Source organism: Spirillospora sp. NPDC047279 (assembly GCF_040643285.1).
GTDB lineage: Bacteria > Actinomycetota > Actinomycetes > Streptosporangiales > Streptosporangiaceae > Spirillospora.
The window spans coordinates 224623-281260 of sequence record NZ_JBEYUA010000002.1; the positions used below are offsets into that span (position 1 = coordinate 224623).

56 protein-coding genes and 1 tRNA gene (2 of these 57 running past the window's edge) are annotated in these 56638 nt (G+C 71.5%); 19 read left to right on the plus strand and 38 right to left on the minus strand.

Going from position 1 to position 56638, the window contains the following annotated elements; all coding sequences use genetic code 11:
* The 10 genes from folK to dacB form a co-directional block, all read right to left on the minus strand.
* On the minus strand, nt 1–565 hold the 5' portion of the coding sequence (gene folK, locus ABZ810_RS05285) for a 2-amino-4-hydroxy-6-hydroxymethyldihydropteridine diphosphokinase (protein WP_358399458.1). 29 nt of this gene lie to the left of the window's left edge; the window shows 565 of its 594 coding nt (coding positions 1–565); it begins with the start codon at nt 563–565; the stop codon falls past the left edge of the window.
* On the minus strand, nt 562–927 hold the full coding sequence (folB, locus tag ABZ810_RS05290) for a dihydroneopterin aldolase (protein WP_358399461.1): 366 nt from the start codon (nt 925–927) through the stop codon (nt 562–564). Before folB ends, folK begins: the two co-directional genes overlap by 4 nt.
* The gene (locus ABZ810_RS05295) at nt 924–1355 is read right to left on the minus strand and encodes a nuclear transport factor 2 family protein (RefSeq protein WP_358399464.1); all 432 of its coding nucleotides are present in this window, start codon (nt 1353–1355) and stop codon (nt 924–926) included. The genes folB and ABZ810_RS05295 overlap by 4 nt, the downstream gene beginning before the upstream one ends.
* Nucleotides 1352–2296: a dihydropteroate synthase gene (gene folP, locus ABZ810_RS05300; protein WP_358399466.1), complete on the minus strand. Its 945-nt coding sequence runs from the start codon at nt 2294–2296 to the stop codon at nt 1352–1354. The genes ABZ810_RS05295 and folP overlap by 4 nt, the downstream gene beginning before the upstream one ends.
* A 56-nt stretch (nt 2297–2352) precedes the next feature.
* Nucleotides 2353–2970: a GTP cyclohydrolase I FolE gene (folE, locus tag ABZ810_RS05305; RefSeq protein WP_358399468.1), complete on the minus strand. Its 618-nt coding sequence runs from the start codon at nt 2968–2970 to the stop codon at nt 2353–2355.
* Between the two features lie 5 nt (nt 2971–2975).
* Nucleotides 2976–4985 (minus strand): ATP-dependent zinc metalloprotease FtsH, encoded by a 2010-nt coding sequence (ftsH, locus tag ABZ810_RS05310; RefSeq protein WP_358399470.1) that lies wholly within the window; start codon nt 4983–4985, stop codon nt 2976–2978.
* 253 nt (nt 4986–5238) lie between these two features.
* Nucleotides 5239–5802, minus strand: coding sequence for a hypoxanthine phosphoribosyltransferase (hpt, locus tag ABZ810_RS05315; protein WP_358399473.1), 564 nt, complete (start codon nt 5800–5802; stop codon nt 5239–5241).
* Between the two features lie 97 nt (nt 5803–5899).
* The gene (gene tilS / locus ABZ810_RS05320; RefSeq protein WP_358400305.1) at nt 5900–7042 is read right to left on the minus strand and encodes a tRNA lysidine(34) synthetase TilS; all 1143 of its coding nucleotides are present in this window, start codon (nt 7040–7042) and stop codon (nt 5900–5902) included.
* 84 nt (nt 7043–7126) lie between these two features.
* Complete coding sequence (locus tag ABZ810_RS05325; protein WP_358399475.1) at nt 7127–8254, minus strand: zinc-dependent metalloprotease; 1128 nt, start codon at nt 8252–8254, stop codon at nt 7127–7129.
* Between the two features lie 151 nt (nt 8255–8405).
* Nucleotides 8406–9734, minus strand: a complete 1329-nt coding sequence (gene dacB, locus ABZ810_RS05330; RefSeq protein ID WP_358399478.1) for a D-alanyl-D-alanine carboxypeptidase/D-alanyl-D-alanine-endopeptidase — start codon at nt 9732–9734, stop codon at nt 8406–8408.
* Between the two features lie 221 nt (nt 9735–9955).
* On the opposite strand from dacB, the gene ABZ810_RS05335 reads away from it, so the two are divergent.
* Entirely contained in the window at nt 9956–10459 is a 504-nt protein-coding gene (locus ABZ810_RS05335; protein ID WP_358399480.1) for an inorganic diphosphatase, read from the plus strand.
* A 178-nt stretch (nt 10460–10637) separates the two neighbouring features.
* Here ABZ810_RS05335 and ABZ810_RS05340 read toward each other — a convergent pair whose 3' ends face one another.
* From ABZ810_RS05340 to ABZ810_RS05355, 4 genes are all read right to left on the minus strand, one after another.
* The gene (locus tag ABZ810_RS05340; protein ID WP_358399482.1) at nt 10638–11783 is read right to left on the minus strand and encodes an NlpC/P60 family protein; all 1146 of its coding nucleotides are present in this window, start codon (nt 11781–11783) and stop codon (nt 10638–10640) included.
* Nucleotides 11784–12003: 220 nt separating this feature from the next.
* Entirely contained in the window at nt 12004–12834 is an 831-nt protein-coding gene (locus tag ABZ810_RS05345; RefSeq protein WP_358399484.1) for a hypothetical protein, read from the minus strand.
* On the minus strand, nt 12831–14726 hold the full coding sequence (locus ABZ810_RS05350) for a sigma-70 family RNA polymerase sigma factor (RefSeq protein WP_358399487.1): 1896 nt from the start codon (nt 14724–14726) through the stop codon (nt 12831–12833). The genes ABZ810_RS05345 and ABZ810_RS05350 overlap by 4 nt, the downstream gene beginning before the upstream one ends.
* 256 nt (nt 14727–14982) lie before the next feature.
* Complete coding sequence (locus ABZ810_RS05355; RefSeq protein ID WP_358399490.1) at nt 14983–15732, minus strand: nuclease-related domain-containing protein; 750 nt, start codon at nt 15730–15732, stop codon at nt 14983–14985.
* A 164-nt stretch (nt 15733–15896) separates the two neighbouring features.
* Between ABZ810_RS05355 and ABZ810_RS05360 the strand changes: the two genes are divergently transcribed.
* Nucleotides 15897–16733 carry a MerR family transcriptional regulator gene (locus ABZ810_RS05360; RefSeq protein ID WP_358399492.1) on the plus strand — a complete coding sequence of 279 codons (837 nt, stop codon included), beginning with the start codon at nt 15897–15899 and terminating at the stop codon, nt 16731–16733.
* The gene (locus ABZ810_RS05365) at nt 16730–19324 is read left to right on the plus strand and encodes a VIT domain-containing protein (protein WP_358399494.1); all 2595 of its coding nucleotides are present in this window, start codon (nt 16730–16732) and stop codon (nt 19322–19324) included. Before ABZ810_RS05360 ends, ABZ810_RS05365 begins: the two co-directional genes overlap by 4 nt.
* 115 nt (nt 19325–19439) lie before the next feature.
* On the opposite strand, the gene ABZ810_RS05370 is transcribed toward ABZ810_RS05365, so the two are convergent.
* The gene (locus tag ABZ810_RS05370) at nt 19440–20882 is read right to left on the minus strand and encodes an MFS transporter (RefSeq protein ID WP_358399496.1); all 1443 of its coding nucleotides are present in this window, start codon (nt 20880–20882) and stop codon (nt 19440–19442) included.
* Nucleotides 20883–20985: 103 nt separating this feature from the next.
* Between ABZ810_RS05370 and ABZ810_RS05375 the strand changes: the two genes are divergently transcribed.
* The 3 genes from ABZ810_RS05375 (at nt 20986) to ABZ810_RS05385 (ending at nt 24508) form a co-directional block, all read left to right on the plus strand.
* Complete coding sequence (locus ABZ810_RS05375; RefSeq protein ID WP_358399498.1) at nt 20986–21387, plus strand: MarR family transcriptional regulator; 402 nt, start codon at nt 20986–20988, stop codon at nt 21385–21387.
* 445 nt (nt 21388–21832) lie between these two features.
* Entirely contained in the window at nt 21833–23473 is a 1641-nt protein-coding gene (locus ABZ810_RS05380; protein ID WP_358399500.1) for a PP2C family protein-serine/threonine phosphatase, read from the plus strand.
* Nucleotides 23474–23476: 3 nt separating this feature from the next.
* Nucleotides 23477–24508: a cobalamin-dependent protein gene (locus ABZ810_RS05385; protein ID WP_358399503.1), complete on the plus strand. Its 1032-nt coding sequence runs from the start codon at nt 23477–23479 to the stop codon at nt 24506–24508.
* Between the two features lie 24 nt (nt 24509–24532).
* Here ABZ810_RS05385 and ABZ810_RS05390 read toward each other — a convergent pair whose 3' ends face one another.
* Nucleotides 24533–24907 carry a hypothetical protein gene (locus tag ABZ810_RS05390; RefSeq protein ID WP_358399506.1) on the minus strand — a complete coding sequence of 125 codons (375 nt, stop codon included), beginning with the start codon at nt 24905–24907 and terminating at the stop codon, nt 24533–24535.
* 190 nt (nt 24908–25097) lie between these two features.
* Here ABZ810_RS05390 and ABZ810_RS05395 point away from each other — a divergent pair, with 190 nt between their 5' ends.
* The 3 genes from ABZ810_RS05395 to ABZ810_RS05405 all read left to right on the plus strand — a co-directional run bounded on the left by ABZ810_RS05395 (nt 25098) and on the right by ABZ810_RS05405 (nt 28345).
* Nucleotides 25098–25283: a hypothetical protein gene (locus tag ABZ810_RS05395; RefSeq protein ID WP_358399508.1), complete on the plus strand. Its 186-nt coding sequence runs from the start codon at nt 25098–25100 to the stop codon at nt 25281–25283.
* 107 nt (nt 25284–25390) lie between these two features.
* A complete protein-coding gene (locus tag ABZ810_RS05400) occupies nt 25391–25744 on the plus strand; it encodes a VOC family protein (RefSeq protein ID WP_358399511.1) in 354 nt (117 codons plus the stop codon).
* Between the two features lie 222 nt (nt 25745–25966).
* Nucleotides 25967–28345 (plus strand): excinuclease ABC subunit UvrA, encoded by a 2379-nt coding sequence (locus ABZ810_RS05405; RefSeq protein ID WP_358399513.1) that lies wholly within the window; start codon nt 25967–25969, stop codon nt 28343–28345.
* 126 nt (nt 28346–28471) lie between these two features.
* Here ABZ810_RS05405 and ABZ810_RS05410 read toward each other — a convergent pair whose 3' ends face one another.
* Nucleotides 28472–28831, minus strand: coding sequence for a hypothetical protein (locus ABZ810_RS05410; protein ID WP_358399515.1), 360 nt, complete (start codon nt 28829–28831; stop codon nt 28472–28474).
* A 159-nt stretch (nt 28832–28990) separates the two neighbouring features.
* A complete protein-coding gene (locus ABZ810_RS05415; protein ID WP_358399517.1) occupies nt 28991–29359 on the minus strand; it encodes an ester cyclase in 369 nt (122 codons plus the stop codon).
* 126 nt (nt 29360–29485) lie between these two features.
* Between ABZ810_RS05415 and ABZ810_RS05420 the strand changes: the two genes are divergently transcribed.
* Nucleotides 29486–30097, plus strand: coding sequence for a TetR/AcrR family transcriptional regulator (locus tag ABZ810_RS05420; protein ID WP_358399519.1), 612 nt, complete (start codon nt 29486–29488; stop codon nt 30095–30097).
* 47 nt (nt 30098–30144) lie between these two features.
* Here the strand turns inward: ABZ810_RS05420 and ABZ810_RS05425 are convergent, their stop codons facing one another.
* From ABZ810_RS05425 to ABZ810_RS05465, 9 genes are all read right to left on the minus strand, one after another.
* A complete protein-coding gene (locus ABZ810_RS05425; protein ID WP_358399521.1) occupies nt 30145–31974 on the minus strand; it encodes an FtsX-like permease family protein in 1830 nt (609 codons plus the stop codon).
* A 5-nt stretch (nt 31975–31979) separates the two neighbouring features.
* The gene (locus ABZ810_RS05430) at nt 31980–32708 is read right to left on the minus strand and encodes an ABC transporter ATP-binding protein (RefSeq protein ID WP_358400308.1); all 729 of its coding nucleotides are present in this window, start codon (nt 32706–32708) and stop codon (nt 31980–31982) included.
* Between the two features lie 14 nt (nt 32709–32722).
* Nucleotides 32723–33250, minus strand: a complete 528-nt coding sequence (locus tag ABZ810_RS05435; RefSeq protein WP_358399523.1) for a PadR family transcriptional regulator — start codon at nt 33248–33250, stop codon at nt 32723–32725.
* A 100-nt stretch (nt 33251–33350) separates the two neighbouring features.
* Nucleotides 33351–34145 (minus strand): MerR family transcriptional regulator, encoded by a 795-nt coding sequence (locus tag ABZ810_RS05440; protein ID WP_358399525.1) that lies wholly within the window; start codon nt 34143–34145, stop codon nt 33351–33353.
* Nucleotides 34138–34674: a VOC family protein gene (locus tag ABZ810_RS05445; RefSeq protein ID WP_358399527.1), complete on the minus strand. Its 537-nt coding sequence runs from the start codon at nt 34672–34674 to the stop codon at nt 34138–34140. The genes ABZ810_RS05440 and ABZ810_RS05445 overlap by 8 nt, the downstream gene beginning before the upstream one ends.
* A 33-nt stretch (nt 34675–34707) precedes the next feature.
* A complete protein-coding gene (locus ABZ810_RS05450; RefSeq protein ID WP_358399529.1) occupies nt 34708–35004 on the minus strand; it encodes a hypothetical protein in 297 nt (98 codons plus the stop codon).
* A 100-nt stretch (nt 35005–35104) separates the two neighbouring features.
* Nucleotides 35105–35180: transfer RNA gene (locus ABZ810_RS05455), tRNA-Thr, on the minus strand.
* A 47-nt stretch (nt 35181–35227) separates the two neighbouring features.
* The gene (locus ABZ810_RS05460) at nt 35228–36745 is read right to left on the minus strand and encodes an alpha/beta hydrolase (RefSeq protein ID WP_358399531.1); all 1518 of its coding nucleotides are present in this window, start codon (nt 36743–36745) and stop codon (nt 35228–35230) included.
* Nucleotides 36746–36825: 80 nt separating this feature from the next.
* Nucleotides 36826–37044, minus strand: a complete 219-nt coding sequence (locus ABZ810_RS05465) for a TetR/AcrR family transcriptional regulator C-terminal domain-containing protein (RefSeq protein WP_358399533.1) — start codon at nt 37042–37044, stop codon at nt 36826–36828.
* On the opposite strand from ABZ810_RS05465, the gene ABZ810_RS05470 reads away from it, so the two are divergent.
* A complete protein-coding gene (locus ABZ810_RS05470) occupies nt 37043–37582 on the plus strand; it encodes a hypothetical protein (protein WP_358399535.1) in 540 nt (179 codons plus the stop codon). The genes ABZ810_RS05465 and ABZ810_RS05470 overlap by 2 nt on opposite strands.
* Nucleotides 37583–37659: 77 nt before the next feature.
* Here ABZ810_RS05470 and ABZ810_RS05475 read toward each other — a convergent pair whose 3' ends face one another.
* From ABZ810_RS05475 to ABZ810_RS05505, 7 genes are all read right to left on the minus strand, one after another.
* Nucleotides 37660–38184 (minus strand): hypothetical protein, encoded by a 525-nt coding sequence (locus ABZ810_RS05475; protein WP_358399537.1) that lies wholly within the window; start codon nt 38182–38184, stop codon nt 37660–37662.
* Nucleotides 38185–38627: 443 nt separating this feature from the next.
* Nucleotides 38628–39251: a YceI family protein gene (locus ABZ810_RS05480; RefSeq protein ID WP_358400311.1), complete on the minus strand. Its 624-nt coding sequence runs from the start codon at nt 39249–39251 to the stop codon at nt 38628–38630.
* A gap of 123 nt (nt 39252–39374) precedes the next feature.
* A complete protein-coding gene (locus tag ABZ810_RS05485; protein WP_358399540.1) occupies nt 39375–39821 on the minus strand; it encodes a hypothetical protein in 447 nt (148 codons plus the stop codon).
* A 212-nt stretch (nt 39822–40033) separates the two neighbouring features.
* Nucleotides 40034–40627 carry a hypothetical protein gene (locus ABZ810_RS05490; protein ID WP_358399542.1) on the minus strand — a complete coding sequence of 198 codons (594 nt, stop codon included), beginning with the start codon at nt 40625–40627 and terminating at the stop codon, nt 40034–40036.
* A 13-nt stretch (nt 40628–40640) separates the two neighbouring features.
* The gene (locus tag ABZ810_RS05495) at nt 40641–41918 is read right to left on the minus strand and encodes an ABC transporter permease (RefSeq protein WP_358399543.1); all 1278 of its coding nucleotides are present in this window, start codon (nt 41916–41918) and stop codon (nt 40641–40643) included.
* Nucleotides 41915–42625: an ABC transporter ATP-binding protein gene (locus ABZ810_RS05500; RefSeq protein ID WP_358399546.1), complete on the minus strand. Its 711-nt coding sequence runs from the start codon at nt 42623–42625 to the stop codon at nt 41915–41917. The genes ABZ810_RS05495 and ABZ810_RS05500 overlap by 4 nt, the downstream gene beginning before the upstream one ends.
* 191 nt (nt 42626–42816) lie before the next feature.
* Complete coding sequence (locus ABZ810_RS05505) at nt 42817–44037, minus strand: HlyD family efflux transporter periplasmic adaptor subunit (protein WP_358399547.1); 1221 nt, start codon at nt 44035–44037, stop codon at nt 42817–42819.
* A 133-nt stretch (nt 44038–44170) separates the two neighbouring features.
* Here ABZ810_RS05505 and ABZ810_RS05510 point away from each other — a divergent pair, with 133 nt between their 5' ends.
* The 6 genes from ABZ810_RS05510 to ABZ810_RS05535 all read left to right on the plus strand — a co-directional run bounded on the left by ABZ810_RS05510 (nt 44171) and on the right by ABZ810_RS05535 (nt 50085).
* Nucleotides 44171–44899: a DUF427 domain-containing protein gene (locus ABZ810_RS05510; RefSeq protein ID WP_358399548.1), complete on the plus strand. Its 729-nt coding sequence runs from the start codon at nt 44171–44173 to the stop codon at nt 44897–44899.
* On the plus strand, nt 44899–45384 hold the full coding sequence (locus ABZ810_RS05515) for an NUDIX domain-containing protein (RefSeq protein WP_358399550.1): 486 nt from the start codon (nt 44899–44901) through the stop codon (nt 45382–45384). The genes ABZ810_RS05510 and ABZ810_RS05515 overlap by 1 nt, the downstream gene beginning before the upstream one ends.
* 204 nt (nt 45385–45588) lie before the next feature.
* Complete coding sequence (locus tag ABZ810_RS05520) at nt 45589–46674, plus strand: ferredoxin reductase (RefSeq protein WP_358399552.1); 1086 nt, start codon at nt 45589–45591, stop codon at nt 46672–46674.
* An 11-nt stretch (nt 46675–46685) separates the two neighbouring features.
* The gene (locus tag ABZ810_RS05525) at nt 46686–47813 is read left to right on the plus strand and encodes an acyl-CoA desaturase (protein ID WP_358399554.1); all 1128 of its coding nucleotides are present in this window, start codon (nt 46686–46688) and stop codon (nt 47811–47813) included.
* Nucleotides 47814–47952: 139 nt separating this feature from the next.
* Entirely contained in the window at nt 47953–48915 is a 963-nt protein-coding gene (locus tag ABZ810_RS05530) for a hypothetical protein (RefSeq protein WP_358399557.1), read from the plus strand.
* Nucleotides 48916–49125: 210 nt separating this feature from the next.
* The gene (locus tag ABZ810_RS05535) at nt 49126–50085 is read left to right on the plus strand and encodes a BTAD domain-containing putative transcriptional regulator (protein WP_358399559.1); all 960 of its coding nucleotides are present in this window, start codon (nt 49126–49128) and stop codon (nt 50083–50085) included.
* Between the two features lie 153 nt (nt 50086–50238).
* Here the strand turns inward: ABZ810_RS05535 and ABZ810_RS05540 are convergent, their stop codons facing one another.
* On the minus strand, nt 50239–51126 hold the full coding sequence (locus tag ABZ810_RS05540; protein ID WP_358399561.1) for a M23 family metallopeptidase: 888 nt from the start codon (nt 51124–51126) through the stop codon (nt 50239–50241).
* 357 nt (nt 51127–51483) lie between these two features.
* Between ABZ810_RS05540 and ABZ810_RS05545 the strand changes: the two genes are divergently transcribed.
* Together ABZ810_RS05545 and ABZ810_RS05550 are read left to right on the plus strand one after the other, a co-directional pair.
* Nucleotides 51484–52455, plus strand: a complete 972-nt coding sequence (locus tag ABZ810_RS05545) for a hypothetical protein (RefSeq protein WP_358399563.1) — start codon at nt 51484–51486, stop codon at nt 52453–52455.
* A 194-nt stretch (nt 52456–52649) separates the two neighbouring features.
* On the plus strand, nt 52650–53525 hold the full coding sequence (locus ABZ810_RS05550) for an AfsR/SARP family transcriptional regulator (protein ID WP_358399564.1): 876 nt from the start codon (nt 52650–52652) through the stop codon (nt 53523–53525).
* Nucleotides 53526–53591: 66 nt separating this feature from the next.
* On the opposite strand, the gene ricT is transcribed toward ABZ810_RS05550, so the two are convergent.
* The 3 genes from ricT to ABZ810_RS05565 form a co-directional block, all read right to left on the minus strand.
* Nucleotides 53592–54506 (minus strand): regulatory iron-sulfur-containing complex subunit RicT, encoded by a 915-nt coding sequence (ricT, locus tag ABZ810_RS05555; RefSeq protein ID WP_358400313.1) that lies wholly within the window; start codon nt 54504–54506, stop codon nt 53592–53594.
* Nucleotides 54507–54580: 74 nt separating this feature from the next.
* Nucleotides 54581–55711 carry a hypothetical protein gene (locus ABZ810_RS05560; RefSeq protein WP_358399566.1) on the minus strand — a complete coding sequence of 377 codons (1131 nt, stop codon included), beginning with the start codon at nt 55709–55711 and terminating at the stop codon, nt 54581–54583.
* A 107-nt stretch (nt 55712–55818) separates the two neighbouring features.
* On the minus strand, nt 55819–56638 hold the 3' portion of the coding sequence (locus ABZ810_RS05565; protein ID WP_358399568.1) for a fructosamine kinase family protein. 53 nt of this gene lie beyond the right edge of the window; 820 of the gene's 873 nt are visible here — the last part of the coding sequence; its start codon lies beyond the right edge, outside the window; it ends in the stop codon at nt 55819–55821.

Below are 56638 nucleotides of genomic sequence, written 5' to 3' on the forward strand. Positions count from 1 at the left end.
CACGGCGGCGCACGGCCGACGGGCCGCCCTCCGACTGGCGGGACTCGGCCAGGTCGCCGACCCGGCCGTGCCCCGGCAGCAGCACGTCCGGCTCGATGTCGGCCCACGGCACCAGGACGAAGGCCCGCTCGTGCGCCCGCGGGTGCGGCAGGGTGAGCTCCGGGTCGTCCATGGAGACGTTGCCGAACATCACGATGTCGATGTCGAGCGTGCGCGGGCCCCAGCGGACCTCGCGGATGCGCTGCATCGAGTTTTCGATGTTGAGGACACGTTCGAGCAGGTTCTCCGGTGGCAGCCGGGTGTCGGCCACCATCACGATGTTGAGGAAGTCGCCCTGCTCGGGGATGTCGACGCCGGGCGGCGCGTACGGCGCCGTCTCGTAGACCGGGGACAGCGCGACGAACGCCAGTCCCGGGGCGTCGAAGAGGGCGTCGACGGCCTCCTGGATGTTGTCCAGGCGGTCGCCGAGATTGCTGCCAAGGGAGAACACGACACGGTGCTGGACCAGCATGTGGCCACCGGTCGCGGTGCGTTCTGGCGTGTGGATGGGGTCCGACGCGGTCATGGGCGGCTCCTCCTGATCTTCACGGCCACGTCCGTGAAGGGGTGCGGCACGGGGGCGCTCGGCTTGTGGACGGTCACCTCGACGTCCTCCACCGGGGGTTCTTGCAGGCAGACCGTGGCCAGCCTGTCGGCCAGCGTCTCGATGAGGTTGACGGGCTCCCCTTCGACGACGGCGACCAGACGGCCGGCGAGCGATCCGTAGTCGACGGTACGGGAAAGATCGTCACCGGCGGCGGCCGGGCGGGTGTCGAGGCCGAGTGCCACGTCCACCACGAACTCCTGGCCCAGCTCACGTTCGGCAGGCAGGCAGCCGTGCCGTCCCCGGGCCCGGAGGCCGCGCAGTTCGATCCGGTCGAGAGTCATTCTTCCTCTGCGGTGTTCAGGATGGGTGAACCGTGGTGGAGCAGCAGACGCCAGGCCCCGTCGACCCGGACGAAGACATTGGTGGCCACGACCTCGCCACCGGCGAGGAAGCCGGCCTCGGTGTCGTCGTCGGCGGTCAGGATGTTCTCCGAACACGTCACGACGGCCTGGTCTCCGTGGATATCTGCCTCCACGTTGGTCAGCACAAACTGGATATAGCTCGTATTCGCCATGATCAACGCCCAGGACCGCAGAACCTCTTCCCGGCCGCGCAACATCGGCCAGCCGGGGTGCACGCAGGTCACCGAGGGCGCGTACCGGCCCTCCGCCCACAACGCCGCCATCCGATCCAGGTCTCCCGCCTCGAACGCGGCGTAGAACTCTGCGTTGGCCTCCACAAGGGCGGCCGCCAGGTCGGCTGGGCTCACTTCTCGGGGCTCCCGGGGTCGTCGGGGTCGGTCGGCACAGGGGCGGCCGGCACGGGATCGGCTGATGCCGAGCCGCCTCGTACCTTCTCATGCGCCGCGCGCACCGCGGCGGCGACCCGCACGGCGTCGGCGTTCGGGCGTACGCGGTGCACGCGCACGCACCAGGCGCCCGCGGCCGCGACCAGCGAGGTGACCGCCACGGTCGCGTCGTCGCAGTCGATGAACGAGCGGGGGGTGCCGTCGACGGCGGACAGCAGCTTGCCGAGGAAGCGCTTGCGCGAAGCCCCCACCAGGACCGGGTATCCGGTCTCCAGCAGCGCGTCCAGACGCGCGATCAGCTGCCAGTTGTGGCCCGCCTCGGGGCTCTTGGCGAAGCCCAGCCCCGGATCGAGCACGATCATGGACGGGTCGACGCCCGCCGCCAGGATGGCGTCCACACGTCCCAGCAGCTCGTCCCGCACCTCGCGCACGACGTCCTGGTAGACCGCGCGCGTCTGCATGGCGTGGCTGTGCCCGCGCCAGTGCATCACCACGTACGGCACGCCCGTCGCGGCCACCACCGGGGCCATGTCGGGGTCGGCCAGCCCGCCGCTCACGTCGTTGATCAGCCGGGCGCCCGCGGCCACGGCCGCCTCGGCCACCTCGGCCCGCATGGTGTCGACGCTGACCGGAACGCCCTCGGCGCTGAGCGCCTCGATCACGGGCACCACCCGGCGCAGCTCCTCCTCGCGCGACACCCGCTGCGCGCCCGGCCGCGTCGACTCGCCGCCCACGTCGACGATGTCGGCACCCTCCGCCACAAGATCGATCCCGTGCCGGATCGCCTTGTCGGCGTCGAACCAGGAACCGCCGTCGGAGAACGAGTCGGGAGTCACGTTGACCACGCCCATCACGAGGCATCGCCCCGCGCCGGGCAGCCCTGGAACGTCGGCCGTGGTCATGTCGACAAGCCTATGCCTTGATCAGGATGAGCCGGCCCGCAGGCCTGTGCCGATCCTCACGCCCCGAGGATGAGGCCCATCGCTTCGGCGCGCGTCTCGGCGTGCTCCCGGAAGTCGCCGCGGACCGCGGAGGTGACGGTCTTGGCTCCGGGCTTGCGGACGCCGCGCATCGTCATGCAGAGGTGTTCGGCCTCGATGACGACGATCACGCCGCGCGGCTCCAGGATGCGCATGATGGCGTCGGCGACCTGACTGGTCAGGCGTTCCTGCACCTGCGGGCGGCGGGCGTAGACGTCGACCAGGCGGGCCAGCTTGGACAGCCCGGTGATCTGGCCGCTCTTGTTGGGCGTGTAGCCGACGTGCGCCACGCCGTGGAACGGGACCAGATGGTGCTCGCAGACCGAGTAGACCTCGATGTCCTTCACCAGGACCATCTCGTCGTGGTCGGCCTCGAAGACCTTGTTGAGGGCGTCCTCGGGGGTCTGGCGGAGGCCGGCGAACTGCTCGGCGTAGGCGCGGGCGACGCGGGACGGGGTGTCGCGCAGGCCGTCACGGTCGGGGTCCTCGCCGATGGCGTGCAGGATCTCGCGGACGGCCTTCTCGATGCGGGCATGGTCGAACCCTGGGGGCGATTCCTCCCCCAGGGTCTCGTCCTCGTCGTACGGAAGGGACAACGCGGTCAGCTCTCGCCGCCGGTGGCCGGGTCTCCGGCCGGCTCGGCATCGGCCGCGCTCTGCCCGTTGCCCTTGGTGAGGTCGGCGACGTCCTGCGGGCCCATCAGGGCCAGCTCCTTCGGCGACAACACCGGGGGCCGGTCGGACGGAAGGCGCTTGCCGTAACCGGTGTAGGAGTTCTGGTGCGGCCGCTTGGTGATCGGCGCGAAGATCGCCAGAACCTGGTCCTTGGACAGGGTCTCCTTCTCCATCAGGTTGACCACGAGGTCGTCCAGGACGTCCCGGTACTCGACCAGGATCTCCCAGGCGGTGTCGTGGGCGCTCTCGATGTAGCGGCGGACCTCGTCGTCGATCGCGGAGGCGATGTCCTCGGAGTAGTCGCGCTCGTGGCCCATGTCGCGGCCGAGGAAGACCTCACCGGCACCGGTGCCGAACTTGCGGGCGCCGAGGCGCTCGCTCATGCCGTACTCGGTCACCATGTTGCGGGCGATCGAGGTGGCCTTCTCGATGTCGTTGGCCGCGCCCGTGGTGGGCTCGTGGAAGACGAGCTCCTCGGCGGTGCGGCCGCCCAGCAGCATCGCCAGCTGGTCGCTCATCTCCGATCGGGTGGTGAGGAACTTGTCCTCCATCGGCAGGGTCATGGTGTAACCCAGGGCCCGGCCGCGCGGCAGGATCGTCACCTTGTGCACGGGGTCGGAGTTCGGCAGCGCGTGCGCCACCAGTGCGTGACCGCCCTCGTGGTAGGCGATGATCTTCTTTTCCTTCTCCGACATCACACGGGTCTTGCGCTCGGGACCCGCCATCACCCGGTCGATGGACTCCTCGAGGGTCTCCATGTCGATCAGCTTGCGGTCGAAGCGCGCCGTGAGCAGCGCCGCCTCGTTGATCACGTTGGCCAGGTCGGCGCCGGTGAAGCCCGGCGTGCGGCGTGCGATGACGTCGAGGTCGACGTCCGGGGCGAACGGCTTGCCGCGGCCGTGGACGCGGAGGATGCCCTTGCGGCCCTCCAGGTCGGGACGGTCGACGGTGACCTGCCGGTCGAAGCGGCCCGGGCGCAGCAGCGCCGGGTCGAGGATGTCGGGACGGTTGGTCGCGGCGATCAGGATCACGCCGCCCTTGACGTCGAAGCCGTCCATCTCGACCAGCAGCTGGTTGAGGGTCTGCTCGCGCTCGTCGTGACCGCCGCCCAGGCCGGCGCCGCGGTGGCGGCCGACGGCGTCGATCTCGTCGATGAAGATGATGGACGGGGCGTTGGTCTTGGCCTGCTCGAACAGGTCACGGACACGCGAGGCGCCGACACCGACGAACATCTCGACGAAGTCCGAACCGGAGATCGAGTAGAACGGCACCCCCGCCTCGCCGGCGACCGCGCGGGCGAGCAGGGTCTTGCCGGTACCGGGCGGGCCGTACAGCAGCACGCCCTTGGGGATCTTGGCGCCGATGGATTGGAACTTGGCCGGATTCTGGAGGAAGTCCTTGATCTCCTCCAGCTCCTCCAGCGCCTCGTCCGCTCCTGCGACGTCGGCGAACGTCGTCTTGGGCGTGTCCTTGGTGATGAGCTTGGCCTTGGATTTGCCGAAGTTCATCACGCGAGAGCCGCCGCCCTGCATCTGGTTCATGATGAACAGGAAGATCAGCACGATGACCACGATGGGCAGCAGGCTGAACAACAGGCTGAGGAAGAAGCTCTGCTTGGGAACCTCGACGTTGTAACCGCCGGAGAGGCTTCCGTTCTGCGCCTGCTGCTGGAGCAGCCGCTGGAGCTCGATGCCCTGGCCGTCGACCCAGGACGCCTGTTGCTGCTTGCCGTCCTTGAGCGTGACCTCGATCTTCTGGTCCTTGTCGATGATCTTGGCGGATTTCACCTGTCCGCTCTGGATCGCCGAGACCACTTTCGAGGTATCGGTTTTCTCGTAGGAACGGCCGGGGTTGATCCCCCACATGACAAGGGCGATCAAGAGGCCGAACAGCAGGATCCACAGCAGCGGCCCGCGAAAGTAGCGCTTCACGTCCATTTATCCGGTCACCCCTTCCGGGGCCCGTCCCTCCTGACCAACGTCTGTGAACCGGCTCCGTGCACGTCAGGCCCTCTGAACCCGGGCCCAACGCCCGCCGAGGCGGCCTCCATAGCAGTGTCCCCGGCCGAGGCCCGGGATATCGAAGGTACACCGGCAAGCACAGGGGACGCAGCCAGCGCCGATCCCCTGATCCTTTCGGTATACCCTTCGACGCCCCTTGCAACGATCCGCCGGCGCCCCTTGTTCCCGGTCAGGAACCGTCGCCCCCGTACACGTGGGGCGCGAGGGTCCCCACGAAGGGCAGGTTGCGGTATTTCTCGGCGTAGTCCAGGCCATAACCGACCACGAACTCGTTGGGGATGTCGAAGCCGAGGTACTTGCAGCCGATCTCGGTCTTGACCGCTTCCGGCTTGCGCAGCAGCGCGCAGATCTCCAGCGACGCGGGCCGCCGCGACCGCAGGTTGCTGACGAGCCACGACAACGTGAGCCCGGAGTCGATGATGTCCTCGACGATCAGCACGTGGCGGCCGAGAATGTCGGTGTCGAGGTCCTTGAGGATCCGCACGACGCCCGACGACTTGGTGCCCGACCCGTACGACGACACCGCCATCCAGTCCATCGACGCCGGCGAGTGCAGCGCCCGCGCGAGGTCGGCCATGATCATGACCGCGCCCTTGAGGACGCCCACCATCAGCAGGTCCTTGCCCGCGTAGTCGGCGTCGATCTGCGCGGCCAGCTCGCGCACCTTCTCCTGCAACTGGTCTTCGGGAATGAGCACTTTCGCCAGGTCGGCGCCCAGGTCCTTCTCGTCCACAACCCCACCCTCATCGAGACGACACGCTGCCTGACAGCGCGCTCACGGCACGGCCCGGCTCCCCGAGCGCGGACAGCCTCGCAGCACGCTCGTACTGCTACCGGACGCGCCGCGGCGGGGGGCCTGTCCCGAACAGCAGCTTCCCATACCGCCGGAACGCTCGTACGCCCGCCGGGAGGTCGACGTGCTGCTGCCCCCTCCAGGCCGTGACCAGCCGATCCACTGCATCAACGTGAACGGCCGCGAGCGTACCCGGTGGGCTCCCCGCCTCGACCGCCGCCATCCGCAACACCCGGGTCCGCACCGCCCGAGGCAACTCCGCCAACCCCTCCACAGCCAGCCCCACCCCGACAGCCCCATCCACCAGGCCCCCGCCCGCGGCCGCGTCGATCCCTGCGGCCCTTGCCGCTCCCTCGCTCGCGGCGTGGTCCATCGCGCCGTCGGCCGCCGCGCCGCTGTGCGCGACGGCGTCGTGGGGCGGTCGGGCTTTCAACGTTTCGTAGGCGCGGATGGCCAGGGCGTCGAGGGCGTCGGCGTCGTCGCGGAGCATGCGGGCGGTGCGGGCCAGGGCGTCGGCGATGCCGGGGCCGAGGGTCTGCTCCAGGACGGGCAGGGCCTCGTTGCGGACGCGTACGCGGGTGAACGCGGGGTCGTCGTTGTGCGGGTCGTCCCAGGGCTCCAGGCCGAGGGCCGAGCAGGCGCGCCGGGTGGTGGCGCGTTCGAGGTCGAGGAGGGGGCGCAGGTAGTGGGCGCCGCCGGGGCGGGTGAACGCGGGGGGCATGCCGGCCAGCGAACGGGCGCCGGAGCCGCGGGCGAGGCCCAGCAGGACGGTCTCCGCCTGGTCGTCGCGGGTGTGGCCGAGCAGGACGGCGGCGGCGCCGAGGCGTGCGGCGGCCTTGTCGAGGGCGGCGTAGCGGGCCTCGCGCGCCGCGTTCTCCGGGCCGCCCTCGGTGCCGACCGTGACGGCGACCGCCCCGGCGGGGTCGAGGCCGAGGTCCGCCATGGTGCGCACGAGGCGTGAGGCGCGTTCGCCCGAGCGGTCCTGCAGGCCGTGGTCGATCGTCACGCCGCCGGCCGGGCGGCCGGCGCGCGGGGCCTCGAAGGCGAGCGCGGCGGCGAGCGCCAGCGAGTCGGCGCCACCGCTGCAGGCCACCAGGACCAGGGCGCCCGGCGGTGTCTCGCCGAGCGCCTGCCGCACCGCCGCGCGTACCGCCGCGACGGCCGGATCGGGCCCCATCAGCTCGTCCTCTCGTCGACCCGCGGCGACGTCCCGCCGCGGGTCAACGAAACCACGCGCCACCGACAGTGACGCGCACCCGCACCGTCAGGCCTCGTTGGCCTCGGGCGGGGCCACGTCCAGCGCGCGGGGGCCGATGACGCGGTTCATCCAGGCGACCGGCTCCTTGATCTCGTCGTGCGTCGGCAGCGCCTCCGGCGACTCCCAGACCTTGTTGAAGCCGTCCATCCCGACCTCGGCGACGACGCGGCGGACGAAGCGGGAACCCTCGGCGTACTGCTTCATCTTGAGATCGATGCCCAGGAGGCGGCGGATCGTCTTGTCCAGGCGCGAGCCGCCGTCGCGGCGGCCCTGGAAGCGCTGCCGGATGTGCTGCACGGACGGCACGACCTCGGGGCCGACGGCGTCCATCACGTAGTCGCCGTGCCCCTCGACGAGGGTCATGACCGCGGTGAGGCGGTCGAGGATCTCGCGCTGCTCCGGCGACTGGATGGCGTCGATCAGGCTCGACTCGCCGCCGCGCACCGCGTCGGCGACCGCGTCGGCGGCGCTGCGCAGGCGTTCCAGCATCGCGCCCGGATCGAGGTCGGACGCCAGCAGGAACCGCGTCATCTGGTCCTGGACGTACTCGCGCAGCCACGGCACGCCGGTGAACTGGGTGCGGTGCGTCTCCTCGTGGAGGCACACCCACAGCCGGAAGTCGCGCGGGTCGACGCCGAGCTCCTGCTCGACATGGACGATGTTGGGCGCGACCAGCGTGAGCCGCCCGGTCGGCGCGCGGCCCGACGGGTCCGGCGGCAGGAACAGCTCGTACTGCCCGAGAACGCGGCCCGCCATGTACGCGAGGATGGCGCCGACCTGCATGCCGGTCACCCGGGAGCCGACGGCCTGCACGACCGCGCCGCCGGGGCCTCCGCTCAGCAGGCCGCCGCTGCCACGATCCTGCATCTGCTCCATCAGCGGCTCGAGGACCACCCGGAAGCCGTCCACGTTGGCCTTGATCCAGCCGGGCCGGTCGACGATCGTCGCGGGCGCCGGATCCTCCTCGGCCCGGATGCCCGTGAAGTCGCGCACGTGTCCCTGCGCGAGCCTGGACAGGTCGCGCAGCTCGTCGACGACCTGCCGGGCCTCCTCGTGGCTGACCTGCGGACCGGGCCGGACGAGCCGGGTCCCGGTCTGGACGGCCACATTCCAGTCGATCATTGAGGCGCTCATATACCCCACCGTACGTTTCGACACGGCGCCCGGGCGCCCCTGCACCATCGTTCAACGAACAACCGTTTTGGTTATCTCCCGCAGGGGCTTTTCCACACGTGCCGCCCGATCGCGGGAGCGGCCCGGGAAGATCACCGACGCGCGGGGAGGATCAGCAGCCGCAGGCCGCGACCGCCCCGGCGAGCCGGTCGAGCTTGCCCGGATCGACCTGCCCGGTGCCGTCGCCGGCCATGAACGCGAACGCCAGCAGCCGCCCGTCGGCGTCGTAGGCGACCCCGGCGAGGGTGCTGACCCCGGACAGGGTGCCGGTCTTGGCGCGGACCATTCCGGCCCCCGCCCTGCTGCTCGCCCCGGTGTAGCGGGGCGGGCTGAGCGTTCCGGAGAACCCGGCCACCGGCATGCCGGTGATGGCGGCGCGCAGGTCGGGCCGTTGGGGGGACGCCGCCAGCGCGGCGATCCGGGCCAGCGCGAGCGGGGTGATCTGGTTGCGCGGCGAGAGGCCGCTGCCGTCGTTGGTCAGCACGCCGCCCGCGACGCCGAGCCCGGCGAGCACTTCCCGCACGGCCTGGGCGCCGCCCGCGAACGTGGCGGGCCTGCCGCGCTTGATCGCCACCTGGCGCAGGACGGCCTCGGCCACGTCGTTGTCGCTGTGGGTCATGAGGTATTCGACGAGCGCGGCGAGAGTGGGCGACTGCACGGCGCCGAGCCGCCGGGCTCCGGCGGGCGCCGCGGCCTGGCGTCCGGCCTGGGCCTTCACCCCGTACCGGCTCAGCAGGCGGGCGAACGTCGCGGCCGCGGCACGGGGCGGGTCGCCGACGCGCGTCTTCGCCCCCTGCTCGACGCGCCCCTCGTCCACCGTCAGCGCGGAGACCGGGGCGACCTCGCCGTCGGGCAGGTAGTTGGACTTCCATCCGGCCGCCGTACGAGGACCCTGATAGGCGGAGATGTCGAAGTCGACCCGGACACGCCGTACACCGGACGCCTTGAGGGTGTTCGCGGTCTGGCGGGCGAGGTCGGTGAACGAGCCGAACGCCGGATCGCCCTGGCCGCTCCGGGCCCGGCTGCCGGAAGAGGACGTGGCGGGACGGGTCGTCAAGGTAGGATCCCCGCCTCCGACCAGGACGACGCTGCCCGCGGTGCCGCCCTCGACGGCCTGTGTGGTGATCTTGTGCGCCGGGCCCAGCGCGGCCAGCGCGGCGACCGACGTCACCAGCTTGGTGGTCGAGGCGGGGGTGGCGGGACGGTCCGCACGCTGCTGGTACAGCGGTTCGCGGGTGGTCGCGTCGATCACCACCGCGCTGGTCTTCTGGCCGGAGGAGCTGATCAGGGCGTTCAGGCGGGCGCTCAGGACCCCGGCGTTCGGGATGCGGGCGGCGGGATCGGCGCCGGGCACGGTCGCCGCCGCGGCCCGGACGATGTCGCGGTCCGCCACGGCGGGCGGCTGAGGTGAGAGGTTGCGGTCGGGTGTGAGTTTCGCCACTGCCGTTCCGGCCCCGACAGTGAAAACATTAAGGAGGGACAGTGTGATCAAGGCGAGGGCACGCGGGCCTATCACCACGTGACCACCCCTCTCCCACTCAGCACTCACCAATGTGCGACATCCTTATATATGGGGAACACCCACCCTGTGGGGCTCGTCTTCAGCCCGCACAGGCTCCCGAAAGACTAAACACTGCGAACACGCGGGGAGCGGAGGACACCTTGGAATTCGACGTCGTCATCGAGATCCCGAGGGGAAGCCGGAACAAGTACGAGGTGGATCACGAGACCGGCCGCATCCGGCTGGACCGGATGTTGTTCACCTCCACCCAGTATCCGGCCGACTACGGGTTCATCGAGGACACCCTCGGTGAGGACGGCGACCCGCTCGACGCCCTGGTCATCCTGCAGGAGCCGACGTTCCCCGGTTGCCTGATCAAGTGCCGCGCCGTCGGCATGTTCCGGATGACCGACGAGGCCGGCGGTGACGACAAGGTCCTGTGCGTGCCGGCGACCGACCCGCGCAGCGAGCACCTCCGCGACATCCACCACGTCCCGGAGTTCGACCGTCTGGAGATCCAGCACTTCTTCGAGGTCTACAAGGACCTCGAGCCCGGCAAGTCCGTCGAGGGCGCCAACTGGGTCGGCCGCGTCGAGGCGGAGATCGAGATCGAGCGTTCCCACAAGCGCCAGGCCGAGCACGTCGCGCAGCACGGCGGTCACTGACCCCTCCGTGCCGCGCCCGGGCCCGCTGGGCGGTGCGGTCTGCTCCCCGCCGCCGCCCGGGGGCTCGGACACACGAACGAAGACAGCGGAACGCTTCCGTACGGGATCCCGTACGGAAGCGTTCCGCTGTTGTGCGTGAACGCGCGGGCCGGCCTCCGTGCGCGCCCGGGCCGGCCTCTCAGCCCGCGGGGCGCGTGGCCCCGATCAGGCCGTTGCGATAGATCGTCGAGATGCGCACGCGCGCACCGGTGTACGGAGCCTCGACCATGCGCCCCTTGCCGACGTAGATGCCGACGTGATGGATCGTGTCGGGGTCGGAGGTGTCGTTGGCGAAGAACACCAGGTCACCGGCGCGCAGGCTGCCGATCGGTACGTGCGGTCCCGACGTCCACTGCGTACCGGTCCAGTGGTCGAGCCGGACGCCCGCCTTGCTCCACGCGTACAGCGCGAGCCCCGAGCAGTCGAAGCCGTGGATGCCGGACCCGTGGGCGATGCCGTAGCTGGGGCCGCGCGCGGTGCCGCCGCCCCACGAGTAGGGCGTGCCGAGCCACCTGAGCGCGGACCGCACGACCAGCGAACCCCGGGCCGAGCCCCGCGCGAGCGCGGCGGCGCTGCGTCCCGAACCGCCGAACGACTGCCGGGCGCGACGAGCCTCCGCCGCGGCGAGAGCGGCCTCGCGGGCCCGCTGCAACCGGGCCGTCCGTGCCTCGGCCGCGCCGAGACGCAGCTCGAGACGGCGCTTCTCCGCCGCGATCCGTCCGACCGCCGCCTTCTGCCGCGCCACCGCGGCGGCCGCGGCCCTCCTGGCCTGCTCAGCGCGCCGCGTCGCCGCCGACTGCTCGTCCAGCGCGGCCTTGGCCTCCTTGCGGAAGACGTCGGCGACGTTGCGCGTGGCCTCGACCCGCTGGATGACCGCGGTGCGCTTGCGCGCGAGCATCTCCATCATCCCGGCGCGGTCCATGAACCCCTGCGGGCCGCCGCTGCCGGCCACCGCCGCCGACCACGGGTTGGAACCCGTGTCGGCCTGGTAAGCCTCGGCCGCGAACGCGGCGAGCTCCCGCTGCGCGTCGGCGAGCCGCCGGTCGGCCTCGGCGAGCCGCGCCTGCGTCCCGGCGTGTTCCTGCTTGGCCTGCCGCAGCTTCACCAGCTCGCCGTTGTAACGTTCCACGGCCCGCGCCGCGGCGACGCCGAACCGTTCGAGCTCGGCGCCCGCCTGCGCGAGCAGCGCCTTGGTGCGCCCGACCTCGGCGGCCCGGTCGCGCACCTCGCGCCGGCTCTGGCTGACGTCGCCGGCGCTGGGCCCGGGCTCGGCCCGGACGGGCACCGTCGCTCCCGCGACCGTGATCGCGACTCCCGACGAGAGGGCCGTCAGCCGGAGCGCGGCGGACCGCGACCTCCGCCGGCGAAGTCGTGCGGTGTTCGGTGACGGAAACACGGTCCTCCCCTGCCGCGAATCACAAAGAGCAAGTGATCTGTGACCGAGAGTAGTTCACCGGAGCACGATGATGAACTTTCCGCCACAAGAGTCGCAGGGGTTACTACCCTCAGCTACCGGCCCGCACACAAAGTAGCCGTTCGATCCACGGGCGCACCGTCGTGCGCGGCGGCAGCGGAACGCGCGGGTAGCTGAAGATGGGCACGGCCGCACCGTAGGCCGCGTGCAACTCGGCCGCCTTGCACCAGTCGGCGGGCGTACGCGTCGCCGCCCACGCCGCCGCCATCGCGGGCCGGTGCTCGGGCCGCCGTTCCCACAACCGCAACAACGCCACCGTCGCGTGCGCCGCCGAATACCCGTCGTCCGGATAGGCCCCCGCCGCCAGATAAGCGGCGGTCACCTGCCCCCCATGCGGCGTCCCCAAGGCCCATGTCCAGTTGGCCACCACCAGCTCCCGCACCCCCGGCGGCAACCGATCGGCCGCCTCGTACATCCGCTCCCGCCTCCCCCCGGCCAACCGCCGCGTATCCAGCAACCACCCCAGCTCCCCACCACCGCCCGCGTCGATGGCGGTCGCCTCGCCTGCGCCGGGTGGCGTGATGACGTTCACCGGTGTGGTGGCGACGGGTGGCGTGATGGTGCTTGGTCGTGTGGGGGTGGGGTGGGCTAGGTGGATTGGGGAGGGTGGGGCGGGGAGTCGCGATGGGGCGGGTGGGGCTAGGTCGTTCGAGGCCAGCCAGGAGAGGACTGTCAGGCCGCGCGCGGTCTGCAGTCGGCAGAGCTCGGCCACCTCGCGGCGGGTGCGCGCGGCGGGTTCCGTCCAGAGGGGCCACTCGACCAGCTGGATGCGGGCCACCAGCCGGGCGAGTGCGGCCGGGACGGGGCGTGGGCTGACGCGCGAGTCCGAACGGCGGGTGAACGCGGCGCCGTCGGCGGTCATCCGGTGCCCTCGGGTGAGGGGCTCGGACCGGACGACGGCGGGGACTCCGGCGCCGGCGTCGACGGGGGTGCCGAGGACGGCGGCTCGCTGCTGGGCGGAGGCGGGTCGGCGGGTGGCGGCGGGTCCGACCGCGGGGGCGACGACGAGGGCGGGGCGGACGACGAAGGTGGTGCGGACGATCCCGGTGGTGTGGACGATCCCGGTGGTGTGGACGACGAGGGAGGCGGGGTGGTCGGTGCGGACGGGGTGGGGGGTGGGGTCGTGCCGGGGTCCGTGGGGGTGGGAGTCGGCTGCGGGGCGGGGGCGGGGCGCCAGCTGATGTGCACCTGCTGGCCGCCGGGCTCGAACGTGATGCCGCCCTCGCCGCGTCCGCCGGGACGCCGGAAGACGCGGACGCCGAGGGTGACCGACTGGCCGTCGTTCAGATGTCCGGACGAGCCGTTCGGCATGACCGGGCCCCAGGTCTTGGCGCGCCAGGTGACGGGGCCGCCCTCGGCGCGCAGGGTCACCGCGGTGTCGGAGCCGCCCGCGAGGTCGATGTAGAGCGGCGACACCTGGAGCGTGCCGGTGCCTCCGGGCGGACCGGGGTGTCGCCGGTTGGGGTCGGCGGGCGCGCTCTGGTATTCGCGCAACGGCGGGGACGGCAGCGCGGTCGGCGGCGCGGCGGAGTACCGCGCTCCGAGGGGGAAGGTCGCGGAGACGGGCGACCCGGTGAGGCCGCCCACGTCGGGCCGGTCGGACACGATGCCGGGGCCCGAACGGGGCGGCGGCGACGGCGTTCCCGGGCTCGGCGCACGGCCCGCGGCGACCGTTCCGGCGTCCCGGTCGTCGGAACCCATCAGCCAGGTGAACGCGGCCCCGCTCGCACCGAGCAGGAGCAGGACGGCGGCGGTCGCCGCGAGGGCCCGCCCCGCCGTCCGCAGCCGTCCGTCCGGGATGGCGGAGACCGCGATGGCGGCGCCGTCGTCACGGACGCCGCCCGCCGCGGCGGCCTTGCGCGACCCGCCGGAACGGCGTCCTCCCGGCAGCCAGGGCAGCGCGCCGCCGCGGGAGAGGTTCGGCCGCCGCGGCAGGACGGAGCGGCGCGGCTGGGCGGGAAAGCCGCCCGGGGCGAACTCGTTGACCCGCGTCGCGACGAAGAGCCGGTAGCCCACCAGCTCGGGGTCGAGGAAGCAGCTCATCACGCGCGGCCGCAGGGCGTCCGGCGGCTCGGCGAGCGGCAGCAGCCCGTACACCTTGGCGGCCGACACCGTGCGCGGCCGGAACGCGCCGCACAGCGGGCATTCCTCGGCGTGCCGGAGCAGCCGTACGCGCAGGCCGTGCTCCATCTCGCCGCGGCGCTCGCGCAGCAGCAGGCCGCGTTCGGCGCACCCGTAGGGGCCCTGGTGGGCCAGGATCTCAGCGGTCAGCGCCACCTCGAGCTCGGCGTGCGCGCGGTCGAGCGCGCCCTGCGCCTCCTTGACCGGGAGGTCGAACACGACGGCCAGGTCGGGCACCGACAGCTGGTGCCGCACCCGCAGTTCGAGGATCTCCCGGCTGAGCGGCGCCAGCCCCAGCACCGCCTGCCAGGCCATGATCCGCTGGTCGACGTCCTCCTGGTCGTGGCTGGCGACGGGCAGGTCCGGCGGATGGCCCCCGTACGGCATCCGCCGGCCACATTCCAGTCGCGCGATCGCGTAGAGCCACGGCCCGAACCGGTCCGGATCGCGCAGTTTGTCGATGTGCGCCTCGGCCACGATGAACGTGTCGCGCAGCGCGACCTGGGACGCGTCACGACCGCGCAGCTGGAACCAGCAGTACGCGTAGAGCCGGTCGGCGTACGCCTCGTACAGCGCCGCCGGAGCACCCGAGTCCCGCGATCTCAGAGCCTCGACCAGGAGGTGGTCATTCATGCTCCGAAAGTAAAGGTTCTACAGACTCTTTACCGGCAATTTCAAAGGATCGAAGTCCTATGTCCGCAATATTCTCGCGGACCGCCGACGCGCTCACACCATTCCACCCTGACCTGAGGTGATTAATGACATTAGACCGAATTGCTCGACTTGTCGTCGCGAGTCGATCTCATGGCCACACCTGCGATGTCTGCCTTGGCGCGACCGTGAAGCTACACCGTGTGATGTGTCGATAATCGACCCGACGGCGGCGCGCCTACTTTCCGAAAAGGTTCTCCAGCATTGGCGGGAGCACCCGTTCCGCGGCGGCGGCGACCGTGGCCACCTGCGCACTGGTGAACGTCACCGGGCGGGTGGCGATGATGCTCGGCAGTGGACGCGAGGCGACGAAGAGCACCCCGCCGTGCCGCAGCCCGTTCCGCGGCACGCGCGCCCCGTGCACCGCGACCATCGGCGTCACCGGCACCTCGTGGTCGAGCTCGGTCGCGAGCAGCTCCGCGACCGAACCGGCGGCGCGCGCCGCGGCGCCGGCGAGGTCACCGGCGGGCCTGGTGCCCGCCCACAGCCGGCGTCCTTCGGAGCGCAGCCGCAGTCCCCACCGCCAGCGCCGGCTCGCGATCGCGTAGACACCGGTGATGCCGATGACCAGGTGGTCGAGGTTGGTCGCCGGCGCGCCCGGCAGGGCCCGGTCGTGCAGCACGTGGAACGCGGCCGGGTCGAGCTTGGCGAGGCTCCTGCCGGTGCGGCGCTCGGCCATCGCGCCCTGGCGCCAGCTGGTCGCCGGGCTCGGCCGGTTCCACTCGTACAGGGTGAACGCGGCGAACGCGGCCACCGCGACCACCGGCCCGGCCCACCACACGCTGAGGCCGGCCGCACCGACACCGGCGCCGCAGGCCAGGACGCCGCGGAGCACGAGCCGTTCCTGCCTGTGCGCCGCGGCGAGCGCGCGGTAGCGCGACCAGGCGGAGGCTCCGGCGCTGGACGTGCCGAGACCGCTGATCCGCACCGAACGCCCCTTCTCCCTCAGCCTTCCAGGGCTGCCCCAGCCGCAAGCGTGGGCCCCTGACGTCGGGAGTTCAAGGACTTTGACCTTCTTGATGCCGGCGCTCGCCGAAGTCCATGATCATTTAATTGTTGACACTGTCATCATTACAGTGTCACTATCGGAACATGGAGAGCACCTGGACCATCACCGAGCTGGCGGAGCGGGCCGCCGCGGCCCTGGCCGCCGACGGCTCGCCACAGGTCAACGGCCGGGTGCGCGACCTGCCCAACGAACGCCTGATCCGCTGGTACACGACGATCGGCCTGGTCGACCCGCCGCTGGGCCGGCGCGGCCGCACCGCGCTCTACGGCGGCCGCCACCTCCTCCAGCTGGTGGCGATCAAGCGCCGCCAGGCCACCGGCCGCACCATCGCCGAGATCCAGGCCGAGCTCACCGGCGCCACCGACACCACCCTCCGCCAGATAGCCCAGCTGACCACCCCGATCGGGGCCACCCCGCCCCAAGCCGTCAACGACCCGGCGGGCGCGCGCGAAGCCACCGATGACCCGGCTGCGCCGGGCGCCGTGGTGGCGCCGGGTGTGCCCGGTGACGGTCCCGTTCGTGAACGTTTCTGGGCCGCCCGGCCGACGTCACGCCCCCTCGAAGCGGCCCCGCCACCCAGCGCCGACACCGACGCGGGGGCCGAGGTCGACGCGCGGGCCGATGCCCAGACCAACGCCCAGGCCGACGCCCAGGCCGACGCCCAGACCGACGCCCAGACCGAGGCGAGAGCCGATGTCGGCGCCGGCGGTCGTGTGGGCGTGGGCGCCGATGCGTCGGTCGTTCAGGGCGTTCGGCTGGTGCCCGGGCTCACGTTGCTGCTGGACGTCCCGTCGCTCGGCCCGGACGACCTCGCCGCCATTCAGAACGCCGCACGGCCGCTGCTGGACGAGCTCCGGCGCCGCGGCCTCGTATCCGACCCGTCCAGCCTGTCCGCCGAACCCCCCGGGAGGTCCTCGTGACCGTGCACATCACACCACTGCCCGAGCCCACGACGCCGCCCCCGGCGCCCGACGGCGGGCTGGGCGCGCTCTCCACCGGCAAGGGCAACCTGCCGCTCGACCTCGTCGACGTCCACGCCGCCATCACGGGGCTGGCCGCGGGCATCGAGGTCGTGCAGGGTTTCCGCAACCCGTTCGACGTGCCGCTGGAGGCCACCTACATCTTCCCGCTGCCGGACCGAGCGGCGGTGACCGCGATGCGGATGGAGGCGGCCGACCGGGTCATCGAGGGCACGCTCAAGGAGCGGGCCGAGGCACGCCAGGTGTACGACGACGCGATCGCGTCCGGCCGCCGGGCCGCGATCGCCGAGGAGGAACGCCCGGACGTCTTCACCATGCGCGTCGGCAACATCCTGCCCGGCGAGCGCGTGACGATCCGCCTGGCGCTCAACCAGCCGCTGCCGTACGAGGACGGCGCGGCGACCTTCCGGTTCCCGCTGGTGGTGGCGCCGCGCTACGTTCCGGGCGCGCCGCTGGCGGACGTGCCCGCCGGAGACGGCGTCGTGCCCGACACCGACGCGGTGCCGGACGCCTCGCGCATCAGCCCGCCCGTGCTGCTCCCCGGCTTCCCCAACCCGGTGCGGCTGGCGCTCAGCGCGACGATCGACCCGGCCGGGCTGCCGCTCACCGAGATCGGCTCGGCCCTGCACGTCGTCGCCGAGGACGCCGACGCGGACGGCCTGACGACCGTGCGGCTCCAGCCCGGCGAACGTCTCAACAGGGACTTCATCCTGCGCCTGGCGTACGCCTCGCGGGAGGCCGACACGACGTCCCTGACGTTCACCCCGGACGGCCCCTCCACCCTCGAAACCCCGGACGCCGCCGGCACCGACGCGGCGGAAGGCACGTTCACGCTCACCGTCCTGCCGTCGAGCGACGTACGTCCGCCGCGCCCGCGTGACGTCGTGCTGATCCTCGACCGTTCGGGCAGCATGACCGGCTGGAAGATGATCGCGGCCCGGCGGGCGGCGGCCCGGATCGTCGACACCCTCACCTCCGAGGACCGCTTCGCCGTCCTGTCGTTCGACAACTCCATCGAGCGGCCGCGCGGCCTCGGCGGCGGCCTGGCCGAGGCGACCGACCGCAACCGGTTCCGCGCGATCGAGCACCTCGCCGCGATCACCGCCCGCGGCGGCACCGAGATGTCGCGCCCGCTGGACGAGGCGTGCACGCTGCTGGCGGGCTCGTCCCACGACCGTGTCATCGTCCTCATCACGGACGGGCAGATCGGCAACGAGGACCAGATCCTCGCGCGGCTCACGCCGCGCCTGCGCGGGGTGCGGGTGCACACGGTCGGCATCGACCGGGCGGTGAACGCGGGTTTCCTGAGGCGGCTCGCCGCCGGGAGCGGCGGCGACGGCGAGGACGGGAGCGCGGGCCGCTGCGAGCTGGTCGAGTCCGAAGACCGGCTCGACGACGCGATGGAGCACATCCACCACCGCATCGGCTCCCCGCTCGTGACGGGTCTGTCCCTCCACCCCGAGGGCGGCCTGGAGCTGGTGCCCGACACCGTGGCGCCGCGGCGGCTGGGCGCGCTGTTCCCCGGCGTTCCACTGGTGATCTCGGGGCGTTACCGGGGCGCGCCGTCCGGGACGCTGACGGTACGGGCGACGGCGGCCGACGGCCACGCCTGGGAACGCCGTGTCTCCGGCGAGGCGACGGAGGGCTCCGCGGCCACCGCCGCGATCTGGGCCCGCGCGCACCTGCGCGACCTGGAAGACCGGTACGCGGTCGGCGGCGGGACCGAGCTCGAACGCCGCATCGTCGACGCCTCGCTGCGCTTCGGCGTGTTGTGCCGCTTCACCGCGTTCGTGGCCGTGGACAGCCGCGTCGTCGCCGAGAGCGGCGGTTCTCCGCACCAGGTCGTCCAGCCGGTGGAGGCGCCGGAGGGATGGGCGCCGGAGCTCGCCACGGCCCCCGCGCCGCGGATGGCCCCCATGAGCGCGGGCTACGGCCAGTCCATGCCGCAGAGCTTGGCGCCTCCGTCACCGTCCGCGCCCATGCCGGCGGCGGCCCCGGCCCGGGGTAGTGCGCGGCCGCTGTCGGACTCCTACGACGAGATGGACGTTCCGGACTTCCTGCGGCCGGAGTCGCCCGCTCCGAGGCCCGGCTCGGCCCCGGGAGGGAGGCCCGCCCGGGGCCGCAAGTCGGCCCGCCGGCGGGACCAGGACCTGTCCCGTCCCGAGGGCGGCCCGTCGCCCTCGCCGGCCGCTCCGGAGCAGGTGCTCGCGGAGGTCCGACGCGAACTGGCCGACTACCTCGCACGCCCGCAGGAGGCGTCCGTACGCGGGCCCCAGGATCTGCTCCGCCTGCACACCTGGCTGAAGCAGATCGTCGAACGCCTCGAACGGGCGGGCGTCGACACCGGCACCGTCGCCCCGCTCTCCGCGTTCGTGACCGAGCTCGGCGGCAGGAGGTTCGAAGGAGACCTCACCGCCGTCTGGGACGAGGCGATGCGAGTGATCGCCGACTTCGCGGAGCCCGCTCGGCCGTCGGCGTCGCCTCCGCCTCCGCCGCCGGCCAAGCGAGCCTTCTGGAAGCGCGGCAACTGAGCCCGAACGCAGGTGCGCGCGTCCTCCCGGAGCCGGACAGGCCCTGGGAGGACGCGCGCATTCAACCGCATCCCGGTCACGCGCGCCGCACCCCGGGCACGCGCGCCGCGTCCGGTCAGGCGTGTTGGGGCTGGTAGCGGCGGAACAGCGGGATCAGGTTGAGGACCAGGCCGACCAGCGCGACCCCGGAGACGAGGTTGACGCCGGCGTGGAACTGGCCGAAGTCGGCGGTCCCGTCGTGCGCGCCACCCGCGACGAACGCGGTCACCGCGGCCAGCACCAGCGCGGCGCCGACCTGGCCCGAGGTCTGCACCAGGCCGGAGGCCAGGCCCTGCTCGGAGTCGTCGATGCCGTCGGTGGCCTGCGCCATGATCGAGCTGAACCCGAACGCGAAGCCGCCGCCCAGGAACAACATCGTCGGCAGGATCGTGATCGCGTAGTGCGGCGCGTTGCCCGCGGTCGCCAGGAACCACACGTACCCCAGCGTGAGCGAGGTCATCGAGCTCAGGATCAGCCGGGACGTCCCGTACCGGTCGATCAGCCTGCCGACGAACGGCGAGCCGAACGCGACGAGGAGTCCCGCGGGCAGCAGCGCGAGCGCCATCTTCAGCGGCGACCAGCGCAGCACGTCCTGGAGGTAGAGCGTCATCATGAACTGGAAGCTCAGGTACGACCCGAAGAGCGCGACGATGCTCAGGTTGGCCCGCACGATGCTGCCGATCCGCAGGATGCCGAGCCGGATGAGCGGGTGCGCGACCCTGTTCTCGGTGTAGAAGAACGCGGCCAGCAGCGCGGCGGCGAGCACGACCGAACCGAGGGTCACCGGGTCGAGCCAGCCCCGTTCGGGCGCCGACACCACCGTGTAGACGGCCAGGAGCATGCCGCCGGTGAGTGTGACCGCGCCGACCAGGTCGTGGCCGCCCTCCTCGGCGCGCCCGTCCCTGGGGATCAGGAAGTACCCGGCCACCAGCGCCAGCACGGCGAGCGGGACGGGGGTCAGGAAGGTCCACCGCCAGCCGAAGCTGGTCAGCAGCCCACCGAGGATCAGGCCGGACGAGTAGCCGCTGGCGCCGAACACCGAGAACACCGACAGTGCCCGGTTGCGCGCGGGACCCTCGTGGAAGGTCGTGGTCAGGATCGACATGGCGGTGGGCGCGGTGAACGCGGCCGCCAGGCCCTTGACGAAACGGGTGACGATGAGCAGCGTGCCGTCGTCGACCAGGCCGCCCACCAGTGACGCGATCGCGAACACGGCCAGGGCGATCAGGAAGACCCGGCGCCGGCCCAGGAGGTCGGCGGTGCGGCCGCCGAGGAGCAGCAGGCCGCCGTACCCGAGCACGTAGCCGTTCACGATCCACTGCAGGGCGGTGGTCGACATGCCGAGTTCGGTGCCGATGGACGGCAGCGCCACGCCCACCATCGAGACGTCGAGGCCGTCCAGGAACAACACGGCGCAGAGCACCGCCAGGACCCCCCACAGTCGCGGGGTCCAGCGCTGCTCGGCGGAAGCGGTCTCAGGGGCCGTCGTGGAGACGGGAGACGTTTCGGTGATAGTCACGACGGAGGACGGTACATGCACACGCATCAAATGTCCACGCACAAGATTCTGACGCATTTAATGCGCTTGCAACCACCCCGGGGCGCCCACTAGGATGCGGGCCATGGAGTCGGAGACCGAGCTGGTCGGCCGGTGGCGCAGCCTCGCGACCTGCTACAACGAGGTCGCCTGCCACCTCGATCGCGAGCTGCAGGCGCGGCACGGCCTGTCCATGAGCGAGTTCGAGGCGCTGGACCGCCTGGTCGGCCTCCAGTCGGAGAAGTGCCGCATGCAGACGCTGGCCTCCGACATGTACCTGAGCCAGAGCGCCCTCTCCCGCACCGTCGCACGCCTGGAGAAGCAGGGCCTGGTCGAGCGGGCCCTCTGCGAGTTCGACCGCCGCGGCGTCTTCGTCCGGGTGACCGAGCACGGCCGGCGCCTCCACGGCGAGGCGCGTGAGACCCATCTCACGATCCTCGGCGAGCACCTGGCCCCCGCCGCGCCGCCGGCCGTCACCCACGTATAGGCGCGCGCTCCGCCGTCGGCTGTTTAATATACGAGCCGAACGGGCGCAGGAAAATACCCATCGGTATTCGGTATGACCCGTCAAGTCATTGACCTCATCCGGTCCATATCGACCGTTCACGGCGCGGCGCCGACAGGTCCCCCACAAAGCCGGAACAAAATAGGTCATATACCAACAAACGGGTCGCACTGAGATCGTTGGGCCGCCGACCCGCACTCCCGCTACCTCACGGAACGCCTCGGCTGCCGTCATCGCACACTCCCGGAACCCCTCCAGATGACCGCACCGTTCACCACTCTTCACATGCCCTTAAATTGATCTTTCCTGCACGGGCAACAGGACGGAATGCCCGAAGCGGATTGGCTTTGCCGGATAGGGTGAGAAACCGAACCCCCGGCGGCAAGCCGGCGATGCAAGAACCGAAGATCTCCACGGAGTAGTGGGTGTGACCGGTTTGGCGAGGCGACCTGAGAGCGCGGACATTGAGGCCAGCGAGCCGATCTGGGTCCTCGCTCCCTACCCCGTGCTGGCCGCGAACGCGGACGCCGTGATCAGTCAGGTCAACAACGTGGCGCGGGTGCTCCTCGGCACCGCCGCGCCCGGCGTCCCGCTGGCCGACGCCGTCCCCGGCTGGCTCGCCCGTGCGCACCTGCGGCTCATCGACACCGAACGCGCCGTCCCGCTGGCGCCCGTCCGGGGGCCGATCGGCGAGCACACCTACGAGGCGCACCCGACCCGCTGGAACGACCGCGGCGTCCGGCACATCGTCTGGTGGCTCGTCGACGGCACCGACCGGCGGCCGAACGGCACCGACACGCTGCGGCTCGAACGCGAGCGCGCCGCGTTCCTGGCCGAGGCCGCGAGCGACCTGTCATCGCTCAACACCGACCTCTGCCTCCAGGCGACCGTGCGGCTGGCGGCCGAGCACCTCGCCGACCTCGCGCTCGTCGTGACCCGCACGCCCGGCCGCCCGTACACGTCCGTGTCCTGCGGGCCGGACGGGGCCGTCGTCTCCGAGGACCTCGCCATCGACCCCGCCGAGCTGCCCGGGCTGCCGGAGGCCCTCGACGGTTACCCGCCCGTGCCGTCCCGGTGGATCGACCCCGGCTCCCTCCCCGCGCCCCTGCTGCGCGGCAGGATCGGCGAGCCCGGCTCGATCGTGGTGACGACGCTGCCCGGTCCGGGGACGCCGGTCGGCGCGCTGGTGCTGGTCCGGGGGTCCGGTGAGCCCGCCTACACCGACCGGGACGAGGCGTTCGCCCGCCTCTTCGCCGCCCGCGCCGGCACCGCGCTGTCGGCCGCGCGCCTGTACGCCGAGCAGACGTCCATGAGCGAGATCCTTATGGACGAGCTGCTGCCGCCGCACGTCCGCGACCTCGACGGGGTGGAGCTGGCGGCGCGTTACACCCCCTCGGGCGTCGACGGCCGGGTCGGCGGCGACTTCTACGACCTGTATCCCGCCGCCGGCGACGGCACCGAGTCCCTCGTCGTCCTCGGCGACGTCTGCGGCAAGGGCCTGCGGGCCGCCGTCCTCACCGGCAAGATCCGCAACGCCCTCCAGGTCCTGCTGCCCGTGGCCGGCGACCACCACCTGGTGCTCGAACGGCTCAACGCGATGTTGCTGATGCACGGCGACCCCTACAGGTTCGTCACGCTCGTGCTGGCATCGCTCCGGCGCCTCGGCGACCGGGTCTCCATCCGGCTGACCAGCGCGGGGCATCCGCCGCCGGTCATCCTGCGTGCCGACGGAAGGGTCGAGGAGGTCCCCACGGTCGGCACGCTGATCGGGGTCATGGACCAGATCGAGGCCGAGACGGTCTCCATCGAGCTCGGCCCCGAAGAAACCTGCCTGCTGCACACCGACGGCGTCACCGAAGCCAGAGGCGGCCCAACGGGTGACGAGATGTTCGGCGATGTCAGATTCCACCAGGAACTGGCCCGGTGCGGCGGGATGACGCCGGACGCGCTGGTGGAGCGCGTCCAGATGCTGGCGTCCGACTGGGGCGGTGACGGTCACCACGACGACATGGCCGTCATCGCGATCACACCGCGCCGGGGCCGCCGACCCGCTCCAACGGAAGGTTGACCGATGATCCCCCCGGCCGGTCTGGAACAACACGTCGACGACCTCTGGAAGGCCATGGTCGACGGCGACGAGCACGCCGCCACCGACGCCGCGCTGGCCGCGGTCGACGCGGGCTGCGACGTCGAGTCGCTCCTGCTAAACGTGATCGCGCCCCTCCAGGAACGCGTCGGCGTCGAATGGGCCGCCGACCGCATGACCGTCGTCCAGGAGCACATCGCCACCGCGATCTGCGAACGCACGATCGCCGTCCTCGCGCACCGCCCGTCCGCCCGTCCGGGCAACGGCGGCAAGGGCCGGATCATGGTCACGTGCACCGACGGCGAGTGGCACGCGCTGCCCGCACGCCTGCTCGCCACCGTCCTCCGCCTGCGCGGCTGGCAGGTCGACTACCTCGGCGCGCAGATGCCCATCCCGCACCTGATCATGCACCTGCACCGCATCCGGCCCGACGTCGTCGCGCTCTCCAGCAGCATCGCGACCCGGTTGCCCACCGCGCACTCCACCGTCATCGCCTGCCAGTCGATCGGCATCCCCGCCCTGGTCGGCGGGGCCGCCTACGGCAACGACGACCGCTACGCCCGCCTGCTCGGCGCCGACGGCTGGGCGCGCGACGCACGCGGCGTGGCCGACGGGCTCGCGGACGGCCGTCCCGACCCGCCGTCCCACGACCACCAGCCCATCGACGACCTCCCCCACCTGGCCGACCAGGAGTACACGATGGTCAGCCGCTACTCCTCGCAGATCGTCCCCCAGGTGCTGGCCCAGCTGCCCGAGATGCCGGGCCGCCAGCACGACGACACCGTCGAGTGCGTCGCCCACCTGGTCGACTTCCTCGCCACCGGCCTCTACCTGAACGACATCGAGGTCTTCACCCGCTACGTCACCTGGATCACCGAGGTCCTGGGCAGCCGCGGCATCCCGGCCCAGACGCACTGCATCCGCCCCACGCTGGACCTGGTGAGGTCGACCTTCAGCGACTTCCCCCGCACCCAGACCCTGCTGGCCCACGCCTACGCCGTCCTGGCCCCCACCTGACCGGCCGCCCGGCGCGCCCCTCCCCTACCGAGGGAGGGGCGCGCAGGCGGTCGCGACGTGCCTCCGCCCGCCCCTCTCCCACCACGACGCGCAGACCCTGCGCCCCTCCCGGTTGACGATCCCGCCCGCCCAGACCCGCCCGTACGAGCACCCCCGGTTGATCCGGCTGCGCGTCTGGTAGACCTTCCGGCCCTCGCCGTCGTACACCGCCAGGGCCCCCACGTAGTCACAGACCCACCCGGCCTCGTCCCGCACCGCCCAGACCCTCTGAATCCACTCCCCGGCCCTGACGACGCACACCGAGGCCCCGTCCCTCCCCCGGCACTCCTCCCCCGCGGGAGACGCCGGGCCCCCGGGCGGGCTGACGGCCATCGCCACCGCGAGCAGCACCTCGAGCATGTCGAACGCCTCCGATCAGGATCCGGAGCCGCCATCACAACGCCGCCGGTCCCCCTTCCGAAAGCCCGTTCACCGTTCGGAACGGACCCGAACGCCGCGATCGACCTCACGAGAAGGGACAGAGGCCGCTCGAAGGCAGGACGTGACATCAATGTCAGCTACAACGCTGGTACCCGGTGAGGCAGGTCACATGAAGATCGGGGCGCTGTCCCGCGAGACCGGCGCGACCGCCCGCCTCCAGACCTGCGTCCTTGATCACTTGAGGGTCCATCTGGCCGGCCTGGACTCCCGCATCCGGGGGCTGAACGACGCCCGCACCGCCTTGGGCGGCATCCTCGACGCCTCCACCCGGGCCCTGGCCGACAGCTCCGGGTGACCCAGACGAGCAGGATTCGAGAAGTGCCGATGACCAGGTCGCACATACCGTGGGAGTCAACGAGCCGCCGGCCGGGCCATCGTGGCCCATGACCTCAAGGAGTGACCATGAGCAGCACGCCCACCGAGGGGATCAAGACCGTTCTGCATCCCGTGTCCGACGTGGCGAAGGCCAAGCCGGTCTACGCCGCTCTGCTCGGCTTCCAGCCGCAGACCGACGAGCCCTACTACGTCGGCTTCGAGACCGAGGACCATCACATCGGGCTCGTCCCGGGCGGCGCGGACGGCATGACCTCGCCGGTCGCCTACTGGAAGGTCGGCGACATCGAGGCGAAGCTCGCCGAGGTGACCGCCGCGGGCGCCACCGTGAAGACCGCCCCGCGCGAGGTCGGCGGCGGGCGCGTGGTCGCCACGTTCACCGACCCGGACGGCAACGTCCTCGGGCTGCTCGAGGACCGCTGAGCGCGGCGCGCGCGGGCATCGGGGCGGTGCGACGCTCGGGCGTCGCGCCACCCGCCCGCAGGTCGCGCCACCAGACCTGAGACGCCGATCGGGTAGAAAGTGACTCGTTGCCGCGACCAGCGCCGACGTAGGAGAGCCAGGCGTACGGCCCGAAGGTGATCGTTCAGGCCGGGGGACGCCGACGGAGACCGCCGAGGCGGACCCGGGTAACAGATGGAGACGATGAGCATGGCCAAGAAGACGGACGCGCAGCCGCCAGCATGGGGCGTCGCCAGCCGGATCCGCGTCCAGGGCGCGCGCGAGAACAACCTCAAGGACGTCAGCGTCGAGATCCCCAAGCGCCAGCTGACGGTGTTCACCGGCGTCTCCGGCTCGGGCAAGAGCTCCCTGGTGTTCGACACGATCGCCGCGGAGTCCCAGCGGATGATCAACGAGACCTACAGCACGTTCGTGCAGGGTTTCATGCCGACGCTGGCGCGCCCCGAGGTCGACGTCCTCGAGGGGCTGACGACCGCGATCATCGTCGACCAGCAGCGGATGGGCGCCGACTCGCGTTCCACCGTGGGCACCGCGACCGACGCCAACGCGATGTTGCGCATCCTCTTCAGCCGGCTCGGCGACCCGCACATCGGCTCGCCGTCCGCGTACGCCTTCAACGTCCCCTCGGTCAAGGCCAGCGGCGCGATCACGGTCGAGCGCGGCAACAAGAAGGCCGTCAAGGCGACCTTCACCCGTACCGGCGGCATGTGCCCCGACTGCGAGGGCCGGGGCTCGGTCACCGACTTCGACTTCACCGAGCTGTACGACGACTCCAAGTCGCTGAACGAGGGCGCGCTCACCGTGCCCGGCTACAGCATGGACGGCTGGTACGGCCGGATCTTCCGCGGCTGCGGCTTCTTCGACCCGGACAAGCCGATCCGCAAGTTCACCAAGAAGGAACGGCACGACCTGCTCTACAAGGAGCCGACCAAGATCAAGGTCGACGGGATCAACCTGACGTACGAGGGCGTGATCCCCAAGATCCAGAAGTCGATGTTGTCCAAGGACGTCGACTCCCTGCAGCCGCACATCCGCGCGTTCGTCGAGCGGGCGATGACGTTCACCACCTGCCCCCAGTGCGAGGGCACCCGGCTCAGCGCGGAGGCCCGGTCGTCCAAGATCGCCGGGATCAGCATCGCCGACGCCTGCTCGATGCAGATCACCGACCTCGCCAAGTGGGTGGGCGAGCTGGACGAGCCGTCCGTGGCCCCGCTGCTGGGCTCGCTGCGGCACAGCCTCGACTCGTTCGTCGAGATCGGGCTCGGCTACCTCAGCCTCGACCGCCCGGCCGGCACCCTGTCCGGCGGCGAGGCGCAGCGCGTCAAGATGATCCGCCACCTCGGCTCCTCGCTCACCGACGTCACCTACGTCTTCGACGAGCCCACCATCGGCCTGCACCCGCACGACATCCAGCGCATGAACGACCTGCTGCTGCGGCTCCGCGACAAGGGCAACACCGTGCTGGTCGTCGAGCACAAGCCCGAGGCCATCGCGATCGCCGACCACGTCGTCGACCTCGGCCCGCACGCCGGTGTCGAGGGCGGCGAGGTGGTGTTCGAGGGCACCGTCGAGGGGCTGCGGACCAGCGGCACCCTCACCGGAAGGCACCTGGACGACCGCGCCTCCCTCAAGCCGTCCGTACGCGAGCCGTCCGGCCGGCTGGAGGTGCGCGGCGCCGACGCGCACAACCTGCGGAACGTCGACGTCGACATCCCGCTCGGCGTGCTCGTCGTCCTCACCGGGGTCGCCGGCTCGGGCAAGAGCTCGCTGATCGACGGCTCCGTGGCGGGGCGGGACGGCGTGATCTCGGTCGACCAGACCCCGATCCGCGGCTCGCGGCGGAGCAACCCGGCGACCTACACCGGGCTGCTCGAACCGATCCGCAAGGCGTTCGCGAAGGCCAACGGCGTGAAGCCGGCCCTGTTCAGCGCCAACTCCGAGGGCGCCTGCCCCAACTGCAACGGCGCCGGCGTCATCTACACCGACCTGGCCGTGATGGCCGGCGTCAGCACCACCTGCGAGGAGTGCGAGGGCAAGCGGTACCAGCCGGCGGTCCTGGACCACCACCTCGGCGGCCGCGACATCGCCGAGGTGCTCGCCATGCCGGTGAACGAGGCGAAGGAGTTCTTCGCGAACGGCGAGGCGCACATCCCGGCCGCCAGCAAGATCCTCGACCGGCTCGCCGACGTCGGGCTCGGCTACCTCACCATCGGCCAGCCGCTCACCACGCTGTCCGGCGGCGAGCGGCAGCGGCTCAAGCTGGCCACCAACATGGCGGGCAACGGCGGCGTCTACGTCCTCGACGAGCCCACCACCGGCCTCCACCTCGCCGACGTCGAGCAGCTCCTCGGCCTCCTCGACCGGCTCGTCGACGCCGGCAAGTCGGTCATCGTCATCGAGCACCACCAGGCCGTCATGGCCCACGCCGACTGGATCATCGATCTCGGCCCCGGCGCCGGCCACGACGGCGGCCAGATCGTCTTCCAGGGCACGCCCGCCGCCCTGGTCAAGGACCGTTCGACCCTCACCGGCCAGCACCTGGCCGCCTACACCGGCGCCTGACAGCGCCCCGGAGGGCCCTTTCCCGGCTTGACCAGGAAGGGCCCTCGGCCGTCCCCAGCCGTCCCCGGGCCGCCGCCCGGCCCGTCAGCCCGGCGCGGGCTCGCCAGGGTCTTCGAGGTCGCGAGTTCAGCCCGTCCAGCCGGTCGCCACGATCTCCGGCGGGGCGTTGCGTTCGGCCAGGGCCTGCATGCCGTCCAGCGTCGCCGCCGCGTCCTCCGGCGCGGTCACCTCGACCCGCAGGCCCGCGTCCGTTCGGTCGAACGTGAACGCCAGGAACGCGCAGCACCGTTGCTCCGCCGCGAAGACGTCCCGGAGCCGAGCCTCCTTGGCGGCGCCGACGCCGGCGCCGAAAGTCAGCCGCAACCGCAGCGGTTCACGTTCCACCTTGGTCAGGGCCTCGGCGAACAGCGTCTCGAACTCCGTCAGCCGCCCCACCATCTCGTTCGGCGAGAGCGTGCACACGATCGGCACCTCGGACTCGGCCATCTCCCGGCCCCCTCGTCTCGACCTCGGCCGCCCGCCGGCGACCCGATCTCGACGGTAAGCCCGTACCCCCGTACAGACTGCAAGCCCCAATCCCGCCTGGTTCCCTCGCCAGGCGGTCCGCCGTTGCACCCGCGTCAACAAACCTGCGGGTTGCTACACCTAGGCGCTGATGCGCGGGTCCGGGCCCTCGGTGATCCCCCACATCTCCGCGAAGCGGCCGTCGTCGATGCGGAAGATCTCGATCAGCATGGGCTGCGCGTCGCCGTCCGGGCCCGCGATCCCCTCGACGGACGAGCGGACGGCGACCTTGTCGCCGTCGACCAGGATGTCCTGGGCGACGACGCGCACGTCGGGGAAGAGGGCGACGAGCTTGCGCCAGGCGTCCTTGCCCGCCTCGAACCCGGTCGCGCCGAGCGGATGGCTGAAGAAATCGGGCGAGTGCAGGTCCGCCGCCTGGTCGAACCGCCGGGTGTTGAAACACTCCTGCATCCGCTGGACCAGGGCTTTCGCGTCGTCTCGTGCGGTCATCGGCGTGATCTCCTCGCGGTCGGTCGATCGAGGGCATGGCGAGCGACGCCGACCACTAAGCGGTGCGTCGCCCCGTTTACGCGCTTCGAGTATACGGTGCGGCGCCCCGGTTATGCTGGTGCCGATATGACCAGCCCTCCGCCTGACCACGTTCCGGCAGCTCACGGCAGTCACCGGGAGCTGCGAGCCGACGCGCGCCGCAATCGGGAGCGGGTGCTGCGGACCGCGCAGCAGCTGTTCGCGACGGAGGGGCTCGGCGTCCCCCTCGACGAGATCGCCCGACGTGCGGGCGTCGGCCCCGGCACCGTCCACCGGCACTTCCCGACCAAGGAAGCGCTCTACCTCGCCGTCACGATCGACCAGCTGAAGCAGCTCGTGGCGGGAGCGGAGGCGCTCGCCGGGAACGACGATCCCGGCGCCCTGTTCGAGTTGCTGGCCCGGATGATGACCAACGGAGCCGAGAACGCGGCCGTCAAGAGCGCGCTCATGGCCGCCGAGTTCGACCTGCGCACCGCCGCCCCGGACGTCGCCGCGGACCTCACGCGCCATGTCTCGGACCTGCTGGATCGCGCCCACTCGGCCGGTGCCGTACGCCAGGACGTCTCCGTCGACGAGGTGATGGCCCTGGTCGCCGGCGCCTTCGCCGCGATCCGCCACGCCGGCGCGGAGACCAGCCGCGAACGTTCAGCCCACATTGCCCGCCTCATCCTCGACGGCCTACGCCCCCCACCCCAGTAACTTCGGCATCCTCTGGCGCTGGCGGGGTCGTCGTGATCGGTGGGGCGTCAGGCGCGTTCGGTCTGGAGAGGTGCGGTCACGGGGTGGCGGGCGGCTAGGCGGGCGGGGAGCGCGGTGAGTGCCGCCACCACGAGCACTGTCGCCAGGATCAGGGCGAGCAACTGCCAGGGGGACGGGAATGTGGCTCGGTCGCTGTCGCCGCCGGTGATCGCGTTGATGGCGGCGAACAGTGCGAAGCCTCCCGGGAAGATGCCCAGGACGGCTCCGGTGAGGGCGGGGAGGACCTGGGCGGCGGCCAGGGCCGCGGTCACCTCTCGCGGGGTGGCGCCGAGGGCGCGCGCCAGCGCCGACGAACGCCGGTTGTCGAGCACCGTCGCCCAGGTGACGACGAGGGCGTTGACCGCGGCCAACGAGATCAGCGTGACCATCACGACGAGAAGGACGCGCCTCAGGACCTCAGTTTGCGCATCGTCGTATCCGCTCTCGACCGGCCCCGCGGTGAGGAAGGCGTTGAGGATCAGCGCGACGAAGATCCCGCTGATCGTGATCGCGATGCTGACCACGCTCAGCACGACGCGGCGCGGCCGCCGGGCGGCCACCCGCAGGGCCAGGAGCAGCGGGACGGGAAGCCGCGCCGAGAGCGCGATCAGCCAGCCGGTGCGGCGCGGCGGGCGGGCCGAGTCGGCCAGCGCGTCGACGGTGCTGGAACGGGCGGCGCGCATGGCCGGGACGAGGGTCGCGGCCACCGCGACGAGGAGGGCCGCGGCGGTCACCCGGCCGGCCGTGGAGACGGTCACCGACGGCGTGCCCGCGCTGCCGACGAGGCCGGCGCCGGACTCGGTGAGCAACGGAGCGGTCAGTGATCCGACCGCCAGCCCGGCCGCGGCCGCGACGAGGGCCACGAGGACGTACTCCGCGAGCAAAACGGCGGCGACCAGGCCCGGTGTGCCGCCGACCGCCTTGAGGAGCCCGACGCGCCGGGTCTGGTCGGCCATCCGGCCGCCGACCAGTACCGAAAGGCTGGCCACGGCGAGCAGGCCCAGCAGCCAGGCGCCGATCATCAGAAGGATCTGGGTGTCCCTGGCCAGCGCGGTGGCCTCGTCGAGGACGTTCCCCCAGGTCTCCAGGCGGGGCGCGTTCGGGCCCGCCGAGGAGTGGGCCTCGGCGAACGCCGGCGCCTGATCCGGATCGGCCAGCTTCAGGTTCATGACGTACGCGAGGGAGGACGGATCGGCGGCGAGGCTCCGTGCGTCCGCCTGAGTCAGCCAGACCAGCCCGGGATTCCGCAGCAACCCCGGAGGCGGGTCGTCGGGAAGGGGGCCGCTCATGCAGGGGAGGACGCAGGACGCGCCCGGATAGGGCGGCATGGCGGCACTGACCGCGACGCCGACGACCTTGAACGATCGGCCGTTCAGGGTGACGCGGTCACCGGCGCGCACGTCGAGGCTGGCGGCGAAGGCCGCCTCGATCACCACGCCGCCGTCGCTGACCCAACCGCCCTGGAGGAGTTCGGGCCGGTCGACCGGCGCGGGCGCGGCGTCGCGGCCCACGGCCTGCACGTCCGACGTCCGGCCGGAGGCCTGGATTTCGGCGGCGGCGACCGGGTAGGGCCCGCCGTGGCCGGCGACGCCGGGAGCACCGGCCAGCTTCTCGAGGCCCGGGAGCTCGGCGGATCCGCCGACGCTGGCGACCACGTCGGGTCCGCTGGTCGCCGCCCGGGTGCTCTGGTACGGGTCCGCGGCCGCGTCACGCAGGACGAGCCCGAGCGTCAACGTCGTGGTGGCCGCCAGAACGGCCAGCAGCAGGAGCGCCGCCTCGACGGGGCGTTGTCGCAGGTCACGCACGGCGAGGCGGCCCACGAGCAGGATCCGGCCCATCGTCCTCAGTCCTCCAGGCCGACGAAGGCGCCGAGCCGCCCGGTGGTGCCGCCCGACAACCGGGTCTCGTCCACGAACGCGCCGTCGCGCATCGAGATCAGCCGGTCCGCCGTCGCCGCGATCCGCGCGTCGTGGGTGACGATGACCAGCGTCTGCCCGGACTCGTGGAGCCTGTCGAAGAGCTGGAGAACGTCCAGGGTGGCGGCACTGTCCAGGTTTCCGGTCGGTTCGTCGGCGAGAACGACCAGCGGTTCGTTGCTCAGCGCCCGCGCGACCGCGACGCGCTGCCGCTGGCCGCCCGACAGCGCGGCGGGCAGGAACCGCGCCCGTTCGGCGAGCCCGACCTGTTCGAGCAGGTCCGCGGCCCGCCTCCGGGCCGTACGCGGCGAACGTCCGGCCAGCAACGCGGGAAGCTCGACGTTCTCGATGGCGGTGAGCTCGTCCATCAGGTGGAAGGCCTGGAAGACGAAGCCCACATCGGTACGCCGCATACGGGCCAGGGCCCTCTCGCCGAGGTCGTCGATACGGCGGCCGTTCAGCGACACCTCTCCGCCGGAGGGGCGGTCCAGCCCTCCGAGCAGGTGCAGCAGCGTCGACTTGCCGCAGCCGCTCGGTCCCATCACCGCCACCGTCTCTCCCGCGGCGACGTCGAGGTCGACCCCGTCGACGGCGCGCACCAGCCCTTCCCCCTTGCCGTGCTCCCTGCGCAAGCCGCGGGCGCGAAGCACGGGCATGTCGGCGGCGATGTTCACGATCCGCTCCTTCGGTGGGTCCAGCTCTGCTCACACGCCTCGAGCCAGCGCAGGTCCGCCTGAAGCCGGAGCACGATGCCCTCCAGCAACAGCGCCGCGTCCGAATGGCCCGGCTCGGCCATCGCGGCGCGCTGCGCGTCACGCAGACGGCGCAACAACTCGCGGCGCTGCGTGTCGACGATCGTGAGCGGGTCGGCCAGGCCGGCCGCCGCGGCCGCGATCAGCTTGAGGTGGAACTCGGCGAGGTCGGGTTTCGGCCAGCTCACCTCGGCGATCCACTCGGCGACGCGCTGCTGGCCCTCGGGGGTGAGCGCGTACACCTTGCGATCCGAACGATCGGTGCCGTCCGCGGGTCGCTCGACCGCCAGCAGGCCGGCCTTCTCCAGCCGGGTCAGCGTGACGTAGACGTGGCCGGCGTTCATCGCCTCACCGAGAGGGCCGAGCGCATCGCGCAGCCGCGCCCGCAGCTGGTACCCGTGCGAGGGCTCCTTGGCCAGCATCGCCAGCACGACTTCCTGCTGCATGCCCCTCCCCAGCTAACCGTTAGCCGAGTCTAACCGTTATCCCTCACCTGGCACCAGAGTCCCCGCGAGCGGGACGGGGGCAGCGCTCCGTGCTCGCGTTCTATTGCCAGGTCGCGGTTTCGGGGTCGATGTCGTGGGCGCGCGCGCTGGCGTCGATGATCTGACGAAACCAGGTGGCGAGCCCGGGCCGGATCGCGTCGTAATGGGCGGCGAATGCCGGATCGGCTTCGAACCTGCGCCCCAGACAGACCTGCATCTGCCTGGTGAGGGGAAAGTACGAGGCAAAGACCTCGCGATGCCGCTCGACGAGCTGATTCGCCTCCGCGCTACCAGGCGGGACGCCGGCGTCCATCGCATCCCCGAGGGCGCGGTCGAGGCCGGCAACGGCGTCGGCGATGGCCTGCCATTCCTCCGGACCGCGCGAGGCCGAACGTTCGGCGTACTGCCGCCATTGCGCCGTGTCCCCGTAGCGCTGACGGGCCTGGGCGGGCCAGTCCGGGTTCCACTGGGCACCGAAGATCGCGGCCTGCTGCTCGACGGTCAGCAGCAGGCCGCGCTCGTGGGCGTCGATCATCCGATCCAGTCCGGCGCCGAGCTGCTGGAGGCGGTCGATCCGTTCAGCGACCTGGGTGCGCTGCGCGCGCAATGCGCCGAGCACGTCCGCGGTCGAGTCGTCCAGGATGGCCTGAATCCTGTCCAGACCGAGACCGATCTCGCGATAGACGACGATGCGGTGCAGGCGTTCCAGATCGCCGGCGGTGTAGAGCCGGTATCCGGCGTCCGTGCGCAGCGACGGCCGCGCCAGACCGATCCCATCCCAGTGATGCAGCGCGCGGACCGTCACGCCCAGGCGCGTCGAGACCTGACCGACGGTCAGGCCATTGGCATCAGGCATGCTCCTCATTGTCGCCGCGACCGGCGCCCGGTGGGGTGATCCCGATGGCCGCAAGGTTCCGGGCCTCCTGACTGGCCGGATCAAAGGGCTTGGCCGCAGTGACAACGATCCGTGCGTTCTCGGGAGTGATCACCGACACATCGCGGGTGTTCCAGGGAGTGTCCTGTGGGCCGTCGACCGAGTTCGGGGACAGCGCGCGACAAGCCTCGGCAACGGAATCGACCTGGTTGAGCACGCACGCGAAACTGAAGCTGATCGCCGGCGCCTGCTCCGGAACGCTCTCCGCCGAGACGAGGAGTACGTCCTGGAACGCCCACCGCCGGAGATGCACAAGCCTGCCGGGGATACCGAACAGCTCGAAGAACCCGAGCCCACGAACCCAGAAGTCCACCGACGCCGCCAGATCGTCCGTCGGGATCGTCACGAACGCGGGCATCCCATAGATGCCACGGAACAGCTCCGGCGGAACCGCATCCGGACCGGGATCGGGCACGGGACTCATCTCGAACGCGTCGTAGTAGTCGCTCATGCACCCACCCTCCAGCCTCACCCAACGTGAGGGTCAACCCGGGCACCGAGTACCGACGCGTCGCTCTGGCGGCGGGATTGCAGCAGCCTGGGAATCACGCGGCGTCTCCGACCGTGGAGCCGGTTCCCGCCCGGACACGTAGCGGTAGTGGTCGTTGATCTGTTCCGGCTCGCCACCAACTCCGCGTGACCAGGAGGGGCGAGGGCCGATCGAGTGGGCGAACTTCGCCAATTGCGCGGAGTCGATACCTTCGGCGTCTTTGGCTTCGACCTGTGCGAGCAACTCAGCGTCTTCCGTCACCGGGAAGTGCTCAATGCCGTCGTAGATCACGCCAACGCCTCTCCAGCGTCGCTGCGTCCTTAGCCTGGGCCCTGTAGTCAGGCAGTCATGCGAGAGGCCCCTTCCGAGTGATCAGAAGGGGCCGCTGAGGTGGAGCCGCCTATCGGAATCGAACCGATGACCTATTCATTACGAGTGAATCGCTCTGCCGACTGAGCTAAGGCGGCGGGTCGTGCGGGCAGCAGTCTACCGGGTCTTGGGCGGTGCGCGCGCATCAGCGGCAGAGGGTGCCGTCCTTCGGGGGCTTGGCGGAGACGAGGTAGTCGTCGGTGGCCCGGATGATGCAGGGGTTGCCCTGGAGGTAGGCGGTGTGGCCGTCGCCGTCCAGGGAGAGGAGGACGCCCGAGTCGAGCTGGGACGCGAGGGACTGGGCCCACTTGTAGGGGGTGGCGGGGTCGCGCAGGGTGCCGATGACCAGGATGGGGGCCGAGCCCTTGGCGGTGACGGGCTTGGGCTCTTCCTTGGTCTTGGCGGGCCAGTAGACGCAGGGCAGGCCGCCCCAGACGACGAACGAGCCGAATTGGGGGGAGGCCTTGGCGGCCTCGTCGACGGACTTCTTGTAGGTGGTGACGTCCGGCGGGTTGGGCTTGTCGACGCAGTTGACGGCCATGTTGGCGTCGGTCTGGTTGCTGTAGGTGCCGTTCTGGTCGCGTTCGACCAGCTGGTCGGCCAGGAGCAGGAGGGACGTGCCGTCGCCGCGCTGGATGGCCTGGGTGAGGGCCTGGCGGAGGGTGGGCCAGAGCTCCTTGAGGTAGAGGGCCAGGGCGATGCCCATGGTCACCAGGGTCTCGGTGACGGGGCGGGCGTCGCGGCTGTTGGTCAGGGGCTTCTGGTCGGCCTGCTTCTGGAGGGCGGCGACCTTTTCGATGGCGGCCTTGGTGTCGGTGCCGAGCGGGCAGTCGGGGCGCTGGACGCAGTCTCCGACGAACGCGCGGAAGGCCGTTTCGAAGCCCTTGGACTGTTCGACGAGGGTCTGGGTCGCCGATTCCTTGGGGTCGACCGCGCCGTCCAGGGCGAGGGCCCGGACGTTCTGGGGGAACTGCTCGGCGTAGAAGGCGCCGAGGTACGTGCCGTAGGAGGCGCCGTAGTAGGTCATCTTCTTGTCGCCTACGGCGGCCCGGAGCACGTCCATGTCGCGGGCGGCGTTGACGGTGCCCACATAGGGGAGGTGTTCGGCCGCCTTGGCCTTGCAGTTGTCGGCGAACGCCCGGCTCTCGGTGGAGAGCCTGTCGAGCTCGGCCTGGTCGTCGGGCGAGGTGTCGGTGGCGAAGAAGCGGTCGAGCTCGGGCCCGGTCATGCAGCGGACCGGGGCGCTCTTGCCCACGCCGCGGGGGTCGAAGCCGACGATGTCGAAACGTTTGCGCAGGTCGGCACCGAAGATGCGGCCCGTTGAACGGACGAACTCGACGCCCGAGCCGCCGGGGCCGCCCGGGTTGGTGAACAGCGAGCCGATGCGGCTCGACTGGTCCTCGGCGGGCAGGCGGATCAGGGAGAGGCTGAGCTTCTGGCCGCCGGGCTTGGCGTAGTCGAGCGGCACCGAGGCGGTCGTGCACTGGAAGCCGCCGCCGCAGTCCGTCCAGTCGAGCTTCTGGCCGTAGAAGGCGTCGAGGCCGGCCGGCGCGCTCGCCTGGGGTGACGTGGAGGTGGGCTGCCCCGGGTCGTCGCCGTTGCATCCGGTCGCCAACGCGAGCGTCAGCATGACGGCCGCGCTCGTGAACCTCGTCGCCCGCACGTGGGCCCCCGTCTCGTCGTCGCTGCTCGTACGCCCGTGCCTACGCTACGGGGTTCGGGTCGCTACAGCCACGGCTCCGGTCAGCCGTACTGCCGTTCGATGCCGTCCAGCAGCCAGGTCAGCCCCTGCGCGAAGTGCTGCCCGCCCATGATGCCGCGCTTGAAGACGTCCTCCAGATGCGGGAATTCGCCGGACGCGAGCAGGTCGCGGAAAGAGGGTACGCGCGGATCGTCCGCGGCGACACCGCGTTCGAGGCCGGGATGGCTCCTCGCTCCACTGGGCGTCGGCGCCGCCGTCATGATGCCGATCTCCGGCAAGCTGGCCGACCGCCACGGCGCCCGCCTGCTGAGCCCGTTCGGCCTGCTCCTCATGATGTCGGGCACCGTCCTCCTGACCATGGTCGAGCCCGGCACCGCGCGTCTCGCGCTCATGGGCGCCGTCCTCCTGATCGGCCTCGGCCACGGCATCCTGGCCCCGTCCCTCATGGGCACCTCCTACCAGGGCCTCGACCGCGCCGCCATCCCCACCGCGACCACGGGCTCCAACATCCTCATCCGCGTCGGCGGCTCGTTCGGCGTCGCCGCGATCGCGGTCATCCTCCAGACGGCCATCCGCGACCACGTCCCCGGCGCCACCGGCAACCTCAAGGAAGCCACCGCCAGCACCGACACCCACCTGCTGGCCGGCGCCTTCACCGACACCCTCTGGTGGGCGGCCGCCAGAGCCGCCCTGGCCTTCGTCCCCCTCCTCTTTCTCCCCCGCCGCCGTCCCCGTACGGCCTCCGCCGACCAGCCCGCCTCACGAGACACCACCCCCGACACCGCCTCCACCCACTGATGCCGCCCTCAATCTCACCGCCCCGGTAGGCCTATCTGTTCGGCGATGGAGTTGAGGGCTGTGCACGAGCTCGCTGTTCAGAGGAGGTCGTTGAAGCCGTACTCCAGTTCGTCGTCCTCGTCGTCCAACTCGACCCCGGTCCCCTCGGGCAGCAGCGGCGCGGTCAACTCCGGCAACTGGAGTCCTTTCCAGTCAACGGTGACCTTGTACTCGCCGTCCCTCAGCAATGTCTCGTCGAGGAGCACCCACATCCGCTCGTCCAGATCCTCGGGCTCCTCGGCCTCAAGGTCCTCGGTAACCCATTCCAAGGGGCCGCCCGCCAGGGGTGTACCACCGAGGATGCGGCGATCCGCGTCCCAGCGGATCTCGGACAGGCCGGGGATCTCCAGCCTGAGGAACCGGTAGAGGTCCCGCTCGACCGAGAGCACGCCTTGCTGATACGTGCGGATGTCCAACGTCGCCGACGAGTTGAGGTTCCACCCGGTCCGCAGGACGTCGTCAACGGCTTCTTCGATCTCCGGAAGCTTGCTGGCCACCGTCAGACCGCCCCATCCGCCACCACCCTGAAAGAACGAGTCCTCGAACACGTAGAAGCTGTACATCGTTCTGCCTCACTGAGCGTCGCCCGAAAACGATCACCCTAGGACGGCATCGAAGCCACAGCTCCCGAACCACTCAAACCGTCATGGCGACGCGGGGACCGGACGCGTCGTTACCTGCGCTCCGCTAGTTGGGCCGCTCACACGTACCTGAGCCAGGAGCTTGGGCGAACGCTTTGGGTGGGTGGCTGGAGGTGCGGGTGGGTGAGGGATTGGGGACCGGTCGGGGGCCGGACGCACCCGCTCTTGGCGTCTGGAACCCGACCGGCTTGGCGTGGGCCCGGCCGGGATCGGGGGCCTCACCCGGGATCGGGCCACGCCTCAGGAGCGGTGCTGCGGTCTCAGCACAGCCCCTGGTCTTGGAGAACCACCGGGTTGGAGTGGGGAGCAGCCCGCGGGCCGCGCCGCACGTGCGGAACGTCGAGCGTTCGGGTGGTTCTGGGTTTCTAGCGGGTCAGTTTGAGGAGGAACTCGACCTGGCCGTTGTCCTCGGTCTGGATCGGGCCGACGCTCGGGTTGGCGATGCCGTAGTCGGCGAACTTCACGGGGATCGTCCCGCTCACCTCGACCGTGTCGGCGCCGGTACGGGACGCGGTGACGTCGAACGTGACGGCCTTCTCGGCGTTCTTGAGCTTCAGCGTTCCGGTGGCCTTCGCGGTGACTTTGGCGCCGGCCGCGGGGACGGAGCCGAGGTCGATCGGCTCGGTCAGGGTGAACGTGGCGTTCGGGTAGGTCGAGACCTCCATGATCCGGCCCTGGAACTGCTGGTCGCGCCGGTCCTCGTCGCTCTTGACCGTGCCGAGGTCCACCGTGAACGAGCCCTTGTCCACCTTGGTCCCGCTCAGGGTGAGGTCGCCGGTGACGTCGCTCGTGCGGCCCACGGCCTCGACCTTCTGGCCGAAGAGCACCTCCTTGACGCGGTATCCGGCCTGCGAGCCGGTCCCGACCTTCCACGTGCCGTCGACCGCGGTCGCCTGTCCGGTGCCCTGGGTGGCGCCCGAACTGACCGAGAGCCGCTCGGGCGCGTCCTCGTGGATGTAGTTGATATAGACGAAGGGACCGCCGACCACGAGGACCAACGCCACGATGGTCCCGATCAGCGTCCAACGTTTCCAATGCCGCCTCATGGAGTCCATGGATACGTGCCGACCAGGCAACTCCGCATAAAGCGTTCATGAGAATCGGCTGAGAGGTCAGCCGCCGTCGGTCCCGGAACGTTTGCCGGGCCCGGGGCCGCCGTTCTGGCCGGGTCCGCCATTTTGGCCGGGGCCGCCATTGCCTCGCTGGGGCGCCAGGGACGCGCACGCCTGCATAGCCTTCTGCTGATCCGCCGACATGGAGGGCCGGTTGGTCGGCCTGCCGGAGGGCTTCCCGCTCGGCGGGGTCCCGGTCGGGCGGCCGGTCGGACGGTCGGAGGGATTGCCGCTGGGGCGGTCGCCCGGGCCGCGGTTCGGCATCGTGACGCCCTGCTTCTCCAGGCAGGCACGGAACGCGGACATCTGGTCGTTCCCGTTCGAAGGCTGTGCGGACGCCGACGCGTTCCCACCGGCGTCGTCGCCGCCGCACGCCGCGGCGCCGAGCAGCAGGCCTCCGAGCACGGCCGCGCCACCGGCGAGCCTCATCCTCTGCGCTGTGAACATCACGTTCTCTCCTCTTCATGGGCCCAGGGCCCTCGTTGATCAGTCATGACGCGTCCTCAACAGTTCGAAGGACGCGCGCCCCGCCCAGCGCCAGGCCGGGCCGGTTCGCGGCGTGGCCGGTGGGCTTGAACGGGTGCGCGCCGAGCCGTGGCCGTACGAGTGGGCCGCCGCCTTGCGTTGGTCGGAGCGACGCCGGGCGAGGGGGGCGGGGGTCAGGGACGGCGGGTCTGGGTGGAGCCGCCCTGGTTGATCGTGGTGGCGGTGACCGAGCCGTCCTGGCCGGTGGCGCCCCGGACGGTGATCGCGGCGCCGGACTTCAGGTCCTTGAGGGCTCCCGCCTTCGTGACCTGGACCTCCGTCGAGCCGCTGGTCTTGACCGTGACGGTCTTGCCGTCGGCCGTACGGAGGTAGACGGTGTCGCCGCTGACCTTGACGACGGTGCCGGTCGTCATCTGCCCGCCGAAGCCGTTCCCGCGCGTTCCGCCGTTGCCGGGCATGTTCTGGCCACCGTTGCCGGGCACGTTCTGGCCGCCGCCGAAGGCGTTCCCCGGGGGACCGCCGCCGTAGGGGCGGTTGCCTCCGGCGGCGCCCGGATAGGCGCCGGCGCGCGGGATGGCGGAGTCGTCGTTGGACCAGGCCTTCTCGGCCTGGACGCCACCGAGGAAGCCGGCCACCAGGAGGACGCCGGCCGCCAGGTACGCGGTGGCGCCGGGGAGGGCCCGCGGGCGCGGCGCGGCGGCCAGTTCGGCCTCCAGGTCGCCCTTGAACGGGGAGTTCGCCAGCAGGTCGGGCTCGTCGGGCTTCATGGGTCTCCTCGGATCACTCATGGCGGAGTGCCTCGATCGGGCGCAGTTTGGCCGCGCGGCCGGCCGGCATGCTGCCGAAGAACAGGCCGATGGCGACCGACACCCCCAGCGCGAGCAGGATCGACGACGGCACGATGACGGGCTTCACGCCGACGATCGTGAAGCGGCTGCCGATCACTCCGGCGACGACGCCGAGCACGCCGCCGAGGAGGCTGAGGACGGTGGCCTCGGCGATGAACTGGCCGAGGATCGCGCCGCGCGGCGCGCCGATCGCCTTGCGGATGCCGATCTCTCTGGTGCGTTCGGTGACGGTGACCAGCATGATGTTGGTGATCCCGATGCCGCCGACCAGCAGGCTGATGGCGGCGACGGCGCCGAGCAGGACGGTGAACGTCCTGTTCGACTCGGTGACGGCCGACTGGATGCTGGCCTGGTTGGTCACCTGGAAGTCGGGCGTGCTCGTGATGTCGTGGCGCTGGTTGAGGATGTCGGTGACCTCGGCCTGCGCGGCGTCGACGACGTCCGAGTCGCGCGCCTCCACGACGATCTGGTCGAGCCCGCCGTAGCCGGTGAGGGTCTCGCGGACGGCGGCGATCGGGGCGATGACGACGCTGTCGGCGTCCGTGAACGCGAACGACGACGAGCCGCTCTCCTTGAGGACGCCGACCACCGTGAAGCGGATGCCGGACACGGTGAGCCGCTGCCCGACGGCGTTCGAACGCCCGAAGAGCTCCTCGGCGACGCTGCTGCCGATCACGGCGACCTTGCCGTCGTCGGCGCTGAACACGGCGCCCTGCTGGACGACCTTGTTCGCGGCCGGGAAGTACGACGGGGTCGTGCCGACGAACTGGTCGATGGTCGCGCTGGTGCCCTCGTACGTCGCGGTCACCTGCGAGGAGTTGACGACGGGGGACGCGCTCTTGACGGACGGCGCGTTCACCTCGTCGACGAGCGCGGCGGCGTCCGCCATGGTCAGGTCGCGTGCCTGGGTCCGCGGGCCACTGCTCTGGCCGGTGCTCATGCCGGGCGGTCCGCCGCGGAAGCCGCCGCCTCCCACGCCGCCTCCCCCGCCGCCCCCGCCGCCGCCGGTGGTCGACTTGGTGATGGTGATCGAGTTGGCGCCGAGCCGCTGGATGCTCTTCTTGATCGCCTCGGACGAGCCGTTGCCGACCGCGACCAGCAGGATCACCGCGCCGACGCCGATCAGGATGCCGAGCGTCGTCAGGGCGCTGCGCATCTTGTTGGCGCCGAGGCCGCGCAGGGCGAACCGCAGTACTTCGAACGGGCTCACCGTGCTCCCTCGCTGACCCAGGCCAGGCGCGGCGGCGGCGCGGCGACGTCGGCGGAGCGCACGTCCTCGACGACGCGGCCGTCGACCAGCCTCATCACCCGCTTGGCGTGCGCGGCCACCTCGTTCTCGTGCGTGATCACGACGATGGTGCGGCCGGACATGCTGAGCCGGTCGAAGATCGCCAGCATCTCCGCGGTGGACGTGCTGTCGAGGGCGCCCGTGGGCTCGTCGGCGAGCAGCAACGTCGGGGCGGTGACGAGGGCGCGGGCGACGGCGACGCGCTGCTGCTGGCCGCCGGAGAGCTCGTTCGGCTCGTGCCCGACCCGCGCCTCGAGGCCGACCTCGGCCAGGGCGGCGAGCGCCCGGCGGCGGCGTTCGTCGCGCTTCACGCCGCCGTAGGCGAGCGGCAGCTCGACGTTGGCCTGCGCGGTCATCCGCGGGATCAGGTTGAACGACTGGAAGATGAAGCCGAGCTTGCGGTTGCGCAGGATCGACAACCGCCGCTCGTCCAGCCCGCCGACGTCCAGGCCGTCGAGGAGGTACCGGCCGGCGCTGGGGACGTCCAGGCAGCCGATGATGTTCATCAGCGTCGACTTGCCGGAGCCGGACGCACCCATGATCGCGACGTAGTCGCCGCGTTCGACGGTGAGCGAGACGCCGCGCAGCGCGTGCACGGCGGTGTCGCCCTCGCCGTAGACCTTGGTCACTCCTTGGAGATCCAGAACGGGCGGCTTCCCGTCCCGGACCGAGGCCAAGGCCGGAGCCGGAGCCGGAGCCGAAGCCGGAGCGGGAGGGGTTCCGCGGGGTACCGCGGGCAGGTCGTGTCGGGTCATCGCCGCACCGTCGCCGCGCGGAGCCGGCGGCGGGGCGGGACGGCCCGGCGGGAGGTCGTGCGGGCTCATCGGCGGCCACCGCCGCCGCCCGGCATCCCGCCGCCACCGCCCGGTCCGCCGCCTCCGCCGCCCACGCCCGGGAAGCGGTTGCCGGTGTTGCCGGTCGTGGTCGTGGCGGTGGAGGTGACGACGATCTGGTCGCCCTCCTTCAGGCCCGACTTGATCTCGGTGCCCTGGTCGCCCTTGATCCCGATGGTGACCGTCCTGGTCACGTGGGCGCCGTTCTCGACGGCCGTGACGGTGCTCTGGCCGCCCGCCGTCCGCACCGCGGCGGTCGGCACGTACAGGACGTCCTCGGCGCTGCCGGTGGTGATCTCGACGGTGGCGGTCTGGCCGATCCGGACGCCGGACGGCACGTCGGTGAGGGCGATCGTCACCGGGTAGCTCACCACGTTGTCCGAGGTGGTGGGCGAGATCGCGATCTGCTTGATCTCGCCGGTGGCGGTGGTGCCGCTCAGCGCGTCGAACGTGATCGTGGCTTCCTGGCCGACCTTGAGCTTGGTGGTGTCGGCCTCGGTGAAGTCGCCCTCGATCTCCAGCGACCTGGTGTTGACGAGCTCGATGAAGCCGGACGACGTCGTCGTGGTGGAGCCGCTGCCGGAGGACGGCGTGGACGACGATCCGCCGCCCGACGAGGACGAGCCGTTGGAGGAGGACGATCCCCCGCTCGACGAGGACGAGGACGAGGAGCCGCTCGAGGAGTCCCCGACGTTGCCGTTCACCTGCGTGACCGTTCCGGCGAACGGCGCCTTGATGACGGTGCCGGAGTAGGTCTGCTGCGCCGACCGGTAGGAGTTCTTGGCCTGCACGTAGCTGGAGTACACCTGCGCGTACGACGCGGACGACGACGAGGTGGCGTCGAGCTTCTCGGCCGCCGCGTCCAGGCTGAGCTGGGCCGCCTTGAGGCTGTCCAGCGACGCGGTCTGGTCGAGCCGGGCCAGGGTCTCGCCCTTGGAGACCTTCTCCCCGACCTTCACCGCGATCCCGCTGACGGTGCCGGAGGCGCCGAAGCTGAGCGACCTCGTCTGCGAGCTGGCGACGGCGCCCGAGGCCGAGACCGTCGATTCGACCGTTCCGCGCGTCACCCGGGAGACCCGTTGTTGTCCCTGCTGCGCGGCGGCCCCGTCATCGGCCAGCGATAGATAAGCGGCGCCGACGCCACCGGCCAGCAGCACGCCGAGGGCGCCGTTGACCAGCAGGGTTCTGCGCTTGAACGGCGATTTCATGCCCGAAGATTCGTGGCTCCGTCTGGGCGAATCGTGATCCGAATCTGAGATTTCGATGAGATCCGGTCCGGCGGGGCCGAAATAGCGTGAGAGGGGGCGCTGTTGCCCGGTTATGGGCTCACAGAAGACTCGCGTGCGGATCGAGCGCAGCGGCAAGCGCGTTCGTGCCTACCTCGGGGGCCGGGTGGTGGTCGACACCGTCCGGCCTTCACTCGTCTGGGAGGTTCCCTACTACCCCGCCTACTACGTGCCACTGGCCGACGTGCGGGCGGACCTGGTGGAGGTCGGGCCTGGTGAACGTTCACCGAGCCGCGGCGAGTCCACCACCTACACGATCAAGGTGGACGGGCACGAGGCGGCGGGAGCGGCGACCCGCTACCCGGACTCTCCGGTGGAGGAGCTCCGCGACCTGGTACGGATCACGTGGGACACGATGGACGCCTGGTTCGAGGAGGACGAGGAGGTCTTCATCCACCCGCGGTCCCCGTACGCGCGGATCGACATCCTGCCGAGCTCGCGGCACGTCCGGGTCGAGGTGGACGGGGTGACGGTGGCGGAGTCGGGCAACGCGCGGCTGCTGTTCGAGACCGGGCTGCCGACGCGCTACTACCTGCCGAAGACCGATGTGCGCATGGACCTGCTGGAGCCGACCGAGACCTCGACCGGCTGCCCCTACAAGGGCTTCGCCGAGTACTGGGCGATCCGGGCCGGGGGCGGCCTGCACAAGGACCTCGCCTGGTCCTACCCGACGCCGCTGCCCGAGAGCGAGCGCGTGGCCGGGCTGGTCTGCTTCTACAACGAGAAGCTGGACATCTTCGTGGACGGCGTCCTCCAGGAACGCCCGAAGACACCTTTCTCCTGATGGGCAAGGCACGGCGCATCGACCACTGGAAGAACCCGGACGCGCCCAAGCCGACCACCCGCAGGCCGTCGGCGAGCGTGCTCGTCCGGGACATGACGGGCCGTGTCCTCCTGCTGCGCCGCCCCGACAACGGCCTGTGGACCATCCCGACCGGCGGCCTGAAGAAGGGCGAGACGGCCACCGAGTGCGGCGTGCGGGAGTGCCACGAGGAGACCGGCGTCGAGATCGAGATCACGGGCCTCGTCGGCGTCTTCACCACCCCCGACCACGTGATCGAGTACGTGCGGAAGGGGAAGACCGAGGTGCGGCAGCCGGTGAACATCTGCCTGCACGCCCGGCCGGTCGGAGGCGAGCCCACCACGACCGACGAGGCCTCGGAGGTGCGCTGGGTGACCCCCGCCGACCTCGACTCCTACGACATCCACCCGGCGCTGCGCCGCCGCATCGACCACGGGCTCAGCCTGGGCAGACCCCACGTGGACTGAGAGCCCCCGGGCGCCCTTCTTCCGACTCCTCACCGAGGTCACAAGTCGGGGGAACGTTTTGTCAACGAGCTTTACACCAACTGATGTCTCGTCTTGAGATGGTGTGATGCCGGTCCCTTTTGTCCGGGAGGGCTTGCCCTGAGCTTACGGCTACGTAACCGTAGGTTACTCAAACGTAGGTTCGTGCCGTTCGGGGGAGGCCCTTTGACCACGACCCCGCTCCACCGCCGCTTGGGAGACGCCGCCCGCTGGCTCACCACACCGTTGCTGCCCGAGGACTACCTCGCCCTGGTCAACCCGCTCTGGTCGACCGCGGAACTGCGCGGCCGGATCGAGACGGTCAGGCACGAGGCCCCCGGCGCCGCGACCGTGGTGATCCGCCCGGGGCGCGACTGGCCGGGCCACCGGCCGGGCCAGTGGCTGAAGATCGGGATCGACATCGACGGGGTCCGCCACTGGCGTACGTTCTCGCTGTCGTCGCCGCCCCGCGCGGACGGCCTCATCACGATCACGGTCAAGGCGACGTCCGACGGCCTGGTCTCCCGCCACCTCGTGCACCGGGCCCGGCCCCGCACCATCGTCCGGCTGTCCCCGCCGGAAGGTGACTTCGTCCTTCCCGATCCGCTGCCCGGCCGGCTGCTCTTCGTCACCGCGGGCAGCGGCATCACCCCGGTCATGGCCATCCTGCGCGGCCTCGCCGCCCGGAGGAGCACGCCGGACATCGACGTGAAGCCGGACGTGGTGCTGATCCACTCGGCCCGGACGCCGGACGAGGTCATCTTCGGCGCGGAGCTCCGGAGCCTGGCCGGGCGGCTGCCCTGGCTGCGGCTGTACGAGCGGCACACCGCGGCCGACGGGCGTTTCAAGCCCGCCGAGCTGCCCGACGTGTGCGCCGACTGGGACGAACGCGAGACCTGGGCGTGCGGGCCCGGCGACCTGCTGGACGACCTCACCGCGCACTGGGAGTCGGCCGACGCCGCCCATCGGCTCCGCCTGGAACGATTCCGTCCCGTGCTCGCGGTCACCGACGGCGAGGGCGGCCGGGTCAGCTTCACCAAGAGCGGTGTCGAGGTCGACGCCGGCGGGGCGACACCGCTGCTGGAGGCCGGGGAGGGCGCGGGCGCGCTGCTGCCCAGCGGGTGCCGCATGGGCATCTGTTACAGCTGCGTCGGCCGGTTGTGCTCCGGCAAGGTCCGCGACCTGCGCACCGGCGAGGTGCACGGCGAGGAGGGCCACATGATCCAGACGTGCGTCTCGGCGGCGGCCGGACCTGTGGAAATCGAGCTCTGAAGGAGGCGATCATGACCATCACCACGTTGAACGGGCAGCGCCCCACCATCGCGAGCACGGCGCATCTGACGCCCTCGGACTACGAGGCCATCGCGGAGGAGCTGGACGCCCTCCGCGAGGAGATCAGCGCCGAACTGGGCGACCGCGACTCCGCGTACATCCACCGCGTCATCCGGGTCCAGCGCGGCCTGGAGATCGCCGGCCGCGCGATGTTGTTCGCCTCGTCGCTGCCGCCCGCGTGGATCGCCGGGACCGCGACCCTCTCGGTCGCCAAGATCCTGGAGAACATGGAGATCGGGCACAACGTCATGCACGGCCAGTGGGACTGGATGCGCGATCCCAAGATCCACTCGACCACGTGGGAGTGGGACAACGTCTCCCCCGCCGAGCAGTGGAAGCACTCCCACAACTTCATCCACCACACGTTCACGAACGTGCTCGGCAAGGACAACGACGTCGGCTACGGCATCCTGCGCGTCACGCCCGAGCAGGACTGGCACCCGGTCAACATCCCGCAGCCGATCTACTGCGCGCTGCTGGCGATGTTCTTCGAGTACGGGGTGGCGCTGCACGACCTGGACTTCGACAAGATCCGGGAGGGCACGAACGACCCGGAGGAGACGCAGCGGAAACTGCGCGCCATCGGACGCAAGATCCGGCGCCAGTGGGCCAAGGACTACGTGGCCTTCCCGCTGCTGACCGGCCCGCAGTTCCTGTCCACGCTGGCCGCCAACTTCACCGCCAACATCGTGCGCAACGTGTGGGCGCACTCGATCATCTTCTGCGGGCACTTCCCCGGTGAGGTGGAGGTGTTCGAGGAGGAGATCCTGGAGGGCGAGACCAGGGGCGAGTGGTACGTCCGCCAGCTGCTGGGGTCGGCCAACATCTCCGGCGGGAGGTTCTTCCACCTCATGACCGGCAACCTCAGTCACCAGATCGAGCACCACCTCTTCCCCGACCTGCCGAGCAACCGGTACGCCGAGATCGCGCCGCGTGTCCGGGCCCTGTGCGACAAGTTCGACCTGCCGTACCACACCGGGCCGCTGCGCAAGCAGATCGGCAGCACCTGGGGCAAGATCGTGCGCTACGCGTTCCCCGGCGGCGACCGGACCCCGACACCTCGGCCGGACGACCTGTAGGGAGGGCCGGGCCTGGCGGAGTGGAGAGGCGGGTCCCAGGGGCAGATTGCCATTCCTTGGACGGGAAGTACACAGGGGCGTCTGTTAATGACATCCTTCGACGAAACAACGCACCCCGCCCGGCCCCCGGAGTAACTGCGTGCCCAGCCCTTCCCCCGTCCCGCCTCCCCACCCTGATGACGCACGATCCTGGCCCGAGTTCACCGCGCGGCTCCGCGAGCTGCACGCATGGTGCGGCTCTCCGAAATACCGGGCCCTCTGCAGCCGCACCACCGGGCTGTCGCCGGCGGCGGTGTCCACGCTCATCGGCAAGAACCCCCTCTCCCAGCCACCCGAAACGGCCGCCCAGCGGTTCGTGCTCGCCTGCCTCACCTACCGCGATCTCCCGGCCGCCTCGGACGGGCGGACGCCCCCGTTCGACGCCCACGCCGAACTGGCCCGCTGGAAGGACCGCTGGCGAAGCCTGTCCAGCGCGGCCGTTCCCGAGGACAGGCCGGTCAGGATCCCCGAGCAGCAGGTCCACCTGTCCGGCGTTCCGGAGAACGATCGGACCACGAGAGCCGAACGCGCCGCGGACCCGCCGTCCGCCTCGGCCCCGGCCCCCGCTCCGGGACTTTTACCGGCTCGCGCGGAGGGTCACGAGGCCACGTTCAGAACGGAACGCTCCAGCCGTCGCAGCCGCCTCCCGGTCGCGATCGTCTCCGCGACCGCGACGGCGGCGGTGTTCCTGCTCGCCGGGTTCCTCACCGAGGAGACGCCCGACCCCGACAAGGAGTGCCTCTACGTCCGGGGCACGATCCCGGACGCCCGGCTCGACCTTCGCTGGAGCGGCTTCTACCAGTGCCCGGACAAGGTCGGCGCGGCCGTCTACGCGACCGACGCCCCGGACCACGTCATCGGGTACGTGGACACCGACCCGGGCCGTCTCATGTGCTGGACGCGCGGGAGGAAGCACAGCGGCAGCGACATCTGGTACTACACGCGGGCGGACCGGTCGGTGGCGCGGCCCGAGCTCAGGGGGTGGGGCTTCATCCATGCCGACGACGTCCAGACCGACGAGCATCCGGCCACCCACGTCACCCGTGAATGCGCTTTCTTGTAGCCCGTCCCACCTCGTCAGAACACGTTCAGAACGGCTCTGAACCACATTCGGCCAACAGAAGTGAACGATCAGGCCCGGTGCCGCCTCTAACTCACAGCGGACGCCCACCAGCCGGGTCCAGACGGGGAACCCGGCCCGCCGCCTCGTTGGTCAGGTGGCACGAGCGGGCCCGCACGGGGAGAGGTGACGGAACGGGTGGAGTTTCGAATCTTGGGACCGCTGCAGGCGTGCGCCGCGGAGCGGCCGATTCGGATCGGGGGGCTCAGGCAACAGGTCGTCCTGGCGACGCTGCTTCTGGCGTCCGGCCGGGTGGTCCCCACGGACCGCCTCATCGAGGCGGTGTGGGAGGACGACCCGCCCGCCTCCGCGCGCACGCAGGTCGCCATCGCGATCGCGGCGCTGCGGCGCGCGTTCGAGAAGTCGGGACGGGACGGGCTCATCGAGACGGTGACGCCCGGGTACCGGCTGCCGGACGAGCGGGTCTGGACCGACGCGTGGACGGCGGAGGACCGGGTGGCCGAGGCGCGTGCCGCCGCGGCGGCCGGACGGCCCGACGAGGCGGTGCTCTACTACCGCGGGGCCCTCGCGTTGTGGCAGGGCCCGGTGCTCACCGGTCTCGACCGCTCGACCGTCGTGAACGCGGCGCGCTCCTGGGAGGAGCTGCGGCTGACCGTGCACGAGGAGGCCGCCGAGATCGACCTCGCGCGCGGCCGGCACCTGAATCTGGTGGCGACGCTGATGCCACTGGTCGGCGAGCAGCCCTACCGGGAGCGGCTGCGCGCCCTGCTGATGCTGGCCCTCGTTCGGAGTGGACGCCGGACCGAGGCGCTGTCCGTCTACCGGGACGGCAGGCGGATCCTCGCCGGCGAGCTCGGCCTCGAACCGGGACGCGGCCTGCGCGATCTGCACGAGGCGATCCTCCGTGACGACGCGTCCCTGTACCCGCCCGCGGTCCCCGCCTGGACGTCCACCACCGTGGCGGGCCCCCTCACCCCGTTCGTCCCCGCCCCACGCAGGCCCCCGGCTCCGGCTCCCGCCGCCTCTTCGCCCCAGCACACGGCCCTGGCGGACGTGCCGCGGCGTCCGAGCCACACGTCGCGCCGTTCTCCGGTGCGCAGCACTCGGGTGGCTCGCGGGCCCGCACGGGCCGCACGCCGTTCCTGGTCCTGAACGGGAGCGCGCTGGTCGCTCATCACGAGGTCCCGGAGGACATCCGAAGGCGAGAGAGCGCGCCGCCCACAGACCGTGGGCGGCGCGCTCTCTCGCGCCGGATCGCGCACGCGGCGGTGACGGGAGCGGGTGCGGGCCGCGTGCGCGATCAGCTCATGAGCAGTACGCGATGCTCTTGCCCTTGTTGTCCTTGGGCCGCCCCGAACCCTTGCCCAGGCGCGACGCCGGAACCCAGCCGGAGATGTCGCCGGAGTCGAGGTCGGTGTAGAGCCAGTACTTGCTCTTGGCCACCGAACGGCCCAGCGCGGTGCAGAAGACGTAGCTGCTGCCCTTGTTCAGGGTGCCGGCCTTCGCCGTGCTGGACGGCCCCCGGTAGGCGTTGCCCTTCGACTTCATCGTGACGTAGACCTTCTTGGGAGCGCACTTGTTCGCGCTCTTGACGTTGTTCCACTCCTTGTTCGAGCCGGTGTACTTCTTGCCGTCGAAGGACGCGGCGACCCGCTCGGCACCCGAGTAGCCCCAGGTGACGCTGCCGTTGTTGTTCTTGTCGTAGCCCTGCTCGTAGTGCAGGTGCGGGTGCTTGTTCGCGGTCGGGCCGGTCTTGCCGACGGCGCCGATCTTGGTACCCCGGTAGATCACGGTGCCCTTGCTGACCGACCGGTACTTCATGTGCAGGTAGGTCGTGTAGTGGCGGCCGGAGTGACGGATCTGGACGACGTTGCCGGCGTTGTTGTGCCAGAACGACGCCACCACGGTGCCGGCCGCCGGAGCCAGCAGCGCGGCGCCCTCGGTGCCGTGCTGGGTCGGCTCCTTGACCATGTCGAGCGCGGGCGAGTGCGCCCAGGAGTTCAGCTGCCACTTCTGCCCGCACGCGAACGGAAGCTGGTACGTCGGCGCCGCCTGCACCTCGACGTCGGCGTTGGTGTTGGCCGAGGGGGCCGCTTTGGACTCGGGTGAGTCCGGGAGGGCCGCGATCAGGCCGCCGCCGAGGGCGGCCGTCGCGACACCGGCGATGACAAGCCGGTTCAGGGGGATGCGCATGGGTCTCGTCTTTCGTCGGGGTTCGGTAAGGAATGCCGTGATCGCTGACGCGGCAGGGCCGCTCGCCCGCGTGGCCGCTGTCCCGATCGGTCTCCGGCCACTACTTCGACGTGGTCGTTCTGTCTCCGAGGGAATCTCCGCCCGTCCGGCGGTGATCACCGTAGGGACGGGCGTTATGGATCTCTTTACGATCCGATAAGCACTCGATAAGCACCCGGCCTGACCGGCCGTGACGGCCCCTCGACGACGTCACCGACGGCCCCCCGGCGGTGACGGCATGGGCCGGTGTGAACCAGAGTGGCGGGCGTTTCGTCAGATAGACCCGGAAACCCAGCCCAGGTTCCATTGGAGCGTCACGTGTCCACCCCAGCCCCACCAACACCGCCGCCTGACCCCGAAGGCGTCACGTCGTGGTCCGAGTTCACCGCTCGCCTGCGCGAACTGTACGAGTGGTGCGACTCACCGAAGTACCGTGCTCTCTCGGGCCGCGTCACCGGCCTCTCCCCCGCCGCCATCTCCAATCTCATCGGCCGGAACCCTCTGGTCAGGCCACCGGAGTCGGCATCGCTGCGCTTCATCGAGGCCTGTCTCAGGTTCCGCGGCCACCCCGAGGCCGAGGCCGAGCTCGCCCGCTGGAAGGCGCGTTGGGACGGCCTCGCCGAACACCAGGGAACGGCCGCCCAGTCCCCGGCGGACTCCCTCGCGGCGCCGCGGGCGGCCGCCCCGCCGCCCGCTCCGGGCCTGGACGGTGATCAGGGCCACGGTTCCGATCAGCCGCCCGCGCCGGTGCTCACATCCGGCCGGATCGACGCAGGACGACGTCGCGCGTCGGTTCCGCCGGCGGCGCTCGCGGGCGTCGCGGCGCTCGTGGCTCTGGCGACCGCCGCCGTCGTCCTCGTGTTCACCGGCGACGACGCGCCCGAACCGCCCGCCACCGGCGGAACGACGGAGAGCGGCGCGCGGCCGGTGAGCAACGCCGCGGCCGGCGAGATCTGCCAGCCCCTGGACAACGACATCCACACGGATCCGCGGCACCGGCGGCTCTGGAAACAGGTCTTCCGGTGCGCGAACCTGCCCGACTCCCCCCTCTTCGAGGAGCCGCGCTCCACCAGCACCCAGGTCGGGCACATGGAGTCCATCCGCAGCTGGTTCGTCTGCTGGATCCGCGGCGAGCGGCACTCCGGCGGGAACGACATCTGGTACTACAGCCAGGGCGACGAGGTCTCGGCGAAGCCCGAGCACGAGGGCTGGGGATTCATGCCGGCCTCCCGCCTGCTCTCCACCCGGCACCCCAATCCCGGCGTGCTGCGCCAGTGCCCCTTCAAGTGAACCGTCACCACCTGCGTGAACGCCGTTCTGAACGGCGCTGAACCGGGCCGGTCATCGATCTCCGGACGGGCCCGGACCGATCATGTTTGGCTACTCGCGTCCTGCCGGGGGCAGCGACTCCGAGGCCGTTCAGGGACGTAGGGCCGAGTACGGAAGGGAAAGCCGATCCGGTGGACATTCACATATTGGGCCCGATGCAGGCCGCCGAGGGGGACCGGCGGATCGAGCTCCCGGGGGTGCGTGCGCGGCTCGTCCTGGCGATGCTCCTCCTCGAACCCGGACGCGTGGTCGCGACCGAGCGCCTCGTCGAGGCGATCTGGGAGGCCGAGCCGCCGCCGTCGATGCGCACGCAGATCGCCATCGCGGTCTCCGGGCTGCGGCGCACGTTCCGCGAGGCCGGTCTCGACGACGTGATCGAGACCGTGAGCCCCGGCTACCGCCTCCGCGCCGGCGCCGTCCGTACCGACGCGAGCGTCGCCGAAGAGCGGGTGGCGGCGGCCCGTGACGCCGCGACCGCCGGCCGGACCGGCGAGGCCGTCCGGCTCTACCACGCCGCGCTGGCGCTGTGGCGCGGCCCGGTCCTCGCCGGGCTGGACAGCGCGCCGCTGGCCACGGGGGCCCTGCGCTGGGAGGAACTTCGCCTGACCGGCACCGAGGAGCTGGCCGAGCTGGAACTCGTGCGGGGCCACCACCACGAGCTGACCGGGGACCTGATGGCCCTGGTCGCCGAGAACCCGTTCCGCGAGCGGCTGCGCGCCCAGCTCATGACCGCGCTGGCCCGCTCCGGACGGCAGGCCGAGTCGCTGGCCGTCTATCAGGAGGGCCGCCGCATCCTCAGCGACGACCTGGGCCTGGAGCCCGGTCGTGTGCTGCGCGACCTGCACGAGGCGATTCTGGCGGACGCGCCCTCCGTCCAGCAGCGGCTCACCTCGCCGTGGGAGACCATGCCGCCGGCCGACCGGCCCACGGCACCGAGTTTCCGGCTGGGGGCCTGCCGCCAGCGCCCTCGCCATGGCCGGCGCCGGACGGGCGGCCTCCGCCGTGCCGCCACCCTGCACGGCCCCCGCTGATCTCTCCCCGCGGTCCGCGCGTACGGCCGGAGGAACCGGACCGCGTCGCGGCGGGCCCTCGATCGGTCATCGCCCCGCCGGAGGGTCTTCACCAGGCTCGGACGCGCCTTCCCCCGCCTCCCGCCGGGCCTCCGAGGAGTCGGTGCCGGTGGCGGTGGTGTCGCCGCCCGCGTTGTAGTGGGCGTCGTGCTGCTTGCGCGGCGAGCAGACCGACGCCGACGGGCACGAACAGCGGCCGCCGCTGCTCAGGCGCACCGTGACCTGGTCGGACGGGACGTTGCGGCCGACCACCTGGCCGGGCCCTTCGGGCGTCTCCACCCGTTCGCCGAGCGCGGGCATACGTTCGTGCGCCTGCACGTAGAGCGGGTGCTCGTACTTGAGGCAGCACATCAGCCGCCCGCAGGCGCCCGCGATGCGCAGCGGATTGACCGGCAGGTCCTGCTCCTTGGCCATCCGCACCGAGACCGGCTCGAAGTCCTTGAGGAACGTGGCGCAGCACAGGTCGCGGCCGCACGGGCCGATGCCGCCCTGCAACCGGGCCTCGTCGCGCGGGCCGACCTGCCTCAGCTCCACCCGGGCCTTGACGTTGCGCGCCAGGTCGCGGACCAGGGCCCGGAAGTCCACCCGGTGCGGGGCGGAGAAGTAGACCTTGAAGACGTTGTCGGCGTCGAGGTAGTCGACTCCGATGACCTTCATCGGCAGCTCGTGCTTGCGGATGAGGCGCTTGGCGATGCCGCGCCCCTCGGCGCGGCGGCGGCGGTTGGTCTCGTCGCGGGCCAGGTGCTCGTCGCCGGCGAGGCCCTCGCACAACGGCAGGCCACCGATGTCGTCGCTCACCCACTGCGGCGCCCAGACGCACTCGGCCACCTCGGGGCCGGAGTCGGTCGGGACCAGCACCCTGTCACCGACCTTCGGGGAGTGCGCGCCAGGGTCCAGGTAGTAGAGGCGACCGTATCGGGTGAAGCTGACGGCCATCACCATGCCCACGGTTTGTCTCCGTTCGCCCGGATTCGTGCCACAACCCTACGTCGTACCCGCCGGAAGGGAGACGGGCGTCACCAGGCGGCGTCGTCGAGATCCTGCCCCGGTACGGCGGGCCCGCCCTTGACGTACAGGCGGCCGTCGCTCCCCGTGAACAGAAGGTGCCCGCCCGTGGCGTCCACGTCGAGCCGCGCACGGATCGTTCCGGCGGCGCCCCCGCCCCCCCCGGTGCCCGGGCCGTCGCCGGTGCCGCCGCCCTGGGCGGTGCCCGCGCCTTCGCCGCCGCCCGCGACGGGCTGCGACCACAACACCTCGGCGGGCTGCCCCGTCCGTACGGAGAACGTGTGCAGCGCCACCTTGGAGCCGGCGATCACGCCCGCGACGACGTTCTGGCCGTCGCGGCTGAGCACCGCCGTCTCGCTGCCCTCGGGAAGCTTGAGCACCGCCTTGCTCACCACGAGGTCGCCGCCACGGCCCGTGGTGTCGAGCGTGCGCACCTGGTGCCGGATCTCGGTCAGCCTGCCGTTGACCGAGCGCACCGGGTTCCAGACGAACGAGAGCGTGTCGCCCGCCCAGGACAGGCTGCTCAGCCGGGCCGGCGTCCTCGTCGTCCAGGTCGTGCGGGCACCGTCGGCGACGGAGATCACGTCCAGCCGGCTCCGGGTCCCGCGGTACGTCACGTACGCGATCCTGTTGCCGTCCGGCGTCACGGCCAGGTCGGACCAGGCGGTCGACTCCCCGGCCAGATCGGTGCCCGGGATCGCGGCCAGGGACGTGGGACGGCCCTTCTCGTCGAGGACGAGCCGCTGGAAGACGACCTTCCCGCCGGCCTTGGCGGCCACGACGTACCCGCCGTCGGCGCCCGTCGCGACGCGCTGGAACCGCCGGCCCTGCGGGGCGGCGACCGGAACGCCCACGTCCTTGCCGGTACGGGCGTCGCGGACGACCAGGGCGGTGCCGGCCCGGCGGACGCCGACGACGTACCGTGGACCGCTCTTGCCCGGCTTGGGCGCGGATGTGGTCGCCGACTTCGACGCCGCCTTCTTGGGTTGGGAGTCCCCGCGGGCGTTCACGAAGTCGAGGCCGCCGCCCACGACGGCGGCGATGCCCACCGCCGCGGCCACCGGTACCGCGGCACGCCAGGCGCCGCTCAGCCGTCCCGGCCCGCCCGGCTCCGTCCGCCCGGCCTCACGCTCGTCGCTCATGGGGTTGGGTCGCACCGCCCTCTCGCGTCTCGCCCCGAAATTCCGCTCGACAGTTCTATCTCATCCATCTCATGACAAACAGTCATTCCTGGCTGTTCACGCCCAGGTCAACCCGCGAGTGCCAGCGCGGCCTCCGCCGCGTCGACCGCGGATCCGCGGTACGAACCGCCGAACAGGGCGACATGGACGAGCAGCGGGTGCAGCTGATGCAGGGGCACCCGTTCGCGCCATCCCGCGGGCAGGGGGGCGACCTCATCGTAGGCGGCCAGGACGCGTGAGATGTGCGGAGCCCCGAAGAGGGCCAGCATGGCGAGGTCGGTCTCGCGGTGGCCGCCGTGCGCGGCCGGGTCGATGAGCAGGCCACGGCCGCCCGACCACAGAAGGTTGCCCGACCACAGGTCGCCGTGGATGCGGCTGGGCGGCTCCGGCGGCCCCGCCAGGGCGTCGATCTCCTCGATCACCCGCTCGAACAGGCGGACGTCGGACGTGCTCAGATGGCGGGCGCCGCTGCGCAGGAACGGTTCGAGGCGCCGCTCCGCGTACCAGCGCGGCCACGCGACTCCCCCGTCCGCGTCGGTGAGCGTGTTGTCCAGCGGCAGCTCGGCGATGTAGCCGGGCCAGGGCGCCCCGTACTCCGCCGGGCGGGAGGACGAGTGGAGCCCGGCGAGCTCGCGTCCGAACCGTTCCGCCGCCTCGGCCGAAGGCGACTCGGCGGGCAGCCAGGGCAGGACCAGGTGGTGATCGTCGGCCGCCAGGACCTCGGCCACCGGCGTCCCGGGGCCGGCCGCCGCCAGCCAGCGCAGCCCGGCCGCCTCCGCCGCGAACACCCCGGCCTGGTCGTCGGCCGCCTTGACGAAGACCTCGCGGCCGTCGGCCAGCCGTACCCGATGCAGCGTCCAGGCATGGCTGGAGCCGCGGTCGGTGACC

Coding starts and splice junctions, on each gene's coding strand:
- ABZ810_RS05395 (WP_358399508.1), top strand. CDS start 25,098: ATGAAGATCGGGGCGCTGTCCCGCGAGACCGGCGCGACCGCCCGCCTC.
- ABZ810_RS05435 (WP_358399523.1), bottom strand. CDS start 33,250: ATGCAGCAGGAAGTCGTGCTGGCGATGCTGGCCAAGGAGCCCTCGCAC.
- ABZ810_RS05415 (WP_358399517.1), bottom strand. CDS start 29,359: ATGACCGCACGAGACGACGCGAAAGCCCTGGTCCAGCGGATGCAGGAG.
- folP (WP_358399466.1), bottom strand. CDS start 2,296: ATGACCACGGCCGACGTTCCAGGGCTGCCCGGCGCGGGGCGATGCCTC.
- ABZ810_RS05505 (WP_358399547.1), bottom strand. CDS start 44,037: ATGAAATCGCCGTTCAAGCGCAGAACCCTGCTGGTCAACGGCGCCCTC.
- ABZ810_RS05410 (WP_358399515.1), bottom strand. CDS start 28,831: ATGGCCGAGTCCGAGGTGCCGATCGTGTGCACGCTCTCGCCGAACGAG.
- ricT (WP_358400313.1), bottom strand. CDS start 54,506: ATGGTGATGGCCGTCAGCTTCACCCGATACGGTCGCCTCTACTACCTG.
- ABZ810_RS05325 (WP_358399475.1), bottom strand. CDS start 8,254: ATGAGCGCCTCAATGATCGACTGGAATGTGGCCGTCCAGACCGGGACC.
- ABZ810_RS05465 (WP_358399533.1), bottom strand. CDS start 37,044: ATGACGGCGGCGCCGACGCCCAGTGGAGCGAGGAGCCATCCCGGCCTC.
- ABZ810_RS05560 (WP_358399566.1), bottom strand. CDS start 55,711: ATGAGCGACGAGCGTGAGGCCGGGCGGACGGAGCCGGGCGGGCCGGGA.
- ABZ810_RS05360 (WP_358399492.1), top strand. CDS start 15,897: ATGGAGAGCACCTGGACCATCACCGAGCTGGCGGAGCGGGCCGCCGCG.
- ABZ810_RS05515 (WP_358399550.1), top strand. CDS start 44,899: ATGGGCAAGGCACGGCGCATCGACCACTGGAAGAACCCGGACGCGCCC.
- ABZ810_RS05485 (WP_358399540.1), bottom strand. CDS start 39,821: ATGTTCACAGCGCAGAGGATGAGGCTCGCCGGTGGCGCGGCCGTGCTC.
- ABZ810_RS05440 (WP_358399525.1), bottom strand. CDS start 34,145: ATGCCTGATGCCAATGGCCTGACCGTCGGTCAGGTCTCGACGCGCCTG.
- ABZ810_RS05470 (WP_358399535.1), top strand. CDS start 37,043: ATGATGCCGATCTCCGGCAAGCTGGCCGACCGCCACGGCGCCCGCCTG.
- ABZ810_RS05405 (WP_358399513.1), top strand. CDS start 25,967: ATGAGCATGGCCAAGAAGACGGACGCGCAGCCGCCAGCATGGGGCGTC.
- ABZ810_RS05420 (WP_358399519.1), top strand. CDS start 29,486: ATGACCAGCCCTCCGCCTGACCACGTTCCGGCAGCTCACGGCAGTCAC.
- ABZ810_RS05350 (WP_358399487.1), bottom strand. CDS start 14,726: ATGAATGACCACCTCCTGGTCGAGGCTCTGAGATCGCGGGACTCGGGT.
- ABZ810_RS05390 (WP_358399506.1), bottom strand. CDS start 24,907: ATGCTCGAGGTGCTGCTCGCGGTGGCGATGGCCGTCAGCCCGCCCGGG.
- ABZ810_RS05525 (WP_358399554.1), top strand. CDS start 46,686: ATGACCATCACCACGTTGAACGGGCAGCGCCCCACCATCGCGAGCACG.
- ABZ810_RS05490 (WP_358399542.1), bottom strand. CDS start 40,627: ATGAAGCCCGACGAGCCCGACCTGCTGGCGAACTCCCCGTTCAAGGGC.
- ABZ810_RS05385 (WP_358399503.1), top strand. CDS start 23,477: ATGATCCCCCCGGCCGGTCTGGAACAACACGTCGACGACCTCTGGAAG.
- ABZ810_RS05375 (WP_358399498.1), top strand. CDS start 20,986: ATGGAGTCGGAGACCGAGCTGGTCGGCCGGTGGCGCAGCCTCGCGACC.
- ftsH (WP_358399470.1), bottom strand. CDS start 4,985: ATGGACGTGAAGCGCTACTTTCGCGGGCCGCTGCTGTGGATCCTGCTG.
- folB (WP_358399461.1), bottom strand. CDS start 927: ATGACTCTCGACCGGATCGAACTGCGCGGCCTCCGGGCCCGGGGACGG.
- ABZ810_RS05400 (WP_358399511.1), top strand. CDS start 25,391: ATGAGCAGCACGCCCACCGAGGGGATCAAGACCGTTCTGCATCCCGTG.
- ABZ810_RS05550 (WP_358399564.1), top strand. CDS start 52,650: ATGCAGGCCGCCGAGGGGGACCGGCGGATCGAGCTCCCGGGGGTGCGT.
- ABZ810_RS05425 (WP_358399521.1), bottom strand. CDS start 31,974: ATGGGCCGGATCCTGCTCGTGGGCCGCCTCGCCGTGCGTGACCTGCGA.
- ABZ810_RS05445 (WP_358399527.1), bottom strand. CDS start 34,674: ATGAGCGACTACTACGACGCGTTCGAGATGAGTCCCGTGCCCGATCCC.
- ABZ810_RS05540 (WP_358399561.1), bottom strand. CDS start 51,126: ATGCGCATCCCCCTGAACCGGCTTGTCATCGCCGGTGTCGCGACGGCC.
- ABZ810_RS05475 (WP_358399537.1), bottom strand. CDS start 38,184: ATGTACAGCTTCTACGTGTTCGAGGACTCGTTCTTTCAGGGTGGTGGC.
- ABZ810_RS05430 (WP_358400308.1), bottom strand. CDS start 32,708: ATGCCCGTGCTTCGCGCCCGCGGCTTGCGCAGGGAGCACGGCAAGGGG.
- ABZ810_RS05345 (WP_358399484.1), bottom strand. CDS start 12,834: ATGACCGCCGACGGCGCCGCGTTCACCCGCCGTTCGGACTCGCGCGTC.